The following is a 57,671-nucleotide window of genomic DNA, read 5'->3' as shown; positions in this document are numbered from 1 at the left end:
CATGAGGCGGCCCACGCGCGTGAGCGCCACGATCTTGTGCTTCTGCCGTTCGCGGCCTTGTGCCGGGCCATGCCGTTCTCGGGTGTGGTGCGGGGGGCTCAGTCGTCGGTCGAGTTGCTCATCGAGATGGCGGCCGACGATCGGGCGAGGCGTTTCTGCTCTCCGCGGCGCCTCGCCACGGCCTTGCTGCGGTTTGGCACGGCGGGATCCGTCCCCACCCCCAGTGGTGCCCTTGGCGCCAACTCGGGGGTGATGGCGCGGGTCGAGCGTCTCATCACGCCGCAGTCCGCTTTGCCGCGGCGCTTCCGGATCTCGGTGGTGGGCTTCGCCGTCATGCTGTCGGCGTCGGCACCGCTGCTCTGGCTGCTCCCCTCCTGATCGTGCTCCGGTGTCACGGCGGTGTTACCGCCGCCGCACCGTCTCTTGATGAGACAAGTGCTTGCAAGTGTTAGCCAATGAGTTTGCAATTGCAAGCACCCGTGCCGCACAATGGACGCATGGCACTACCCAAAGTCGGCTCGATCGGTGAATACATCCGCGAGCAGCGGACGCAGGCGAAGATCTCGCTGCGTCAGCTCGCCGCGTCGGCGGGGGTCTCCAACCCCTACCTGAGCCAGATCGAGCGCGGCCTGCGCAAGCCGAGCGCGGAGATCCTCAACCAGATCGCCAAGGGGTTGCACATCTCCGCCCGGGCGCTCTATGTGCGTGCCGGCCTGATGGAGGACCGCGAGCCGCCCAGCGACGTCGCGGCGGCGATCAGGGCCGACACGTTCATCACCGAGCGGCAGCGCCAGGTGCTGATCGACATCTACGAGTCGTTCCGCAAGGAAAACCAGGTTGCGTTCCTGGCTGAGGATGGCAGTCCTCAGCCAGGAACGACGGGGGACGACATGCCTGCGACACCCGCGACATCCGCGTTCACGGCTTCCGCGGTCCCGCAGGACGACTCACCGCTGCCCGAGGAGTTTCTCGCCGCACTTGAGCCCTTTAAGGGGGAGAAACCCTCGGTGGACGGTCACGCCACACCGGATGGAAAGGTTAACAAGCTATGACACTCGCCACCGAGGTGAGAAAGCTCACTGAGACGAAGCCGTTTTACGCCGTGGCCGGCGCGAGCGATCTCGCTATGGAGAAGCTCCGGGATCTGCCCGAGCAGCTTCACCGGCTCCAGTCGCGCACGCCCGAGCTGCGTGAGACGGCCCGTGAATATGCCGCCAGGGCTGAGGGATATGCCCGGGACATTCCTGGCTTGGCCAAGGGATATGCCGACAGGTTGACGGACCGCGCGGGCAAGCTCTACGACGAGTTCGCCAGCCGTGGGCGCCAGGTTGTGAGCAAGAACGGGGGCGGCCCGGCCGAGCTGGACACCGCCACGACCGGCACGGCCCGCAAGGCCCCGGCCCGCCGACAGGCCGGCACCCGCCGTCCGCGGAGCGCCTCTGCCCCCCGCTAGTTGTTACGCATCGGTGATGTGGTCCGGATCCGTGGGGGACGGGCCACATCGCCGTTTTTGGTCATAGGGCACTTCGTGGGATCCGATCACGATATGGCCACGAGGTGTGTCCTGACATGTGAGTGAATGTAGAGATCATGGCCTTGACGGGGTCGGTCCCTCCCACGGTGGCGTGGCACCGTTTAGGGTGGACCTCGCCGACCCCGAGAAGGCCGGCGAAATGCAGACCACTGGAGCGACCATGCTTTACAGCGTCCTGGACCTCATCATGTGGGGTCTCGCGATCTGCGCCTTCGGCATGTCGGCCTTCGCGCTGATCCACGCGATCCGCACCCCCGCCAGGGCCTTCGCGGTCACGGGGAAGCAGACCAAGAGGCTGTGGCTGATCATTCTTTCGTTGGCCAGCGTTTTCTCCTTCATGTCGGCTGTGGGCTACTTCGGCCTTGGCGGTTTGTCGCAGCTGAACCTGTTTGTGATTGCCTCGGTGATCGCTTCGGGGATTTACATGGCCGACGTGCGGCCCGCCGTCAGCGAGGTGGGGAAGAACGGGAACTCCGGTCCTTACGGGCCTTGGTGACCTTCGCCGGGCCCTGATGCCCTGACGTCGCCTGCCCCGCGGCGTCATGTGACGCCGCGGGTCCGGAGGGAGTCGGTCAGCCAGCGGGCGAGGCGCATGTGGCCCTGGTGCGTCGGGTGGACTCCGTCAGGCAGCAGCATGCCCATGGCGCTGTGCGGAGTGACCCACCGCCTCTCCAGGGGGTCGAGAAAGGTCACCTTGGCCTTCGCCGCCGCGAGCGCCACCGCGTCGCGCACGGACAACGCCCACCTCGGCATATAGCCCATCCAGATGGGGCCCATGACCACGATCCTGGTGCGCGGCCAGTGTGTGCGTACGGTGCGCAGCAGCTTGGCCGCGGCGAAATAGACCAGGGCCGGGCGAAGCCGGCGGTCGTTGTGGCCGCCGGAGACGATCAGCAGGTCCGGTGCGGGGCGCCACGACAACTCGTACATGAACGAGCGTTGGAAGTCGCGCCCCACCCGCCCCGTGTTCACATAGCCCGTGCCCGCGGCGCCCGCCACCACGAGATGCCAGCCGAGCTCGCGCGCCGTCCAGGCAGCGTAGCTGTCCCATGTGCGCACGGGGCCCGAGCCCACGGTGAAGCTGTCCCCGAGCACGGCGACGACGGGTGCGCGGGGGCCCACCTCGAACGGCACAGGGGGAGTCGCCGGCTCGGCCGCCGGTTCGGTGCACCCCAGCATCGTGCCCGAAATTAGGCACAATATCGCCACAACGGCGGCTGCCCTAGTGATCAGGGGGCGGCCTATTACGGCAAACCCACGCATGACCATCTCACAACTCCTGAGCAGGTCCGGGCTAGGGCTCCGCCAAGTATTGGCGGATATGTGCGGGCGGGCCGGAGAGCCGGCCCGCCTGAAGATTGTCGATCTTTATCCACCCTATCCGCTGTCCCCTGGGTAAGCGCGCCTATAGGCCTCTGGCCTGTATAAATGTGCCTTTGGCCGGGGCGGTGTGACCGGGCTGGACGCTCATTGTAACCAGCAGGCAGTTGAAGGATCGGTGGCATGGAGAAGGTGTTCGGGGGAAACGCCTGTCTTGATCACATTTGGTAAAGAAATAGATCGCGGCTTCGCCGGTCACCGCCCGCGACAGTGGTTCACAAATGCCTCACCACATACTGAGGAGTTGGGCTCGCGCGAGACCCGGCAGGATCAGCGGCACCGCTTGGTCGTGACCTGCGGCGTGCCGCGGCGCTATCGCGAGGGAGTGACCGGCGGGCCGCAGGCCGCCGCACGGCGGCCTGTGGCTCTCCTCCGCACGGCGGGCCGTAGGCCGGCGTGCGGAGGAGAGCCGAGCTTGCCGCGACGACGGCCTGCACACGCGTGCCCAACGGCCGGTTCAGTGAGTGCCCTTGGCCTGATCGAGGCCGGCGCGCAGAGCATGGGCCAGGGTGGTGGCATCGCCCGTCTTCCAGAAGTGCAGGTAGAACAGGCGGGGCTGCTCATACAACATGTGGTTGTGCAGCTCGACCAGGGTCAGGCCGTGGGAGCGTAGCGCGCGGATGACCGGATTCACCTGATCGGCGGTCATGGCGAAGTCGCCGTTGACCGCCGCCCGCCCGCCGCCAAGCGGCTGGAACATCAGCATCGTGGACGCCTCCATAGGGGAGGGCAGCGTGATTCCGGCGCGGGTGTCGGTGATCTTCTGGGTGACCGGGACGTGATATTGCAGAACGCCGTTCACGTTGTCGCCCTTGGCGCCGATGACGCGGTCAAGGGTGTGGGTGTCGAGGTTGATCGTGGGCTTGCCGGCCGGCTCGGAGTTGAGTGGCATGCCGGTCTCCGCGAGCGCGGAGTGCACGGTGCGGGCGATCTGGACCGGGTCGCCGTAACCGGCGTAGTGCATCCACCACAGGCGTGGAGTCTCGTCTTGGATGTGCTTGTGCAGCGCGGTGATCAAGACGCCGCCCTGCTGCAGGCGATCGGCCACCTTGTTCACCTCACCGCCGGTGAGAGTGGCCTCGCCGATCATGACGGCCTTGCCGGGCGTCGTCTCATGGAAGGCGGCTTCGGCGCCCAGTTCCATGCCCGGGTTCTCGGTCACCCCGGCGTTGACCACATGCAGGTCGGTGCGCAGCCATTCGGCGGTGTGCACATTCTGCGCCTCGGCGTCCAAGGGACGGCCGATGGCATTGCCCACGGCTGTCCAGTCGACGCCGCGCGCCGAGCCGAAGGCCGTGGTGGCGCTGATGGCGAACGTGGCGGCGAGGGCGGCGGTTCCCGCCGCCACGCGGGCCGCGCGTCGCTTGAACCGTGTCCGGAAGGCCATCATGGGCCTCCTGATGCATCCTCGGTGGACCGGGTTGTCTATGGTCGCGTCCGACGGGCGGTAGGCTCGCACCCCCCGGGCCCTGAACGCGGGTGACGCCCCGGGGCGCGGTCCGCTCGGCGGTTCTACGCCGGCGGGCGGCCGTCGCCCGACCCCGACGATCAGTGGGAGACGCTCTCACATGGCTGGGCATCTTCACGGGCGCCACATACGCCAGTTCCCCACCGGCGAACAGCACGGGGACTGCTGCGAGGCTCTCCGCGGGTCGGCACCCATCCCACTATAGGCAGCGCGCCCCACGCCATGTAGTGACGCTCGTGATCGCCTTCCACGCATCGGATCGGAGATGGCGTCGCAGTCGAGAGGGGCGGGTGGAGACGGCTGTGCGGTGGGGCTGGTGGAGACGCCTCCACCTCGGCCACCTCGTGGAACGGTGCCCAGGGCTAGCGTGAGCTGCGGAAGTCCTCGGCTGGCGTCGTGGGGCGATGGGGGCTGGTGGAGATCATGGTGCGGCGGGGGCGGAGGGAGACGGTTGTGCGTGGGCACGGCCGCACGCGGCAGGCGGCTGCACAGTGGGGCCGGCGGCACCTGGGGCACGGCTGCCTGGTAGGCGCGTTGTGCTGCGGAGACTGCCCGGTGGAGAAGCGGCGCGGTTGGGACGGCCGGCCGTTGGGACCCGGTTGCGCGGCGTGAACGGCGACGCGGCGGGGGCCGTCTTTCGGGGCCGGCTCCCGCCGCGTGATGGGCTGGGTGTAGGCGCCGGCAGGCCGTCTGGCCGGCGCCTCACATGTCGCGGTGGTGTGCGACAGAGTGCGTGAGTGCGGGGTCAGTGGCCGCCGCCGCCGTCGGCCGGCTGGGAGGCGCTGGGCGCGGGGGCGGGCGGGGCGACGGCGCCGGTGACCGCCGGGAGGTTGGCGAACTCGCGGCTGCGCGTGATGACCGGGACGTGGATCGCGATGTTGCCCGCGTTGGCGAACTGAAGGGTCACCTTGACGCTCTCGCCGCCGCGGAGGGGCTTGGCCAGGCCCTCGACGTTGACCTTGGGCGGGGTGCCCGCGGTGGAGACGAACTCGTTGACGGGGAGCGCGATCGGCTGGGCGATCTTGACGGTGCCGACGCCCTCGGCGGTGACGCCGGTCAGGGTGTCGGGGGCCTGGCCGGTGTTGACGAGCGACAGGTAGAGCGGGCTGCTGCCGCCGGCGGGAAGGTTGCCGCCGGCGTCGGGGCCGAGCAGGAACGCCTGCGAGATGGTGAGCCGGTCGGTCTTGAGCGTCGCCGCCTCGGTCGGGGAGTACGGCCTTTCGACGACGGAGTCGAATCCGGCGGCGCAGCCGGCCAGCGCCGGGGCTGCGGCGAGGAACGCGCCTGCGGCGAGCGCGAGGCGACGGCTGGGGCTCACGGCGGGGATCTCCTTGGGTGTGGCGCGTGCGGGTGCACGCGCGGATATTTCGGGCGCGCTTGAGTAGCGCGGATTTAGCTCCGACAACCCTATCCGCGCCCTGGCGTGGTTACCCCGGCACCCCTCGCTGAGGGGGTGTCGGACGGCGGGGCTTCATGTCGCCACAAGTGATCCTTTTGGGGTACGGCATAGGCGCGTTTAAGCCATACATGGAATGGGACCGGGTGGGTATGAGGGAGCGTGCGCCCTTGCGTCTTGTGCAGGTCATCCGCTATGTAGACCAATGCGATTCATAGAGTTGACGGTTTGTCAAGCCCTAATATGAGGCGTTGACCTGCAGTTATGGTGATTTCACTGTTCCGGGAGGCTGTTGGCGCGTGGTACCCTGGAGTACAGCGGAAGGGGTACTTGTCACATGACTTTCCAGGTCGGCGACACTGTCGTCTACCCCCACCATGGGGCTGCACGGATCGAAGCAATCACGACCCGGTCCATTAAAGGTGAGGAAAAGACCTACCTGGTGCTCAAGGTCGACAAGGGCGACCTGACGGTGCAGGTGCCGGCGGAAAACGCCGAGCTGGTCGGTGTTCGCGACGTGGTCGGACAAGAGGGCCTTGAGCGCGTGTTCGACGTCCTTCGGATGCCGCACACCGAAGAGCCCACTAACTGGTCACGCCGTTACAAGGCCAATCTAGAGAAGCTCGCCTCAGGCGACGTCAACAAGGTGGCCGAGGTGGTTCGCGACCTATGGCGTCGCGACCGGGAGCGCGGCCTGTCCGCAGGCGAGAAGCGCATGCTGGCCAAGGCGCGTCAGATCCTCGTCAGCGAGCTCGCCCTTGCAGAGAAGACCAATGAGGACAAGGCCGAAGCCCTGCTCGACGAGGTCCTCAACTCCTGAACACGACACTTCCAAGGGTGGGCGTCGGAGTAGACGTCCACCCGTTCGCATCCGGCCGCGACCTTCACCTCGCGGGGCTCCACTGGCCCGGCGAGACCGGTCTCGCGGGTCACTCAGACGGCGATGCCGCCGCGCACGCCGCCTGTGACGCGCTCTTGTCGGCCACCGGGCTCGGTGATCTGGGTTCGGTGTTCGGCACCGCGGACCCGCGCTGGGAAGGCGCCTGCGGCCCCGACTTTTTGCAAGAGACCGCGCGCCTTGTGCGCGAGGCCGGCTTCGAGATCGGCAATGTGGCGATCCAGATCATCGGCAACCGGCCTAAACTCGCTCCGCGTCGCGTGGAGGCCGAGAAGGTCCTCAGCGCCGCTGTCGACGCGCCCGTGACACTCACCGCCACCACGACCGACGGCCTCGGGCTGACCGGTCGCGGCGAGGGTATCGCGGCGGTCGCGACAGCCCTGGTCATACGGCGTCTGCCTTAACAATCAAAGTTCAAATCTTCATCAAGAAGAAGCAAACCGATTGTGATTGGGCGGCGTCGTATATCTGGATGTGTTGCCGGCATCCATGACGAGCACCACCGAATGCTCGTCGAACCCCGTGGGCGGCGGTCCTGCACTGGCGCGGTCTGGGCCGCCGCTCTTCAATATCGATCCCCGTGGATCTCTCCTGATCAGGAGCCGAGTGTGTGTGACCTCGGCGACTTCTCATATGTGGATTATCTGCGTGAATCCGGGTAAGCCCTACTCACACGTGAGTGTGCAGGGGTCACCTCACGGGGAGGTAGATATGACAATCCAGTCCATTCTCGGTGCCATCGTCATCGGTGCGATCATCGGCGTTCTCGGCCGCCTTTTGCTTCCGGGCAGGCAGGCCATCGGATGGATCCTCACCATCGTCGTCGGAATCGTCGCCGCGCTCATCGGCACGCTGATCGCCCAATGGCTGGGGGTGGCCACGACTCCAGGCATCGACTGGATCGAGCTTGTTCTCCAGATCGTTCTTGCTGTCATCGGTGTCGGGCTGGTGGCCACGCTCAAACAACGCGGATCCAGCGGCAAGGTCTGATCCGTTCGACCGATACCTCACAGCACCTCCGACCCCACAGAGCCGGGTTCACGCATGGACGTGAACCCGGCTCGGGCATGTCGGTCACTCTTTGGCAGGCGCGGAGTCGGTCTCGGGAGGCCGCGGAGTGCTCCGCATACGCCCTGAGGGCGGCGACATGGGCATTGTGTCCCCCGTGTCGTCTCTCTCGCCGGAAACCGGTTCGGAGGGCTCTGAGGCGGTCTCCTGGGCTTTGGGGGCACGTGTGCGGGGCTTGGGGGCCTTCTCGGACACCACGGGGTGCGGCTCGGTGTCCTCATCCGGCGATGTTGCCGGCTTCACACGCGACTTCGACGCGGAGGACCGTGCGGCGGAAGCCGGCTTGCCGGCGCCCTGCGCGCCTTGGCGGGGTTTGCGGGTGGCCTTCTGCGGGGGCTTGGGGGTGTCTGCGGCCGGTGTGGCTGTGCGGGGGGCGCGGACGGGTTGCGTGGGGGAGTCCCGGTCGGTGATCTCCTGCGGGGGAGTGGGGTCCTCCGGGCGGGGGTGCACGAGAACATCCCCCGGGTTGGGTCTGACCAGGTCCCCCCATCTCAGCGGGCGCTGCGGGCGGCGCTCCGGGGGTGTCTCGGACTTGTCGCCGGGCTTGTCCTCCTGGGCCGTCTCGGCCTTTGGCTTGGCGGGGGTGTCTTCTTGGGCCGTGTCGGCTTCGGGCTTGCCGGAGGTGACCGGGGTCGGCTGCGGGAGGTCGAGCACGGCGTGCGGGGCGGTGTCGCGGTCGTCCGGGTCGGTCATTGGGGGAGCGGGTTCGGGGGGCGTGTGTGGGGCCCTTGGGGATGTGGTGTCCTCGGGGGGAGTGTCCTGTGTGACCGTGGTGTGCTCGGGGGCGGGGGAAGTGGTGTCCGGCATGGCCGGGGGGGTTTCGGCTGAGGTGTCCTGTGCCGCTGGGGTGTGCTCGGGCGGTGGGGAGTCGGCCTTGCGCAGGACGGGTAACTCCTCCGTCGCGGCCACGGCGGAGACAATGAACGCGCGCTCGTCCGGGGCCTGCTCATTCGGCCTGCGCTCGTCCGGCTTGTGCTCGTCCGGCTTGTGCTCGTCCGAAGCGTGGCCGCCGTCGTAGGCGTCGTCGAACCTGTCGGTCCGCTCCGTACGCTCCCGCCGCGTGTCATCGGGCAGATCCCGCGTGTCTCGCCGCTCGTCGATCGGGTGGAACTCCACCTCGTCGGTATGCCGGCGCTCCGGGGAGGCCGCGAAGGGGACGAGGTCGCTGCCGGTCTCGTGCGGTGACCGGTCACGTGACACCCGTCGGCTGCGGGCGTGCGCGATGACCAGGAACCACAACCACAGCGCGATGGCGACCATGGCCCACGGCGCCACCGCCACGACGATCGTCGCCACGCGCTCGTCGACCACCAGGCGCAACGCGTTGGACAGGTTGGCCCACGCTGCGGCGGCGATCAGCACGATGAGCACGAAAGCCGCTTGAAGCCGGGCCAGGAACCTGCCGGACCACAAAAGCAGCATGCTGATCAGCGCTACGGCCAGGAGGGCGTCAAACCCCGCCGGATAGAGATAGGCCAGTCCGGGTGCGGCCCGGCCGCTGATCGCCAGCTCGCGAAGATCGTCAAAGGACAACACGCATGCCACACCGGCGAGCAGCACGACCCCGAGGCCCGCGAGTGCGACCCCGATGTGGTGGAGAGCCGACGCCAACCTGCCGGAACCGCGATCAACGGCAGCCGGCGTCGAAGAGGTGGATGGGTCGCGATGCCTGCCTGCGGCGGGGGGAATTTCATCCATGGCCGTTCGAGCCTACAGAACCAGGCCTTCGAGTGATCGGGGCAATGCCGGTGCGATGGGAGCGCTGTGAAATGATCGAGAGTCCTGGACTCTTATCAAGGGGGAGATCATGCCCACCCTGTCCGACGGCGCCCGGAAGCTCTTCAACGACCCCAACTTCGTCACCGTGACCAGCCTCAACCCTGACGGCAGCCCGCAGTCCAGCGTGGTGTGGGCCAAGTCCGACGGCGACGACGTGTTGTTCTCGACGGCCAAGGGGCGGCGCAAGCACCGCAACTTCGAGCGTGACGCCCGCACGTCTGTGCTCGTGGTCGACCCTGAGAACCCCTACCACTATGTCGAGGTGCGGGGCAGCGTGGTCATGGTCGACGACCCGGAGGGGGAGTTGATCCAGGAGCTGTCTCACAAATACACCGGGCAGCCGTTCACCGACCAGCCGGGCAACCAGCGGGTGATCGTGCGGGTCGTGCCGGAGAAGGTCATTCACTGGGGCTGAGCCGGTCGCGCGCGGGGCCGTTGCCTTGTCGGGGGCGCGCCCGTGCGTGTCGAGTGGTTGTGCAGAGGACGCCGTGATCGGAGCTGTGCGGGTGCTCGCCCGCACCGGGTGGCCCGGTCGGGTGGCCGGGTTCTCGCCGTGGCGGCGAGGAGGTTCGTCGGCGCGTGGCGCGGGCCGGGGACCTTGGGGGAGCGGTGCTCCGGGGCAGGTGGGCTCTGCCGTAAGAGGCGGTAAGAGGGAATCTTGAGGGGTCTCTGGGGAAAGACAGGGGTTTGTTGGGGAAGTGGCTGATGATGGCGGTTGACGGCAGGATCGGCGGGTAGTTCGGCGTTCCGCGTCCCATTACCGACACCCAACGTGCCGCATCACGGCTTGTAAGGGGGGCTAAGGCATTAGCCTTGCCTCGTGAGCCTGCACCTTTACGACACCAGTGCGCGTGCGATCCGAGAATTCGTTCCGATCGAGACCGGTCGGGCGTCGATATACCTGTGTGGGGCCACCGTGCAGGCGCCGCCCCACATCGGGCATATCCGATCGGGCGTCAACTTCGACGTGTTGCGCCGTTGGCTGGAACGTTCGGGCTACGAGGTTTCCTTCTGCAGGAACGTCACCGACATCGATGACAAGATCATCCGGGTGGCGGCCGAGGAAGGCGTGCCGTGGTTCGTCGTCGCCGAGCGCAACCAAAGGGCCTTCACGTGGGCATACCAGGCGCTTGGCTGCCTGCCGCCCACGGTCGAGCCGCGGGCGACGGGGCATGTGCCCGAGATGATCGAGCTGATGAAGCGGCTCATCGACCGGGGCCACGCCTACGAGGCGGACGGCGATGTCTACTTCGACGTCATGTCCTATGCCGACCGCTACGGTTCGTTGTCGCACCAGCGCCTGGAGAACATGCTCCGGGCCGGTGACACCGAGTCCGACTCCGCCAAGCGCGACGCGCGTGACTTCGCCCTATGGAAGGCCGCAAAGCCGGGCGAGCCGACCTGGCAGACCCCGTGGGGCCTAGGGCGCCCCGGCTGGCACCTTGAGTGCTCGGCCATGGCGACCAAGTATCTCGGGCCGACCTTCGACATCCACGGCGGCGGGCTTGACCTGATCTTCCCGCACCACGAGAACGAGCTGGCGCAGTCACAGGCGGCGGGAGACGGGTTCGCCCGGTTCTGGCTGCACAACGGCCTGCTCACCCTCGGCGGCGAGAAGATGAGCAAGTCGCTGCGCAACTCCCTGCTGATCCCGGAGATGCTGCAGAAGGTCCGCCCGGTCGAGCTGCGTTACTACCTGGTGGCGCCGCACTACCGCTCGGTGATCGACTACTCCGACGACGCTCTCAGCGAGGCGGCGGCCGGTTACCGCCGCATCGAGGGCTTCGTCACCCGTGCCGCCGAGGTCATCCACGACGTCGACGCCCACGCCCCGCTCCCGCAGGCGTTCGCCGACGCCCTCAACGACGATCTCGGTGTGCCCCAGGCGCTCGCCGTCGTCCACGAGGTCGTGCGCGAAGGCAACGTCGCCCTAGCCCAGGGCAACAAGGAGCAGGTCGCCCGGCTCCTCGCCGAGACCCAGAACATGCTCGACGTCCTCGGCCTCGACCCCCGCTCCGAGCAGTGGCGCGGCGGCACCGACGGCGCCGGCCTGCGCGGCGTCGTCGACGCCCTCGTGGCCGTGGCCCTGGAGCAGCGCCAGGCCGCCCGCGAGCGCAAGGACTACGCGGCGGCCGACGCCATCCGCGAGCGCCTCGCCTCGGCGGGCATCGTGGTGGAGGACACCCCCCAGGGATCCCGCTGGGAACTCGCCCACTGACCACCTCAGGGCCCCGGTGACCGCCGGGGCCCTTTTTCGTCTTTTGCGCACTCGTCTGCCGTCCGGGCCACGTGCGCCAGGCCGTACCCTAGAGACCATGGCTGGTGGCGGAAGGGCATCCTCGGGTAGGCCCTCGAAGAAAAAAGGTCCCTCCAAGGGCACAGGCGGCAAAGTCCGCCGCTCCCTTGAGGGCAAGGGCGCGACCCCGCCCGCACACATGCGGCACTGGTTCAAGGACCGCAAGCGCGCCGCAGCCCCCGCGGGCGGCGCCCAGCAGCCCGCCCAGGCCCGCCGCCCCAAGCGCGACGACACAAGCGAGATCGTCGGCGGCCGCAACCCCGTCGTCGAGGCGCTCCGCGCGGGTGTCCCCGCGACCGTGCTTTACGTCGCCCAGCGCATCGACAGCGACGACCGCGTCCGCGAGTCGATCAAGTTGGCGGCCGACCGCGGCATCGCCCTCCTGGAGGTCAGCCGCGAAAAGCTCGACCGCCTCACCAACGGCACCCACCACCAGGGCCTCGGCCTTCAGATCCCGCCATATGAATACGCCCACCCCGAAGACCTCCTGGGCATCGCCCATGACGCCGCCGAGGTGCCCCTGATCGTCGCCCTGGACAGCGTCACAGACCCCCGCAACCTCGGCGCGATCGCCCGCTCCGCGACCGCCTTCGGCGCCCACGGCATCGTCGTCCCCCAGCGCCGCTCCGCCGGCGTCACCGCCGGCGCCTGGAAGACCTCCGCCGGCACCCTCGCCAACCTCCCGGTCGCCCGCGCCGCCAACCTGACCTCCACCCTGCGCGAATACCGCGAGGCCGGCCTCTTCGTCGTCGGCCTCGACGGCGCCGGCCCCACCGAGCTCGGCGACCTTGAACTCGCCGTCGACCCCCTCGTGGTGGTCGTGGGCTCCGAGGGCAAAGGCCTGTCCCGCCTGGTCCGCGAACACTGCGACGTGATCGTCCGCATCCCGATGCACGCCGCCGCCGAATCCCTCAACGCCGGCGTCGCCACAAGCATCGCCCTCTACGAAATCGCCCGCCTCCGCCGCCGGTGACCCCCTCGACCACCTATGCTTGATCCGTACGGCACAGCACAGCCAACCTCAAGATCCCGCTGTCACTGATCTTAAGAAGCGGCTATGCTGTTTGGTCGCGCCGACGTAGCTCAATCGGCAGAGCGGCTGTCTTGTAAACAGCAGGTCAGGGGTTCGATTCCCCTCGTCGGCTCGCAGCTGAAAGGCCCCTTGCGATCATGCAAGGGGCCTTCTTGCTAACAGGCTTGCTAACAGCCCTCATCGGCGGTCTCAGGGGCTTCGCCGTCGACGGCTTGAGCGAAGACATCGGCTGCACAGGTCATTTGCTCGGAGATCACGTGAGCGTAGACCCGCAGCGTGACTGCGGGATCTGTGTGCCCGAGCCGTGCCGCTACTGACATGGACGGACACGCCTGCGAGGAGCAAGGTGGTTGCGTGGACGTGGCGTAGGTCATGAAGTCGGGCGGGAGGCAGAGGCTTCGGGCCATCCTTCAGGTTGCTGTGCTTCTCAATGAGTCATCACGCCATCCCAAAGCACGGGAGCCGAGCATGTGAGCCCACTTGACCAACCGGAGGTCGGCCAGGTCATCCATTGTGCCCAGGCGAACGCAATCGGCGATCAGCCGTCGGGCGTGGCCGCGGACTCGTTGCCGTGCGGATCAGCCGCAGAAGGCGACGTCGACCATCTTGTGGAAGAGTTCGATGTCGGTCTCCTCCTTCTCGTTGACGGAGGCGGCCAGTTTGACCTTGCCGTCCGGGGTGGTGAAGGACGCGGTCAGCCAGCCGGGGATGCCGCCGGTGTGGCCGATGATCGTCTTTCCGCAGGTGGTCGGGAGGACACGCAGGCCGAGACCGTACTCAGGGCTGACCGTGATGGTCTTCTTCATCTCGGCGAACTGCGCGGGCTTGAGAAGCCTGCCGCCGAGCAGGGCGGACATGTAGGTGGTCAGGTCGGCCGTGCTGGAGATCATGGCGCCTCCCGCGCCGGCGATGCTCGGGCTGAGGCGCGTGACGTCTGCGAAGCCGTCCTTGGTCTTGACGTAGCCGTGGGCGTTGGGACCGGGGATGCCTGTCGAGTACTGCGGCGCGGAGGTGTCGCGCAGGCCGAGAGGCTTGGCGATGCGCTTGGTGACCTCGCTCTGCCAGGTGTTGCCGGTGACCGCCTTGATCAGCATTCCGGCGACGACGTAGCCGGTGTTGGAGTAGGAGAACTTGGTGCCGGGCTCGAAGTCCAGCGGCTTGGCCAGCGCGATGTCCACGATCTCCTGGTCGGTGAAGCGCCGCTTCTGGTTCTCCAGATATCCCTCGCCCCCTGTCTCGATCATGTTGGTGTAGTTGGGGATACCCGCCGTGTGCTGCAGGATCATCCGCGACGTGATCTTGTCCTCCTTCGGCAGCAGTCCCGGCAGATAGGTCTTCACCGGCTCGTCCAGGGCGATCTTGCCCTCTCCCGCGAGCTGGAGGAGGACGGTCGCGGTGAACTGCTTGGTCACGCTGCCGATCCGAAAGTTGCCGCTCTCCGGCACCGGGCGGTCGCCATCGATCTTCGCCACTCCGGCACGCAGGTTCTGCTCGCGTCCGTTCGCCGTCAGCTTCACCTGAGCGCCCACGACGCCCCCGTCCCGTACCAGGGTGTCTATCGCGGCCTGCATCTTCGAGGGCGAGGCCGCAGCGGGCGCCCCGGCGACGAGTACCGCCCCAACGGTGACGATCCCGACGGCGGCGGCGAGCGATGACTTACGCATATGTAGTGACTCCTTGTGAGGTTCTATATCCTCAACGCTACGGAGCGGAGTCATCGCGAACCATCCCACGGACACCCAAGGTCGAAGTGGAGCGTCCGCCAGTGGGCGGGTAGCGCAGGCACTACCGGGCAGGGACGTCCCACGGGAACAGCCGGGTTTCCCTGTGCGCGCTCGGCCGATGCCGGGCCGGGGCCGTTCACCGATGCGACCGGGGGCGTCGGGACACATGCCTGAGCCCGTGCCTCGGCGCGGACCGGGGGCACGGGCTCGGGCGCAAGCCGTACGTTCGGCTAGACGCGACGGCGTCTTGTTATCGGAGGCCGCTTCGCACGTGGCAAGCAGTATGCCCAGCCGTCCTTGGCTGTGTGCGTATGCGGAAGGGGTCTTTTTGATCTTGTCCAGCGGTGAAGTACGGCAGTGCTGTCAGGGCTAGGTGGCGGGGCCGTTGGGGTGCCCATCGTCACGGCTCTCGCTGAGACGGCGTAGCGCATTTCGGTTCTCGGTTGCCGATGCCTTGCTGCGGATGTTCATGGTCACCAAAATCTGCACGGCTCCGGCCAGGTTTTCGCTCAGATCAGTTGTCCGCCGTGGCCTGCCGTACCGGGGGGAGGTCGTCGTCTAGCCGGCGCGGCGGAAGAGCCAGAGGCGGCGGCCGAGTGCGACTGCTCCGAGCACGCAGCAGGTGAGGCTGAAGAGCGCCAGCAGCGGCATCAGCCAGATGGTGACGATCCAGTACTGGAGGTTGAACGGCCCCCAGACCAGCGTCGGCGCCAATATGCCGAGCACCGTCACCAGGGCGAGCGGCACGAGCCGCAGGACCAGCAACGGCCGGCGGGCCAGGCGGCGTCGTGAGGCCCAGCGGCGGGCTCGGACGATCGCGGTGACCAGCAGTGCGGCCATCACCCCCGTGAGCCCGAGGAGGATCATGTTCACGACGGTGAGCGGGTTGCTCATCGGCGTCGTCGGTTCCCCGATCCGTTCGGCGAGGAGGTTGGTCGCGAGCAGGCTGGGATCGCCGCCGCTGTTGGTGAGGACGAGGGCGGCTACACCGGTCTTGGGCGAGAAGACCATGTCCCCGGTCCATGTCGCCAGTGTTCCGCCGTGGCCGATCAGCGACGGCGGGGCGTCTGCTTTGACGGGGCGGGCTCGCCAGCCGAGGGCGTAGTCGCCGGCTTTTGGCTGGACGGTGTGCATCTGGGCCAGGGAGGCGGCACTCAGCAGATCCACCCCGAGGGTTCCCTGGTTGAACTTCAGCCATCGCACCATGTCGTCCAGGGTCGAGATCACCCCGCCGTTGCCGACGCAGATTCCCGGCATCTCCGGTGCCGCTACGGCGATCCCGGGAACGACCAAATGCCCGGACGGCAGGCCCTCGGCGTGATCGGAGCACCCCAGCGTCGAGCCGGTGCTGGTCATGCCCAGTGGCGTGAACAGCTCGGTGTGGAGGAAGGCGTCGAAGGGCTTCCCCGACACCACCTCGACGATTCTCGCCGCGATCGAGTAGTTGGTGTTGTGGTACTCCCAGTAGGTGCCCGGATCGGCGAGCAGGGTCTTGCCGGCCAGGCCGGCCACGATTTCCTGCGGGCTGCGCGGAGGCGGAAACGCGTACTCGTTGTTCGTGCTGTTCGACAGCCCCGAGGTGTGGCTGAGGATCTGGCGTACGGTGATCCCGGCGAAGCGCGGATCGGCCATCTTGAAGCCGGGCAGGACCTTGACGACCGGCTCGTCCAGGGAGATGCGGCCACGGTCGACCAGCAGCATGATCGCCGCCGCCGTCATCGACTTGCTCATCGACCCGATCCGGAACCGTGTCCGAGCCGTCACCGCGTTGCCGTCCCCGTCCCGGCCGCGGACGATCGTCTCGACCGACGACCCGTTGATCACGGCCGCCGCGACACCCGGCGTGCCGTAGACGGTGCGGTAGTCGTCGATCTGCCGCTCCCCGGTGGCACGGGCCGGTGCCGTCCAGCCGAGCAGCACGGCGACGAGCACGCCGGCCAGGACAAGATGGGAGGTCACACGGGGAAAGCGCAGACGTAGGAAATGCACGACGTCGAACCTAGGCCGGGCCTCACCGGCCGACATCACCCTAAGGGGTGAGACGGGACCACCCGGCGGGATGGAATCTCAGTCAGGCAGATCGTTGCGACCCACAAGCCCGTTCTCATATGCGTAGATCACCACGTGCACGCGGTCACGCAGGTTCAGTTTCTGCAGGACGGCCCGTACGTGCGACTTCACCGTGTTCTCGCTCAGCACCAGTTCCGCGCAGATCTCGCTGTTGGACTTGCCGCGGGCGAGCAGGCCGAAGATCTCGACCTCGCGCCGGGTGAGGCCCTCCAGGGCTGTCGTCCGCCGTGCCGGCACCTGCCGTACGAAATCGAGGATTGTCGCGGCCACCCCCGGCGCGAGCGCCGACGTCCCGGAGGCGACGTCGCACACGGCCTGGGCCAGGGCGGCGGGCCGGACGTCCTTGGTCAGGTAGCCGCTCGCGCCGGCCCGGATGGCGGCCACGACCAGTTCGTCGTCGTCGAAGGTCGTCAGCATGAGCACCCGGGTCGCCGGTGCGATCCTGGCGATCTCCGCCGTGGCGGCGACCCCGTCCATGCGCGGCATGCGGATGTCCATCAGCACCACATCGAGGCGGTGCCGCCGGACGACCTCGATCGCGTCGATGCCGTTCCCGACGTCGTGGGTGACCTCGATGCGCTCGTCGGCCGACAGCACCGTGCGGAGCGAGGCCCGCAACAGCTCCTGATCGTCGACGAGCATGACTCGGATCCCGGTCATGCCCCCTCCTTCGTGGGGAGCCGCACCCGCAGCACCCACCCCTCGTCTCCGTCGTCTACCGACAGGGTGCCGCCTGCCGTACGCACGCGTTCCTCGATCCCCATCAAGCCGGTCCCCGGGCTGCCGCCGTCGCGAAGCGCCTTGCCGCCGTTGTCACGAACCTCCACCACCAGCTCGGCCGGGGTCCAGCGCAGGTGAACGGTCACCTCGACCGGTGGTTCGAGGTGGCGCAGCGCGTTGGTGATGCCCTCTTGTACGGCGCGGACCGCCGCGACCTCGGCACTCAGGCTCAGTGGCCGTCGCTCACCCACCTCCGTGAACGTCACCGCATGGAGCGGGCTCGCCGCCGAGGCCACGAGGTCGGAGAGGGCATCTAGCGAGATCGGGACCTGTCTGGGCCGGGCACCGGCGCGCGGGGGCACGGTGGCCGGGCCCAGGGTCGCCAGCATCGCTCGCAGACCTTGGTGGGCGTCCCGGCCGGCCTCGGCGATGTCGCCGAGTTCGCGGCGGGTCGCCTGATCCGCCGTCGTGACCGCCGCGGCCTCGATCCGCGCGACCATGACGGTGACCGTGTGGGCGATAACGTCGTGCAGGTCGCGGCGTATGCTGGCCCGTTCGTCCGCGACCGCCGCGGCCAGCCGTTCGCTCTCGGCTCGCCGGCCAGCCTCGTGCCTGCGGCGTATCAGCAGGGCCGCAAGCCAAACACCGCCGACCGTGAGCATCAGCAGTCCACCCTCGATCAGGCGGGTCCACCCAAGGATGTCGGGGGGCAGCCGGGCCCACGCCACCAGCTCGGTGAGGACGATTCCGAGCAGGGCGACGGCCAGCGCGACCACCGAGGACCTGAGCGAGACCAGGGTGGTCAGCCGCCACAACGTCATGGGGAAGCACACGGCCGAGGGCAGCATGGTCAGTGACCAACCCGGGAAGGGCGTCAGCGCCAGGACGAGCATTGCCAACGCGCCGATCGCGTATCCCGCCCACGGACGTCGATGGGCCACCACCGCTCCCACATGGAGCAGGACGGCTGCACCCGCCGCGGCGAAGACCTGCCACAGCTCCGCGCCGAAGAGCCGGGCGCCCGTCAGGACGATCAGCGTCAGGAGAGCCAGGACCACGTGCGTCGCCAACGCCGTCGCAGGCCATATGTTCCGGCGCTGGGAGGCTGTCACGGTCGCCGCCTCCCGGTGGGCTCGTGGTGGGGGAGCCGTACCTGGCTCGACGTGCCACAGGATAGCCAGCCGCTCCTTGTGCCCCGCCCCGAATCCGCCGGCGAAGCCCCGTCGGGTGAGCTGCTTCGTCGACGGGCTTCGCCGGGCCGTCGAGGCGGCGGGCGTTCCGGAAGACTGCGTGGGACAGAATGTGGGACGGGCGCCTGCGGGTTTTCGTCCGGGTGGGGGAGTCCGCGGTGGGCAGTTCGTGGTGGGGTAATCCGCGATGGGCCAGTTCGCGGTGGGGCAGTCCGCGGTGGGGGAGTCGCGGTGGGGCAGTTCGCGGTGGGGCAGTTCGCGGTAGGTAGGGAGGAGGCGGGGCGGTTGTCGCCGGCCCAGTCTCCTGCCTCCGTCTGTGCGGCACGCGGCTCAGGTCTCTTTGCCGGCCTTCTGGTCGAGGTAGGAGCCGAGGGCGTGGAGTCTGCGGTCCCAGTCGTGGGCCAGGGAGGACAGGTAGGACTGGGCGACCGTCATGGGTTCTGGGCGTAGGCGGAAGCGGATGCGGCGGCGTTCGCCGGGTTCGGCGGTCACCAGGCCGGCGTGGGCCAGCAGGGTGAGGTGTTTGGTGATTCCCTGGCGGGTCATCGGCAGGCGGTCGGCCAGTTCGGTGGCGGTGGCCGGGCCGGCTGCGGCGAGTTCGGCCAGGATTGCCCGCCTGTTGGCGTCGGCCAAGGCGGTGAAGACCGCTACGGCCATGGCCTCGGTGTCAGTCTGAGGCGTCGAGGTAGATGACAAGGTCGGACAGTTCCTTCTGCCAGCCTTCGGTGTTGCCGGTGAAGGCACTCAGCATTTCGTCGGGGAGTTGGGCGAAGCCCGATTCCACCACGTTGAGTTTGGTGTTGTCGCCGTCGGGTTCGAGGGTGAACTCGATGTAGGTCCGGCGGGGGTCGTCGGCGGGGAGGCCGGTGATGGCCCACGTGAAGGCGAATCGGTGCGGCGGCTCGACCAGCTTGATCCACAGGGTGCTGAGCTCGTCCCCCCACCGCATGTCGATCTGCCCGCCGGGCCGTAGATCGTAGGCCTCGACTCTGTCGCCGAACCATCCGTTGAGGCCCTCTTCGGTGGTCAGCGCGTCCCAGACCTTCTTCTGCGGGTGCGCGAGGGTGAGTGTGCGTTCGATCCGATCGGGAATCGGCATGTTCACCTCCATGGCAGCTAGTACGTTGCCATCCTATGACAACCTGTCGGTTGCGACAGGTGGGCCCTGGAGGGCTCGGCGAAGGGCGCAGGGGCTGGTTGGAAGGTGTTCCACAGCTTTGCCGCGGAGGAGTTGGTGGCGAACCCTTGGTCGTCTACGGGGATGTGGCACTTGGCCGGCTTGGGTTTGCCGTCGGTGGCCCGGCTCTCCGACTGCGAGGCGGGGCCCGCCGCCGGGGATCCCGCCTTGTCATCTTTTGGCAGGACCTGCCGGAGATCGTCAACTTTTGCGGTCAGTAGTGTGGATTCACTGGGGAAGGAGAGGCAGTTGTCCGAGGTGGCCGTCGTTGAGGTGCCCCAATGGCAGGGTTCGTCCTCCCCTACCGCCACTTTGCTTTCGGAGGGGGCGATGATGCTGGGTGCCCTCATCGCCGAGCCCGAGGGCGTGGAGATCACCGTGCCGCTTGGCGGCACACTCGCCGAGACCGCCCGTCATGTCCACGAGGCCTTGTCCACGGCAGGTGAGCGGTTTGTGGTGACGGTCGGCGGGGACTGCGGTGTGGAGCTCGCACCGATCTCCGCCGCCGCCCGCAGGCATGAGGGGGGCAACGGCCTCGCCGTGGTGTGGTTCGACGCCCATGGAGATCTCAACACCCCCGCTTCGTCCCCGTCCGGGGCCTTTCACGGCATGGTGCTCCGTACCCTGCTCGGCGAAGGACCGCCCGATCTGGTGCCCGAGTTGCCCTTGCGCCCTGAGCAGGTGATTCTCGCTGGTGTGCGGGCCTTGGATCCCGCCGAACAGGACTACGTCGACGCCACCGGGATCACGCACATCGCCAAACCCGACCCGGCCGCGCTCGTCGAGGCGATCCGGCGAACCGGGGCGACCGCCGTCTACATCCACATCGACCTCGATGTGCTCGATCCCCGGACTTTCACGTCGGTGGGAGTGCCCGAACCCGATGGTTTCCTGCCCGACGAGCTCGTCGATCACGTTGTGGCGCTCGCCGAGCGGTTCGACGTCGTCGGTCTGGGCATCACCGAATATGAGCCGACACGCCCCGAAGATCACCTGCTCCTCGCCTCGCTCTTGCCCCCTCTTGTACGGCAGTGCCGGAACTCGACGCCGTGGCAGATCGAGCAACGTGCCGCTCTGGCGTGGCCGGCCACCGTCGTCGAGCGGCATGAAGGCTGGTTGCTCCGCCACACCCCTGGCACCACCAGGAAACGCTCGAACTCCGCGCTTCCCCCATTCCACGTTTCAACCAATCTTGAGCAGGAACTCCACCACATCCAGAACTTCTACCGCGAGCGTGATCTGCCCCTCCGCATCCAGGTGAGTCCCGCCGAGGCCCATCCCCAGCTGGACGGCCTCCTCGCCCACCGGGGCTATCACCTCACCGGCAAGACCCGCGTGCTCATCGCCGGCGCCGCCGACCTCGTCAACCGTGTCGCCCCCGTCTTTCCCGTCGTCCCCATCGACCACCACGCCCGCAGGGCGGACGTCTTCCGCAGTCTCGACCAGCATTCCGACAGCCGCCTGATCGCCGACAAGGTGATCGCGCACATCCCCGACCCCATGGCCTTCCTGGTCGTCGTCCACGGCGACGAGGCCGTCGGAATGGTCCTCCTGGCCGCCCACACCGGGTGGACCGGCATCTTCGCCATGGCCACCCACCCCGACCACCGCCGCAACGGCGTCGCCACGACCCTCCTGCACGCCGCCGCCCAGTGGGCCCTCGCGCAGCCGGCCCCCCGGCTCTACCTCCAAGTGGAGGAAGATAATGGCCCTGCTTATGGGCTTTACACCCGCAGTGGCTTCACCCCCTCACACAGCTACCACTATCGGGTGCGCCCCTGACGGACTCCGGCGACAAGGAAAGACCCCGCCGAATCAGAATTCAACGGGGCCTTTCACACCGCAATTGATCAGATCTGTGCGGCCTCAGGCCGGCAGATCGAATTCACCGAGCCGGACACCACCGGTGAAAGCCTGCCACTCACCCGGCGTGAATACGAGCACCGAACCGTCGGCCTCTTTGCTGTGACGAACCAGAATGTGGTTCTCCATAAAGGCGACGGCGACACACTGCCCATTAGCGCCGCTTAGGCTGCTAATCCGCCATTCGGCGCGGGATATATCCAGGTTCACCTTTCTCCCGCACCTCCTCTCATTGATCGGCGAGCACGGCCGCGACTACAGCCTGAGATTCAAGGGGGCTGGCGGCGACGGCCATCAAGTGCTCAAACACTAGGTTGTACCGTGCTAGGTCGACGTCATTATCCAGGAAGAGATCGGTGTCGTGGCCTTCGATATAGACCACATCCGGGTCATTTTCCGCGAAACTCAGGACGACGAATGATCCATGCATGCCGGGGTGTGCACCGACACCATATGGGATCACTTGAAGAGTGATGCCGGGTTCTTCGGCAGCCTCTTGCAGGCGCATCAGTTGCGCTTTCATGACCTGTGAGCCACCGACGGAACGATGCAACACCGCCTCATCCACGATCGCATGGACAGAAAGCGGTGGATCCCGCCGCGCCTGCCGCGCCATGCGAGCGGCCACCCGATGCTCGACCTCGGAGGCGGGAAGGCCGAGCCCACTGCCGGAGATCGCCGCCCACGCGTAAGCCTTGGTTTGCAGGAGGCCGGGGATGAACGACGTCTCATAATTGAGGACCTGTCTCGCCTCTGCCTCGAACTGAATATACGTCGCATATTGGTCGGGGAGGTCGGTGGCCGTCTGGAGCCATCCCTGACTGTTCGCCGCTTTGAGGATCGCGAGAAGTTCGCCGCGCCGCGCTTCGGGGACACCGTACAGGTCCATCAGTGCTCGTAGCGTGCGGACCTGCGGCCTGGCTTGAGCGGTCTCTATGCGATAAAGAGTCGCCCGGTTCATATCGGTGGCTGCCGCGACTTCTTCACGGCTCTTGTTGGCGTTGGCCCTGAGTTGGCGCAACTCCATAGCAAGCCGACGAAGCCTTACAGTGGGGGCTTGGTGCTGTCGCGGCATGCGCACAGATTAGCGCCCATCGTCCCGGTGATGTCGTGCACTGATGCACAAACAACGGTTGCATTTGCATTGACAACGAGTGCATCATAGGCAAGCAGCGTGTCACACACACCCCTCGTGTTGATAGCGAAGCGGCATTATGTCCAATTCTGCGACTATGGAGCAGAATGGTGACCATTGGACGAAAGGTCAGCCGTGACATGAGGACGAGTGATCAGCGCGAACATCGTTTCCCGTGGGACTTCGAGGTGTCGTCGGCATGAGGGTGTCCGACGCGACGGGACACGGCAGCCTCACCCATCCCACAAAAATCCGGTATCAACATGGCCCCACGCGCCGCCTGGACATAGCAGGCACCCCTGCCGGTGTGGGCCTCGCCCGCACATGGCTGCGCGCCTTCCTCGACCGCATCCCGATGACCGCCGCCGAGGCGGAGAACATCACGCTCCTCACCAGCGAACTCGTGACGAACGCGATCGTTCACTCCAAATCCAGCCACGGAGAGGTCACCGTACTGCTCGACCTCACCTGCTCCCGGGTGCGCGTCGATGTCATCGACGACGGTTCGGCGCTCGAACCCGTCGTGATCCACCAGGCCCCCGACAGCGAAGGCGGCCGCGGCCTGTGGCTGGTCGATCGCACGGCCGACCGCTGGGGGCATTATCACGACGAACACGGCCTGGGCGTGTGGTTCGAGGTCGAACTTATGGGGTGTCACACGCTGTATGAATTAGCAACGGATGGTGACCGGGCCTGACCTGGCCGCCTTTTTCTCTCCAGAGGTACCGTGAAAGAAGCCGTGGCGCACCCGCGCCACTCACGAGTTCCGCGGGGCGGCATGCATGCGCCTCTTTGACAAAGGATTGCCATGCCCATCCACTTCAATCATCACATCGTGGCGACTCACAACAAAGAAGAGTCGGCTAAGTTCCTCGCCGATCTATTCGGCCTTGAACCACCCTTTACATACGGCCCGTTTCTCGCCGTGCAACTCCAAAACGGCGTCACACTCGACTACCTCGACACCGAAGGCGACTTCCCCTCCCAGCACTACGCCTTCCTTGTCGGGGAAGCCGACTTCGACGCCATCTTCGCCCGCATCCGCGAACGGGGCCTCCGCTACTGGGCCGACCCGCACGGTGAAAAGGAAATGGAGATCAACACCCATGACGGCGGCCGGGGACTCTACTTCCACGACCCCGACAACCACGCCATGGAGATCATCACCCGTCCCTACGGCGGCGGCGAACCCCTGAGGGACTGACCGGCATCACAAAATCGTGGCAGGTCCTGCTTCCGCTGGAGGGAGGGAAGCAGGTCCTCCCACGGCCGGCATTTCACGCGTCGCTTCATCGACCGGGAGACACGCCGGGGCCGTCACCCCTCGCTCAACCTCCAGAACCCCGATGACAAACCCCGTAATCGAAAACGAGAATGCTGCCTTTCGCAGCGCGCCGCCTGGTCGTCAACCCCGGTTCCGTGGGCATGCCGTACGCGACACCCATGCGCATACCGACGCCGACTTGCGAGATGAATAGCCCGGCGAAAACGGCGGAGCGTGCTCAAGGTATGGCAGGCGCCCCCGTTCGCATGGCCTCGCGGCCTGCCGTACCTTCAGGTCGGTTGCAAGTGACCCACGAGCCATCTCAGCTCAAAGGCGAGTGTGGTCTACCCCTGTGCGGGGGCCGCGCCGGAACCGCTGGGCGGGCCGAGCGGGGCCTCGATGCTGTCGAGGGCACCATCCAGATCACCATAATGGCGGCCCACATCCCTCAACCCGTCTTCGCGGGTTTCGCCGTACTGGTGGTGCTATGGGCTTGAGGCGCGGTGCGCCCTGGCTCCTGGTGGTATGCGGTCGTCTTCCCCGGCAGGTGCTGGACCTGGCGGCGTGTGGACTCCAAAGGCGGATACGTCAGGAAGCGGCGCGGGTGGTGTGCTGCTCTGCCGGGATACCGCCTCGCCCTTCGGAGAGCGGGTGGTTGCAGGGGCTGTCCTCGTGGGCGAGGGGAAGTGGCGGTGGTTCCGCCATGTCATGAGGGCGGGTCGCGTGTGATCTCCGGTCGGAGATCATGGACCGGCGCTGGAATGCGGACACCGGGGATTCCCTGGCAACCGATAGGTGGTCGGTCGGCCGGAAAGCTGATGGGGGAGGGGAAAGACCGCTGAGGGACAGGCATGCATAGTGGTCGGCAAGAGGCCGGGTGGAGGTCGCCATGTCGGCCCGGCGTCAAGCGGGTGGTGGGTTAGTCGCCGTCCCCCAGCAACGTGTCGATGAACTGCTGCACGCTGAGATGCACGTTTGTCGCGGGAAGTTCGATCGGCCGTCGTGTGGTGGGCCGCAGGTCGAGGGTGACGAGCCGCGGCGGAAGGGCGAGGCCGGGGTCGAAGCTCGCGACGCCGGGCACGTCGACTTCGATGGTGCTGATGTAGCCGTCGGGGGACAGCACGACCTTGCCGTGGGCCCGTTCGTGGGACAGGCCGGGATGGCTTTCCTCGATGCCCTCGCCGATGGAGGAGCCGATGCCCGGTGGGCTGTCACGGACGGCCTTGGCGAAGTCGATGTCGACGTCGATGGAGCGGGTCGCGGTGTCGGCGGGGCGGGTGGTGGCGTCGGCTATGCCGTACAACCAGTAGAGGGGGGCGACGGGGGTGACGCCGAGTCCGTGGACGTCGATCTCGACCCATTCGACGGGATCGTCGTTGACGCGCTGGTAGATCGAGGTGCCGGAGTAGAAGCTGGGCATGGTGACGATGTCGCCGCCTTTGTCGGGCAGGACGTCGAGCACCATGCTGGTGGCGATGGCGGGGACGGCGAGGTCCATGTAGCCGGTGCCGCTGCCGCCGATGGAGACACCTTCCCTGGTGCCGACAAACCAGTCGAAGTTGAATGTTCCGTGCTTGAGGGTTTTCTCCAAAGCTGTCTGGATTTTGCTAATTGGATCGATTGTCACTTTTTGACTCCTGGGCGGGATTCGACTGCTTATGTGCACCAACTCTGCCTGGTGCGAGGGCAGCTTACCCGCCCCGAGTGACGTCACTCCTGGACATAGCCCTTGACAATTGGGGGCTGAAACCGTGGAACAAGCAGAGAACAGGTGTGACGATCACACGGTGGGAACCGATAAGTCGATCTCGTCAACGTCATCCTCTATATCGCCATCCTTGCAATTTGCCAGGGGAATCAGGCTGACAGCCCCAAACGATGGATGGCCTGGTGACGGCTGATCGTTCAGCCGCCGCCAGGCCACCATCTGACAATGCCACCGGAGTTGGTTCTGGACTGTGACGGGTGTCCCGTGATGGGGCATCCGTCCGAATGTCACCAGAGCGTCTTGCAAATCCCGTGGCAGCTTCGCGCCTTGGAGCCGCACACCGCCACCATGCACGCGAGCACGGCCCACAGGAAGATCAGCGCCCGGCAGCGCATCGCCGGAATCGTGCATTGGCCACCGACGCAGGTGAGCATGCACCCGAAGTATTCCCCGGCGCCGGCAGGCGCGGCGGCGCCGCGTGTGACGTGGAAGTCCTCGCTGCTGAAGGAGTCCTTCTTCTTGATGGTGTCGAGGTCGGCCGACACGTATTCCACCAGGGTCTTCGCCTGCTCGAGTGTCCCGCCGTATTGATGGGACAACACGGCGGCGCGGTTCTTCGCCTCGGCCTTGTTCAGCGGGGCGAAGAAGAGCACGACGACGGTCGAGCCCGTGTCGCCGGTGAAGGCGAGCGCCTGCTTGACGGCGCCGTCGAAGCCCGCGGCGGACAGCTCCCCGACGGCGGTCTTCACCTGCGCGTCACGCTGTGCGGCGTCGAGGGCCCTCTTGAGCGCGGCGCCCTGGAGCAGGTCGGGGTCGCCGGGCGCGCGGGCGCCGGCGGGTGTGACGCCGAAGGTGAGGCCGAGGAGGGCGAGGGCGCCGACACCGGCGGCGCGGAGGGCGTCGCGGCGGCCCTCGGCGGCGGGGGCGGAGGTCTCGCGGGCGAAGCGGCGAGCGACGCGACGGGCGATGCGTGCGGTACGGCGCAGGCCGACACCCGCCGTGAGGCGGGCGGACATGGCGAGGCCGGTGGAGACGCGGATGTGGGTTCCGTCGTCCTCGACGAGAGTGGGGCGGTGCTTCCAGCCGGGCTTGTGAGTGTCGAGGAGGGTTTTCATGTGGGGGTCGCGCAGGCTTCGCGCCACAAGCCAATATCCGGAGTCCTCTTCGACCCCTTTAGCGGTGGAAGCGCAGACGTGGCATCCGTCGTCGAAAAGTAGATACCTCTTCACGGTATTCCCTTTCTGCTCGCAGCGGCGCCCGAAATGCCAACGATGAGCCTTTTTGTGGGGACTCCGACAACTATCCGTGGCATTCTTGATGCATTCCGGAAGGTGATGTCTTTCTGTTGGCGGTTGGACGGGCACGACAGTATCCCGATCTTGGTCGCACCCCCAAGCACCTGCGGCGACGGTCCGGGGCGTGTCTCGTGGGAGCCGGGGCGACCCCTCGGTTCACGCCGATGGAAGCAAGTCGTTTATGGCTATCGCCCGGGTAGGGCAACCTGGGGGAGGGGGTGGCCGAACTAATGCCGATAAAGCGAGCTAATGACCGGTGAGCACCGCGAAAGCCCCACATTTCAGACCTCCCCCACCACCCCCCATGCCGCATAAATCGGAAATGTCGTCGCCACTCCCTCGACCTAGGTCAACAAACCCCGGAGAACACGCCCACGAAGAGGTTCGACAGTCACATACTGAAGCGTTGAGTAAGCGTTACGTAATCGCAGGGGGCGACGGTGGCCGGTCTGATCAGCCGGATGGCGAGGCAGTCGAGGCCGCCGGAGGCGGCGGAGGGCGTGCCCGGGGTTCCCGCCCCGCGCGGCGCCCACGCCGTCGAGGAGGCCGCCGAGAGCGCCGTCGAGATGAGCGTGGACGTCACCGTGATCGTGCCTGTGCGCGACTGCCGTGCCTATCTCGACCGCTGCCTCACCTCGATCCTGGTCCAGCGGGTCAGCAAGGAGATCGTCGTCGTGGACGACGGCTCCACCGATGGCTCGTCGGAGTTGCTCGCCCTTTACGCCGGTTACCACCGCGGCGTGGTCAAAGTCCTCCGCCATGAGCACCGCGGCGGGGCCGGCGGGCCGCGCAACCTCGGCCTGGCCCACGCCCGCGGACGCTACGTGTTCTTCTGCGACGCCGACGACTATCTGGGGCCGGAGGCGCTGGAGCGCATGCTGGCCATGGCCGACCGCAACTGCGCCGACATCGTGCTCGGCCGTGTCGTCGGCCACGGCAGGCGTGCGCCGGAGTCGATGTTCCACCGCAGCGTCGACCGGGCCGACCTGGGCGACAGCGCGGTCTACAACAGCCTGAGCTGCTTCAAGCTCTTCCGCCGGGCCATGCTGACCAAGCACCGCATCCTGTTCGACGAGGATCTCGTGGTCGGCGAGGACATCGTCTTCACCACCCATGCCTACTGCCACGCCGGCGTCATCTCGGTCATGGCCGACTACGACTGCTATCACCTGGTGTCCCGCTCCGACGGCACGAGCATCATGCAGCAGCCGGGCAGCCGCGACCCGGTCGCCTGGCTGCGCATGATCAAGGGGCCGATCGCGCTCATGGCCCGCCACATCCGGCCCGGCCCGCTCCGCGACCACCTGCTGCGCCGCCATTTCCGGCTCGACGCGCTGGCCCAGCTCGGCCGGCCGTTCCTCGTGGCGGAGGAGGTGGAGCGCAAGCAGATCGCCGAGGAGGTGGCGGGGCTGTGCGACGAGTGGCTGACCGAGGGGGTGCGCAAACGCCTGCCGTCGATCGACCGCCAGCGGCTGGACTCACTCGCCGACATCGACAGGCTGGTACGGCTGGCGCAGATCGAGGCCGCCTCCGTGCGCAGCCGGCTGACCGGGTTGAGCTGGCACAACGGCCGCCTGTCGGTCACCGGCACGGCGATACTCGAAGGGCTTGACCCGGCGGGCGAGTGCGAGATCGCACTGGTGCTCCGCCCGCGCAGGGGCGGCCACCAGGACGTGGTGGCCCAGGTGGCCGGCGGGCCGCGCGGGTTCGCGGCGGCACTCGACCCGGCGGGCCTGGCCTCTGGGGTGTGGGACGCCTATGCCGCGGTCACCTGCGAAGGTGTGACCAGGCTCGGAAGGCTTGGCGCGGACCGCGACGATCGGGTGGCTCGCCCGGCTCCCTGCGTGGTGGACGACGTCGTGCTCCTGCCGTACTTCACGCGCACGCACGGCAACCTCAGCGTCGACGTCGGCGGGCACGTGGTGGCGGTGCCGGGGCGGGTGCGGCTGCGGGCGACGCGGTGGGCGTTCGGGCACCGGCTGGTGCTCGACGGTGAGATCAAGGTGGGCGACGGCGAGCTCGGCACCGGCGGGCTGCGCCATCTGGTGTGGCGCGAGCGCACCACGGGGCAGGAGCACAAGGAGCCGGTGGTGATGCTGCCGGGCAACCAGTTCGCCGTGCGGCCGGTGGTCGGGCGGCTCGGCCCCGGCACCTGGGACGCCTATGTGGAGATGCGGCTCGGCGGACCGCCCGTGAGGTTCAGGATCGAGGCCGAGCCCCAGGTGGTGACGGCGGCGAAAAGCTGGTGGCGGGGCCCGGTCCGGCGGACGGTCCGGCCCTACGTGACGAACGGCAAAGGCAGGCTGAGCGCGACCGTAAAAATCATGAAGCCGGGGACGGCCTTCCGGCGAATGATTCGTTGATGCGCCCCTCTTGCACCTGCAATAGGAAAGCCTAAAGTGGAGATCGAGCACGCACCCCGGAGGCTGATCGTGCACGTACCCGATGGCTTCTTCAACCTCGCCGTCTCCGTCTCCGCCGGTGTCGTCGCCGCCGCCGGTGTCGCCTACTGCCTGCGCGGAGCCCGTCGCGAACTCGACGACCGCACCGCACCCGTGGCCGGCCTCGTGGCGGCCTTCGTCTTCGCCGTTCAAATGCTCAACTTCCCCGTGGCGGCGGGCACGAGCGGCCACCTGCTCGGCGGGGCGCTCGCCGCGGTCCTCGCCGGGCCCGCCACCGCCGTGTTGTGCCTGACCGTCGTGCTCGCCGTGCAGGCGTTCTTCTTCGCCGACGGCGGTCTGACCGCGCTCGGGGTCAACATCACCCTCATGGGCATCGTCACGGTGCTGGTGGGATGGGGGGTGTTCAAGCTGGTGACGGGGGTGTTGCCGCGAAGGCCGGGATCCGTGGTCGCGGGGGCCTTCCTGGCGGCGCTGCTGTCGGTGCCCGCCTCCGCCCTGGTGTTCACGCTGATGTTCTGGATCGGGGGCAACGCCCCGATCGAGGTGACCTCGGTGGCCGTCGCGATGGGCGGGGTGCATGTGCTCATCGGTCTCGGCGAGGGCCTCATCACGGCGGTGACCGTGAGCAGCGTGCTCGCCGTCCGCCCCGATCTCGTCTACGCCGCGCGGAGCCTCACCGCGCCGCTGACCTTGAAGACCGCCGGCGGCGAGGTGACCGCCCCCGCCCCCGCTCCCGAGCGGGCGCCGGCCCGGCCCGGGAGGTTCGTGCTCGGCGGCATCGCGGTCACCGCGCTGCTGGCCGGCGTGCTCAGCTTCTTCGCCTCCGCCTCGCCCGACGGCCTCGAGCGAGTGGCCGAGGACACCGGCTTCGGCGTCGTCGCGGTCGATCACGCCCTCGCCGGGCAGCCCCTCGCCGACTACGGCGACGCCGGCGGCGTCCCGGTGGGCGTCGCGGGCGTGATCGGGGTCGCGGTGACCCTCGGGGTGGGCGGCGGCCTGTTCCTCGCCGTGGGGCGCGGACAGGCCGGGAAACGCGCGGCCTCGAAGACGGAGCGGGGCTAGCGGCGTGGGAGCCGGGCACCACCACAGGCTCTACCGTCCGGGACACACGGTCGTGCACCGGCTGCCGCCGCAGTGCAAGCTGCTCGCCGTGGCCGCCTTCGCGGTGGTCGTGGTGGCGACCCCGCGCGAGTGGGTGTGGGTTCTCGCGGCCTACGGCCTGCCGCTCGGTGTGGTGGCGGCGACGGCGCATGTGCCGCCGGGGTTCGTGTTGCGGCGCATGGTGATCGAGGCGCCGTTCGTGGCCTTCGCGGTGGTCATCCCGTTCATCGGGCTCGGTGAGCGGATCGATGTGTTCGGGGTGGCGTTGAGCGTGGAGGGCCTCTGGGCCTCGTGGAACATCCTGGCCAAGGCCACCCTCGGCGTGGTGGCCGCCGTCCTGCTCGCCGCCACCACCGAGCCGCACATGATGCTGCTCGGCGCGCGGCGCCTCCGGGTGCCGTCGCTGCTCGTGCAGATCGCGATGTTCATGCTGCGCTACATGGACGTGATCGCCGGCGAGGCGCGGCGCATGCGGATCGCCCGCGAGTCACGCGGCTTCCAGGCCAGGGACCTCCGCCACGCGCCCGTGATCGCGCGCTCGGCGGGCGCGCTGTTCATCCGCTCCTACGAGCGGGGCGAGCGGGTGCACCTGGCGATGCTGAGCCGGGGATACACCGGGTCCATGCCGGTGACGCAAGACCTGTCGGCCTCGTGGCGGCAGTGGGCGGTCGCCGCGTCACTGCCCGGGACGGCACTGGCGGTGGCGGCGGTGGGAGGCACGGTGGGAGCCGCGCTGGGGGGTGCGTGGTGAGCGGATCGCATCACCGCCGGATCTGGGCGAGGCGCGGCGACCGGGCTCGCCGCCGGGAGGAGGGGTGGTGCCGGGTTTCCCATCACGTGGCCGGGGAGGCGTGCCGGTGAGCGCGCCGCCGCCGTCGCTGCGCGTGGAGGCCCTCGCCTACGCCTACCCCGACGGCACACAGGCGCTCTTCGGGGTCGACATGGCGATCGCGCCCGGAGAGCGAGTCGCGCTGCTCGGGCCCAACGGCGCGGGCAAGACCACCCTCGTCATGCACCTCAACGGCATCCTGACCGCGGGACACGGCTCGGTGGAGGTGGCCGGGCTGCCGGTGCGCCCGGACACCCTGCGGGAGATCCGCCGCAGGGTGGGACTCGTCTTCCAGGACCCCGACGACCAGCTCTTCATGCCGACCGTCCGGGACGACGTGGCGTTCGGCCCGGCCAACCTCGGCCTGCGCGGGGAGGAACTGGAGCGCCGGGTCGAGCGCGCCCTCGACCGGGTCGGCATGGCGGAGGCGATCGACCGGCCGCCGCACCACCTGTCCTTCGGCCAGCGCCGCAGGGTGGCGGTGGCCACGGTGCTCGCGATGGAGCCGGATGTCCTCGTGCTCGACGAGCCCTCGTCGAACCTCGACCCCGCCGCGCGCCGTGAGCTCGCCGAGATCCTGCGCGGGCTCGACGTCACCGTGCTCATGGTCACCCACGACCTGCCTTATGCGATGGAGTTGTGTGACCGCGCGCTGATCCTCTCCGGTGGCGTGATCGCCGCCGACGGGCCGACGGGGGAGATCCTCGCCGACGCGGAGCTGCTCGCCCGCCACCGCCTGGAGCTGCCGTACGGCTTCGCGCCCCCGGCTACTTCTCCGTTTCGTCGGCCTTCGACACGTGGATGACCACGAGCCGGTCGCCGATGAGCAGCCGGGTGGCGCGGGGGTCGGCGTAGGTCATGACCTCGCCCTTGCGGACCACGGCCACGACGATCTCGGAGCAGTCGCGCGGGCCCCGCCCCACCTCGTGCGGGGCGATCGGGCGCTCGTAGAGGTCGAGGCCGCTGCCGTAGACGAGGAAGTCGTCGATCAGGGAGCTGACCGCCGGGCTCTGGGTGGCGATGCCGAGCATCCGGCCCGCGGCGTCGGACGAGGTGATGACCACGTCTGCCCCGCCCTGCCGTACGAGAGGGTCGTTCTCGGCCTCGCGGACGGCGGCCACGATCGTGGCCTTGGGGTTGAGCTGGCGGGCGGTGAGGGTGACGAGGGCGGTGGTGTCGTCGCGCTGGGTGGCGACGATCACTTCGCGCGCCTGGGTGATCGCGGCGCGGTTCAGCACGTCGCTGCGGGTGCCGTCGCCGATCACGCCGGCGAGCCCCAGGTTGTTGGCCTCCTCGATCTCGCTCCCGTTGGGGTCGATCACGATGATGCTGTCCTTGGTCCGATCGTTCTCGATCAGCGTGCGGATCGCGGCACGGCCCTTGGTGCCGTATCCGACGACGATGGTGTGGTTCTTCAAACGTGATCTCCAGTGTTTGGCGACGATCTCTTCGCGGGTACGCCTGGTCAGGACCTCCAAGGTGGTTCCCACCAGGATGACCAGGAAGACAACCCGCAGTGGGGTGATCGCCACGATGTTCACCAGTCGGGCCATGGGGGTGACTGGGGTGATGTCGCCATAACCCGTGGTGGAGACCGTGACCGTGGCGTAGTAAAGCGCGTCGAGCAGCGACACCTTTCCGTCGTAGTTGTCCTTGTATCCATCGAGGTCAACTGCTACGAGCAGAAAGACCACGAGCAGGGCGCAAGCCGCATAAAACACTCGTCGCATGACCGCACTGAGCGGGCTCACCACGACAAACGGCAGGCGGACGGTGGTTCTCTTGTCCCCCTTCATGAAGGTGATCCTAGAGTTGTGTCCGGTCGCCCATGGCGATGGCAAAGTAAAGTGGGGCTGCCTCATCGCCGCGAAAACGCCTTGAGGAGGACTAGGAATGAAGCTTCGGCTGGCGCGGCGCGTCATCGACGGTGCCGTGGTGGTGGCTGTCGAGGGCGAGCTCGATCTCTACACGGCCCCGGTGCTCAGAGATGAGGTGCGCGACGCGATCAGCCAGGACGGCCCGAGGCTTGTTTTCGATCTTGCCTCCCTGTCGTTCATGGACTCGAGTGGCCTCTCCGTTCTCATCGAGGCGTGGCGCCTCGCCACCGGCGACGGCGGAGGAGTGTGCCTGGCGGCGCCTCAGTCGCCCGTGGCGCGCATCCTGCACACGACGGGGCTCGACCGTCGCATCAAGGTCTATCCCGATGTGGAGGCGGCCGTAGGCAGCGTTTGAGAGTGTGCCGAATCCGCACCCCCGTATAGAACTTTCTTCGGTGCCCACGTTATGGTCCGGTCATGGACCTGAATGGAGCAGGAGCAATCGTCACCGGTGGCGCGAGCGGCCTCGGTGAGGCCACGGCCCGCGAACTCGCGGCCAAGGGCGCCACGGTCGTGATCGCCGACCTCAACGAGGAGCGGGGCAAGACCGTCGCCGACGAGCTCGGCGGCGTCTTCGTCAAGTGTGACGTGTCCGACGAGGAGCAGGTGCAGGCCCTGGTGGACGCGGCTGTCGCCACGGGCAAACCCTTGCGGGTCATCGTCAACAGCGCCGGCATCGGCTGGGCCAACCGCACGGTGAACCGGGACGGTTCACCGCACGACCTCGCGTCCTACCGCAAGGTGATCGAGGTCAACCTGATCGGCACGTTCAACGTGATGCGCATCGGCGCGGCGGCCATCGCCAAGACCGAGCCGGTGGACGAGGACGGTCAGCGCGGCGTGGTCGTCAACACCGCGTCCGTCGCCGCCCTCGAAGGGCAGACCGGACAGGTCGCATATTCGTCGTCCAAGGGCGGCATCGTCGGCATGACCCTGCCGGCCGCCCGCGACCTCGCGGCTATCGGGGTCCGGGTCAACACGATCTGCCCCGGCATCATCGACACGCCCATCTACGCCTTCAAGGCCGACGCCGACGAGTTCAAGGCCAAACTGGTCGCTCCCGTGGTGTTCCCCAAGCGCATGGGGCGGCCCTCGGAGTTCGCGCACCTGGCACGGGCGCTGGTGGAGAACGACTATATGAACGGTGAGGTCATCCGCTTCGACGGCGGCATCCGCTTCCAGCCCAAGTGAGGTCCGGTGTCTGACGAGATACTCGTAGAGTCCGGCGACGGCATCGCCGTCATCACGATCAACCGCCCCCGGGTTAAGAACGCCGTCAACGAGGCGGTCGCACGAGGCATCGCCGCCGCGCTCGACGAGCTCGAGGAGCGGGCGGACGTCGCGGTCTACATCCTGACCGGCGCCGGAGGCACCTTTTGCGCGGGCATGGACCTCAAGGGCTTCCTCGCCGGAGAGCGCCCCTATGTCGACGGGCGCGGTTTCGCCGGCATCGTGGAGAACCCTCCCCGCAAGCCGATCATCGCCGCGGTCGAGGGCTACGCGCTCGCGGGCGGCTTCGAGCTGGCCCTCTCCTGCGACCTCGTGGTCGCCTCAGAGGGGGCTTTCTTCGGGCTGCCCGAGCCCAAACGCGGCCTGATCGCGGCCGCCGGCGGGGTCATGCGGCTGCCGAGGCGCGTGCCCTACCACATCGCCATGGAGATCGCCCTGACCGGCGATCACTACCCGGCGGCCAGGCTCGCCGAGCTCGGCCTGGTCAACCGGGTCACCCCGGCGGGCGAGGCGCTCGCTGAGGCCAGGCGGCTCGCCACGGCCATCGCGGCCAACGCGCCGCTGGCGCTCGCGGGCACCAAGAAGCTGATCGTCGAGTCCGCCGACTGGTCGCGGGACGAGATGTTCGTCCGCCAGAAGGAGGTCATCGACCCGGTTTTCGCGTCGAAGGACGCCATGGAGGGAGCCGCGGCCTTCGCCGAGAAGCGCGCCCCCCGGTGGAAGGGCGAGTGACGTCCTCCCCGGCCCCGTGACGGGCCGGGGAGGCTTGTGCCGTACGGCGGAAGCCATCGGCACCGTTGGGCGGAAGCCATCGGCACCGTTGGGCGGAAGCCGCCGGTGCCGTACGGCGGAAGCCGCCCGGGCCGTACAGCGGAAGCCCGGCGGGCGAGGGGCTCACCCTGTGTGGGCCGGTGGCAGCCCTCCCGAGCGCGGTGAGGCGAAAACCTTCCTCGTTGTACGGCGGAAGCCAACAAAGGTTCGCCTGGCCGATATGGGAGGCAGAATGGTCGTTAGAGCAACCCGTCCTGCGGGCACTCCCCGCATGGCGTCAGACCAACGGCCAGGAGAGCGCATGACTGGACTTCCCCCCGCCGGCCGGTCCCCCTATGACGATGTGAGACGCCGTTCCGTCAGCCTGCTGGCGGGGGCGGCGGGCAGTGCGATCCTGATGGTGCTGATCGTCGGCGCCATGTGGGTCGTCGAGGTGGCCGATTATGTGCTGCCTGGTGAGTTCGATGTGTATGGCATCCGTGCCTGGGATGTGAACGGCTTGCCGGGCATCCTTCTCGCGCCGTTCCTGCACGCCGACTTCGGCCATCTGATGGCCAATTCGTTGCCGCTGCTGGTGCTGGGTTTCCTGGCGGCCATCAGAGGGATCGGGAGGTTCCTCGGCGCGAGCGCGATCATTGTGCTGGTGAGCGGCGTCGGGGTGTGGCTGACGACGTCGCCGCTCTACATCACGATCGGGGCTAGTGGCCTCGTCTTCGGATACTTCGGCTATGTCGTGGCACGCGGTCTGTTCGACAGGCGGACGTTCGACATCGTCGTGGGTGTCGTGGTCGCGGCCGTCTACTACTCGCTGCTGTGGGGCGTGCTGCCGGGCGAACAGGGCGTGTCGTGGCAGGGCCACCTCTTCGGCCTCATCGGCGGTGTGGTCGCCGCCTGGCTGCTGCGCCGTAAGGCACCGCGCTCGCTGACGGTCTGAGGGTCCCGGGGCCGCCCTCAGGGCGGCCCTTCGGGTCCTGCCGTGCTTTGTCGTGCCTTGCTGGGCCTTGGCGTGGCGGTGGCCGCCGGACCCGATCGCGGGTCCGGGCGGCCCTGCCCAGGCCTCGGCCGATCCTGAGCACGGTGCCCCTGAGAACCGTGCCCGCGGGGGTGGGGCTAGAGGCGCTCGACGACGTAGTCGATGCAGGTGGTGAGGGCTTCGACGTCGGCCGGGTCGACGGCGGGGAACATCGCGATGCGCAGCTGGTTGCGGCCGAGCTTGCGGTAGGGCTCGGTGTCCACGATGCCGTTGGCGCGCAGCGTCTTGGCGATGGCGGCGGCGTCGATCGAGTCGGCGAAGTCGACGGTGCCGACGACGTTGGACCGGAACTCGGGGTTGGCCACGAACGGCGTCGCGACCTCGGACTTCTCCGCCCACGAGTAGAGCCGCTGCGCGGAGTCCGCGGTGCGGGCGGTGGTCCAGGCGAGACCGCCGTTGCCGTTCATCCAGTCGAGCTGCTCGGCCAGCAGGAACAGCGTGGCGAGCGCCGGCGTGTTGTAGGTCTGGTCCTTGACGGAGTTGTCGATCGCCGTCGGCAGGCTGAAGAACTCGGGCACATAGCGGCCGGAGGCCGCGATCTCCGAGACCCGGGCGAGCGCGCGGGGCGACATCAGGGCGATCCACAGGCCGCCGTCGGAGGCGAAGCTCTTCTGCGGCGCGAAGTAGTAGACGTCGAACTCGCTCGCCTCGACGGGCAGGCCGCCCGCGCCGGAGGTCGCGTCGACCAGCACCAGCGAGTCGTCGTCGCCGACGCGCCGGATCGGCATGGCGACGCCGGTCGAGGTCTCGTTGTGGGTGAGCGCGTAGACGTCGACACCGGCCTCGGTGACCGCGGCCGGGTGGGTGCCCACCTCGGAGGAGATGACGGTCGGCTCGCCCAGCCAGGGCGCCTTCTTGGCCACGGTCGCGAACTTCGAGGAGAACTCGCCGAAGGTGAGGTGCTGAGAGCGCTCCCGGATCAGCCCGAACGCGGCGATGTCCCAGAAAGCGGTGGTGCCGCCGTTGCCGAGCACCACCTCGTAGTCCTCGGGCAGGTCGAACAGGCTCGTGAGTCCACCGCGAACCCGCCCGACGAGCGACTTCACCGGCTTCTGGCGGTGGGAGGTGCCCATGAGCGCCGCGCCGGCGCCGGCGAGCGCGGCGAGCTGCTCGGGGCGAACCTTGGAGGGCCCGCAGCCGAAACGACCGTCCGCGGGTTTGATGTCAGAGGGAATCACGATGTCAGCCACCCGGTAAGCCTACTGAGTGCCTCAATGGTCCAGACCATGGGCTCTCCCCTTTTGCGGGCGTGCTGCGCGACATTCCTCCCATTTCAGGCGCTCGGGCACGACAAAGGCCCACGATCCCTCGCGATCGCGGGCCTTGACGTGGGGTGCCGAGCCGGGGTCAGAGCTTCCCGACGACCTCGGCGGCTCCGGGCACCTCGTCGATCGAGCGGTGCGGCGGGCCGACATAGTTGGCGCTGGGGCGGACCAACCTGCCCGTGCGCTTCTGCTCCAGGATGTGCGCGGCCCATCCGGCCGTTCTGGCGCAAGTGAACATCGAGGTGAACATTTGTGCGGGGACCTCGGCGAAGTCCAGCACGATCGCCGCCCAGAATTCCACGTTCGTCGCAAGTACCCGGTCGGGCTTCCTGGAGTGGAGTTCGGCGAGAGCGGCGTTCTCCAGCGCGACCGCGACCTCGTAGCGCGGAGCGGAGAGTTCCCTGGCGGTACGGCGGAGCACGCGGGCCCGGGGGTCCTCGGCGCGGTAGACGCGGTGACCGAAGCCCATGAGCCGCTCGCCCTGGTCGAGCGCCTGCTTGACATAAGCCTCGGCGCTGCCGATGCGCTCCACTTCTTCGATCATGTGGAGCACGCGGGCGGGGGCGCCGCCGTGCAGCGGACCGGACATCGCGCCGACCGCGCCCGACAGGGCGGCGGCGACGTCGGCGCCGGTGGAGGCGATGACGCGTGCGGTGAAGGTCGAGGCGTTCATGCCGTGCTCGGCGGCGGACGTCCAGTAGGCGTCGATGGCCTTGACGTGAGCGGGGTCGGGCTCCCCCCGCCAGCGGACCATGAAACGTTCGACGATGTTGTCGGCCTCGTCCACACGGCTCTGGGGGACCATGGGAAGGGACGCACCGCGCGCGGACTGCGCGACGAACGACAGGGCCATCACCGAGGCGCGTGCCAGGTCGGCCCTCGCCCGGTCGTCGGAGATGTCGAGCAGCGGCTTGAAGCCGTAGGCCGGGGCGAGCATGGCGAGCGCGCTCTGCACGTCGACCCGGATGTCACCTGAGCGGACAGGAACTGGGTACTGCTCCGCGGGGGGAAGGCCCGGCTGGAACTCGTTGTCGACGAGGAGGCCCCATACATGTCCATAAGAGACATGACCGACCAGCTCTTCGATGTCGACGCCCCTGTAACGGAGAGCGCCCCCTTCCTTGTCCGGTTCCGCGATCTCGGTCTCGAAAGCTACGACGCCTTCGAGCCCGGGTTTGAAGTCGGACATACTCGGCTGCCTCCCTTTCATAGCGGTTCTTGATCCAACTGGGCAAAGCCTTGATGTCGAGATACCGGCGCTCATATTCAACCCCCTACCTGCTTCTGCTCCGCCCCCGGACCCGCCAAAAGGCCATCGTTGCTGGTAGACGGCATGTTTTTGGCGGCCGGGTGCCACCCGCCCGGTCAGGCGAGGAAGAATGCCTAGCTGTGAACGCCACTTCCCGTCCGCCGTCCTTGGCGGGGCTTCGCCGTACTTATGAGGGTGAGCCGCTCCTTGAGGCGGACCTCGCCACCGACCCTGTGACGCAGTTCACCGCGTGGTTCGCCGACGCGGTCGACGCGGGGTTGCCCGAACCCAACGCCGTCGTGCTGGCCACCAGCTCGGCCGGGGGGCGCCCCTCGGCCAGGACCGTGCTCCTCAAGGGTTTCGACCAGCGCGGGTTCGTCTTCTACACCAACTACGAGTCACGCAAAGGCCGCGATCTCGCCGAGAATCCGCGGGCCTGCCTGATGTTCCCGTGGCACCAGATCCGGCGCCAGGTCCGCGTCGAGGGCCATGCCGTACGGCTGCCGCGTGACGAGTCGGCCGCCTACTTCCACTCGCGCCCCTACGGCTCACGCGTCGGCGCGTGGGCCTCGCGCCAGTCGGCCGTGGTCGGCTCGCGGGAGGCGCTGGACGAGCGCTACGCCGAACTCGCCGGACGGTGGCCCGAGGAGCCGCCTATGCCGGACTTCTGGGGCGGATTCCGCGTGGTGCCGGTCGAGGTGGAGTTCTGGCAGGGCCAGACCGACCGCATGCACGACAGGCTGCGCTATCGCCGGGTTCCCGACGGCTGGACTCTGGAGCGGCTGGCTCCCTAGCCCGCTCACAGTCACCGGGGTACGGTTACCCAGGGTGATGTGCTGTCCCAAATGTGTGCACTGGGTGATTGGGGAAGCAAGATAGCGCACCCGGTGTTGCTGTCCATTGCCACGGTGCGTCGTTCTCGCAATAGGGTCGGCACCAACGGCGGTGCAAACGACCTTGGAACGCGGCCATGGGCACACGGTATTCCAGACGGTGCGACGGACGTAGCATCGAGGTAGGACGGGAGGAACCTTGACCGCACACGGCCTGATCGACACCACGGAGATGTACCTCCGGACGATCTACGAGTTGGAGGAAGAGGGCATAGTCCCCCTGCGCGCCCGCATCGCGGAGCGCCTGCAGCAGAGCGGCCCCACCGTCAGCCAGACCGTCGCCCGCATGGAGCGGGACGGTTTGGTCAGGGTCGAAGGGGATCGCCACCTCTCCATGACCGAGCTCGGGCGCACGCTCGCCACGCGCGTGATGCGCAAGCACCGCCTCGCGGAGCTCCTGCTGACCCAGGTCATCGGCCTTCCGTGGGAAGAGGTCCACGTGGAGGCGTGCCGCTGGGAGCACGTGATGTCCGAATCGGTGGAGGCGCGGCTGGTCGTCCTCCTCGACAACCCGGTCACCTGTCCCCACGGCAACCCGATCCCCGGCCTGGAAGAACTCGGGGTCAAGGGGGCGAGCGAGGCCGAGAGCGCTCCGATCGTCACGATGTTCGACGTCGCAGGACCAAAGGACACGGCGGTGATCGTGCGTCGAATTAGCGAACAAGTGCAAAGCGATCCCGCTGTGATGCTTAAACTCAAGCAAGTTGGGATACAACCCGGACGCGAGGTGACGCTCGCGACGAGCGACGACGGTGTGCGGGTGACAGGTGACGAGAAGGCGGATGGCGGTTCTGCGGATCTCCCGCGCGATGTCGCCACGCATGTCTTCGTCTCCAAGCGCTGAGCGAGTTCCTGCTTGGTTGAATCCCCATCGGGAGATCCTCCTCTCCCCTCAGGCCAAGACTGCAGGAGCGCCCGTGGTTCGCTTTGCACATATGCCTCCCCGAGGAGTGGTCCCCCAATGAAGAGATGGGGGGACCTGTCGAAGGACGTGACCGACCAGCTCGCCGCGGACGCCGTGCTCGATCAGGCGGAGATGGCGGTGGTCGTCACGGATCGCTTCAGCAATCTCCTCTACTGGAACCCCTACGCCGAGGAGCTTTTCGGGCGGCCGGGCAAGCCCGGCTCGGGGGAGCAGTCGCTGCTGGGCGTGGGCATCATGGAAAAGGATCACCCGCTCGCGGTCGAGCTCGCCAAAAACGTGCTCAAAGGCGGGGTCTGGGAGGGCACCTTCGACATCAAGCGCGGCGACGGGACGATGATCTACGTCCGCGCTCAGGCCGTGCCGCTGCGTCACCCGTCCGGATCGGTGACCGGCATCGTCATCACGGCCCGTGAGGCCATGCGCAGCAACGAGCGGGAAAAAGACCGCTTCGGGTTGCTTGAGCGCATCGGGGAGCGTTTGGCGGGCTCCCTCTACGTCGAGGAGACGCTGAAGCGCGTCGCCGAGATGCTTGTCCCGCAGTTCGCCGACCACTGCTTCATCGAGCTGGTGGAGGGCGACCGGATGATCCGCCGGGTCTCCCAGCACGTGCAGGGATGGACCCCGCCGCCCGGCACCTGGGCGCCCATCGGCGGCGACATCCGCTATCCCACCGGGCACTACGCCGACATCGCGGTCCGCCGCCAGGAGACCGTTCTCGTGGAGGACTTCTCCCAGGTCAGCTATCCCGCGCCGAGTCCCGGCAGCGCCCGGCTGGCCGGCGAGATCGGCCTGACCTCGGCCATCGTCGCCCCCCTGTGCGTGCGGGGCCAGACGCTCGGGCTCATGTACCTCGGGTTGTCCAACCTCACCGACCGGCGCAGCCCCCACTACGACGCCTTCGACCGCGACTTCGTCGGGGCCATCGCCACCCGCGTCGCCCTCGCCGTCGACAACGCCCTGCTCTTCGAAGAGGAGCGCCACACCGCGGAGTCGTTTCAGAAGCACCTGCTGCCCCGGGCGCTTCCCCAGCTCGACGGGCTGGAGATCGCGGTGCGCTACGAGCCCGCCGCGCCGCTCGCGAGCCACGGCCAGGGCATCCAGACCCAGGTCGGCGGCGACTGGTACGACGTGATCCCGCTGTCGGCCGGGCGGGTCGGCATCGTCATCGGCGACGTGGAGGGCCGCGGGGCCAAAGCCGCCGCCGTGATGGGCCAGCTGCGCGCCGCGCTGCGGGCCTTCGCCCAGGACGACAAGCCGCCCGCCGAGATCCTCGCCCGCCTGGACGAGTGGACACGCATCCTCGCCGCCCCCGAGCGCGACGAGAACGGCAACGACATCGCCGTCCCCCCGATCGTCACCTGCCAATACATGGTCTACGACGCGTGGTCCCGCCAGTTGTCGCTCGCCAACGCCGGCCACGCCCCGCCGCTGCTGCTGGTCGACGGCACCTGCGGTGAACTGGAGATCACCGAGGTGGGCCAGCCGCTCGGCGTGCGGGCTAAGGGCATGCCCGTCGACCTCGTGTACAAGGAGGAGAGCATCACGCTTCCTCCCGGCGCCACCCTGCTGCTCTACACCGACGGCCTGGTCGACAGGCGCCCCGCCAAGGATCCGGCCGGCGCGGAGAGACACCCCGGCATAGAAGGCGGAAGCCGGGCGAAGGTCGACGACCGCTCCCTGGAGACCCTGTGCGAGAAGCTCGCGCGGTTCACCTCCGCCACGGTCGAGGCCATCGCCGACAGCGCCACACAGGCCGTGCCTGGGGACATCGACGACGACATGGCCCTGCTGGTGGTCCGGTCCGCCGCGGTCGACCTCGACGTCGAGGAACGCGCGTTCGCCGCACAGCCGATCATGGTCGGCGAGGCGCGGCGCATGGCGGCCGAGGCGTTCGAGGGGTGGAACGTCCCCGAGGAGAGCGCCGAACTCGCCTGCCTGCTCGTCTCCGAGGTCGTCACCAACGTCGTGCTGCACGCCGCGGGCGCGGGTGTGCCCCGCCGGGAGCTCGCCATGGACGGCCCGCCGCTGCCCTTCGACGAGTCCTGGGACGTGCCGGGCTTCGAAGACGAGGTGAGCGGCGACAAGGAGTTCACCCTCCGCCTGCGCCGGGGCGCCAAGGCCGTCTGGGTCGAGGTCTTCGACCAGGACCTGCGCCTTCCCCGCATCCGCAGCGCCGGTGAGAACGACGAGGGTGGCCGGGGGCTCTACCTGGTGGATCAGCTCGCCCGCCGCTGGGGCTCCCGCCCCACCAAGGAAGGCAAAGCCGTCTGGTTCGAGATCCCCACCAAGAGCCGCTAGCCCTGTAGCGCCTTCCCCGGGCCGCCGCCCGCCACATGGGGACAAAACACCCACACCCGCCCCTCGGCCCCGCTAAGGACTGCTACGGCGGTCCATACCGGCAGCGGAGGGTGATGGGCGCTATTGGTGGGACTGCGCCCACACCAAGCCCATGAAGACGATGAAGGCGAGCATCACCAGCGAGTAAGCTGCGGGGCCGAAGCCGAGACGCCGGCGGACGCGGTTGAGGAGCCAGGCGAACAGGAACGCCAGGAAGAACAGCAGGATCAGGCCGTTGTTCAAGCGGGCACCGCCTTATTGGTGGGGCTTCCTCCCCAGTATGCGATGCCGAAGAGGCGGGTGCGGGGAAATGCGGGGGGAGATCACAAATCTGCCACGGTCCATAGGGATAAGTGCAGTTCGTGGGTGATCACCCCCCTGGTTCGTTCTATGATCTACTCTCCCTTTACTTTGGTCTTATCTTGCCTGGACGGGACATCCAGCCCGATCCGGCGGTGCGCCGTGAACGGAGTGTGTGGTGTCTCGTTGCGGAGTCGGGCTTCGAAGAGCGCTTGCCGCCACCTCCGTGGGGCTGGCGACCGCCGCCCTCGTCGTCGTTCCGGGCAGCACGAGCCACGCCGCCGGACCCTACTGGTTCCAGTGCGCAGGCCCGCTGGCCGACGGCAAGAACGTCGCCGTCACCGTCTCCCTGTCGTCCAAGGAGCTGACCCTCGGTGAGCGGCTTGAGGTCTCCTGGAGGCTCGGCGAGGCGCAGTCCCCGCTGAAGGTCCCGAACCACCAGGACGAACGCTTCGACAAGGGCGCCCATCTCGCCGTCACCGGCCGGGTGGAGGCCCACGGCCTGTGGACAGGAGAGGGCACGATCGACGCGACCGGCACCCGCCTGGTCGACGCCGCGCGGATCAGGGACAACGCGCCGCTGGAGTTCGGCACCGTGGACACCGGCAGGGTCGCGGTCACCGCACCCGGCGGGGGTTACATCACGGTCGGCTCCTTGATCCTGGACCTGGCGCCGGTCGAGTCGACCTACAACGACACCTTCGTCTCCGAGGGCGAGTTCGCGCTGGCCTACAACGGCACCTGGACCCGGGAGAACGACTCCAGCCCGTACGGAAGCGAGTTCCACCACGACAAGGACGTCAGCCAGGTCGACGTGGAGGGCGATAGCAGCGAGTTCACCTTCGTCGGCACCGGGGTCGACCTGATGAGCGACCTGGCGAGCGACATGGGCAAGGTCGAACTCAAGGTGGACGACTTCGAGCAGCCTGTCGAAACGAAGACCGAAGACCTCTACCAGTCGTCCACGCTGACGAGGAAGGTCAAGCAGATCTTCCCCGCCGCCGCGAACCTCCCCTACGGGAAATACCGCCTCAAGGTCACCAACAAGACCGCTGAGAAGTACGCACGGGTCGACGCGTTCCGTGTGCACGCGGGCACGGCCAACAACCTTGTGGCTTCGCCGTACCGCACGGTGTGCAAGCCGGTGGAGGCCACCCCCAAGATCCCGATCAAGGTGAAGGACCCCGGGTCCACTCCGACGCCCGGTCCGACGGGTGGGCCGAGCCCGACCGCCACCACGACCCCGCCGGTCACCACTCCCACGCCGCCGGTGACACCGCCGGTCGCCCCGCCGGCTCCTGAAGCGCCGAGGAGTTCGCGGGACACCACCTCCCCCTGGGGCAGCCACTCGAGTGTGGTGGTCTCGGGCACGGAGTCGCCGCGTCCGACGGCGACCGCGACGGCGACCGTTACGGCGAGGCCACAGGTGCGCGTGACTCCCAAGGGCGGCGCCGAGACCGGAGAGGGGCACCACGAGTGAGCGGCATCGACTCCGGGTCGGCCTTCCGCAGCACGGGACCCGACAAAACCCCGCGGGGACGGCTGATCGCCGCGCTCCTCGTGTTCGGCTCACTTGCCACGATCGGCGTCATCATGGCGGGTCTGCTGACCTACCTCGCCCCGTCCACGCCACCGGCCGAGCCGCAGGCGCAGGGCGAGACGCTTTCCCTCGAGAACATGGCCAGCTCGGGATATTTCGCCCCCGAGGTCGGCACCGGCGGACCGGGCAAGCCGCTCACCGCGGCCAAGCTGACCGCACCGGCCCCGCCGCCCGCCGTGAGTCCGGCGGCGGCCTTCGCCAAGAACAGCAAGGTACGGACGACCCGCATCGTCATCCCGTCGCTCGGCGTGTCGGCCCCGATGACGTCGATTGGGCTGCGTGCCTCCGGCGAGATCCAGGTGCCGCCGATGAACCGGTCCAACCTCGTCGGGTGGTACAGGCACGGCCCCAAGCCGGGCGAACTCGGCCCGGCGGTCATCCTCGGGCACGTGACCAACAAGCGCGGGGCGGCAGTGTTCAACCGGGTGAAGGAGCTGCAGAAGGGGCGGAAGATCCGGATCTACCGGTCGGACAACACGGTCGCGGAGTTCACCGTCAGCGGCATCGAGCAGGTGCGCAAGGACGTCTTCCCCACCCAGCGGGTCTACGGCAACACCAAAGTGGCGGAACTGCGTCTGGTCACCTGCGGAGGTGTGCTGAACACCAAGAGTCACAGCTACAGTGACAACGTGATCGTCTACGCGACGTTGTCGGCGAAGCGCAAGCGATAAGGGAGTTACGTAGGGGAAACTTGGGGTGGATTTTTGGTCTGACTCGCGTTGGTGGCGAAGCCTCCGTAGGATCGCAACCAAACCGTGATCAGAGCCTGTAATCCTGGTACGCCGTTGAGAACCGGTCAACCACCCCCGAAACGGAGAGATCCAGTGCTCAAGTCCAAGGCGCGGCAGCGTAACATCGCCGCCAAGTCGGCCGTGGCAGGAGCACTGGGCGGTGGTGCCCTGCTCCTCGCGGGCTTCGTCATGGTGGCCTCGGCCAACGCCGACCAGCGCAGTGTCAGCTACGCCTGCACCCCCGCCGGGGCGATCGCGGCCTCGCCCGCGGTCACGCCGTTGTTCAACGTCAACCTGAACGCCGTCAACGTCACGCCGACAGCCTCCCAGGCCGTCCCGCTGACCTGGTCCAACGGCCAACCTGCTGCGACACCGTGGCTGGCGGCGCCGAACGCCGTCCCCACGGGGGACAAGGTGGTGATCGAGGGTGAGATCCTCGTCGCCCCGCCGAGCGCCACGGCCACGGTGACGGTCAAGGCCACCAGCACGCATACGGTGCTCACGAGCCCTGTGCCGCAGAACTCGCCGCTGCCGCTGCCCACCATGTCGGCCACCGTGACGCCCACGGTCACCGGCACCACGATCGCCAGGGCCGGAAAGTTCACGGTGAAGGTAGCCGGCACCGGAACGACGCCCACCACGCTCTATGACTGCGTCGTCGCCACCAGCGGCGTCAACACCCAGCAGGCCTCGGTCGAGTTGCGGGTCGGCACGGCCAGTGCGTCGCCCACGGGCTCGAACACGAGCACGCCGAGCCCGACGAGGTCGACGACCCCGAGGCCGACCACCACGGTCACCGAATACGAGACCGTGTCGCCGAAGGAGACCACCGAGGCCACGCCCAAGGGTGGTGCCGACACCGGTGGCGGCGGCAGTGTGGGGCCGGACGGCAGGACGTTCATCCTGGTCGGGTCGGTGACGGTGCTCGCCGCCGGGGCCGCGGGGCTCCTCCTGCGCCGCCGCGGCGTCGGCGGACGCTGATCAGGGCAGTGCCGTGACGACGCAGGGCGGCCACCCGCAATACGGCTACGGTGACCAGTGGCAGCAGGGCGGCCAGTGGCAGGAGCCCGAGCCGGAGCCGCGGGGCGGCGGGGGAGCGCTGCGGGCGATCTTGATCCTGGCCGCCGTGGCGGGGGTCGTCACGGTGGTCGTCGGCCTGGTCCTGGTGCTCGCCAACCCGGCGGAATACGGTCTCTCCGAGGGGCGTACGGCACTGCAGGTGCAGGCTCAGCCGAGCGCTTCGCCGGCGGTCGACAACGCGCACTACTTCCAGGGGCCGCCCGAGGCGCGCGCGCCGCTGCCCGACATCGTGGCGGCGACGCCGATGCTGCCGTCCACCCCGACCCGGATCGTGATCAAGAAGCTGAACGTCGACGCGCCCGTCAAGTCGGTCGGTCTAGACCGGCGCGGCGCCATCGAGGTGCCGCCGGTCACCAACGCCAACCTGGTCGGGTGGTATCGGCGTATGCAGACTCCGGGCCAGGCGGGTGCCGCGGTGATGCTCGGGCACAAGGACACGCGCACCGGCACGGCGGTCTTCCGCCGCCTCCACGAACTGCGGCACGGGGACACGATCGAGGTGCACCGCCAGGACGGCACGGTGGCGGTGTTCACCGTCGGCGGCATCGAGCAGACGAGCAAGACGTTGTTCCCCACCAACCGGGTCTACGGGGATTACGACAAGCCGCAGCTCCACGTGATCTCCTGCGGTGGCGTCTACAACCGCTCGACCGGCCACTACACGGACAACATCATCGTCTACGCCACCTTGACGTCGTCGCACCGGCGTTAATCCAGGGCCCTGGTATCGAAACCGAGCAAGGTTCTGTTATAGCCTCTGAAATACCGAACGTTGCTCGGTTTCATGCGGGACTGATCCTGGAGGGACAGTGGCAGAGGCGTACATCGTCGGGGCGGTCCGCACACCGGTCGGACGGAGGAAAGGCGGACTGTCCGCCGTCCACCCCGCGGACCTGGCCGCGCATCCGTTGAAGGCCCTGATCGAGCGGACCGGCCTCGACCCGGCCGCCGTCGACGACGTGATCATGGGCTGTGTCATGCAAGTGGGCCCGCAGGCCGGTGACATCGCGCGCACCGCGTGGTTGTCGGCGGGATTGCCGGAGAGCGTCCCGGGCGTCACCATCGACCGCCAGTGCGGCTCCTCCCAGCAGGCGATCCATTTCGCCGCACAGGGTGTGTTGTCCGGCACGCAGGACCTCGTCGTCGCCGCCGGTGTCGAGGCCATGACCACCGTGCCGATCGGGTCGTCCATCTCCGCAGGACTCGACATGGGCATGCCGTACTTGTACGGCAACGGCTGGAACGAGCGCTACGGCGCGCAGGAGATCTCCCAGTTCCGGGGCGCCGAGCTGATGGCGCAGAAGTGGGATCTCTCCCGCGAGGAGATGGAGCGGTTCGCCCTGGAGAGCCACCAGCGGGCCGCCAAGGCCATCGCGAACGGCTACTTCAAGGACCAGATCGCGCCGCTCGCCGGCGTGGCCGACGACGAGGGGCCCCGCCCGGACAGCACGCTGGAGAAGATGGCGTCGCTCAAGCCGCTGCGCGAGGACGGCAGGCTCACCGCGGCCACTTCGTCGCAGATCTCCGACGGCGCCGCCGCCGTACTCCTCGCGTCGGGGCAGGCCGTGCGTGACCACGGGCTCGCGCCCCGCGCCCGGATCGTCAACCTCACCCTGGCCGGCGACGACCCGGTCTACATGCTGACCGCGCCGATCCCGGCCACCAGGAAGGCGCTCAAGAAGGCGGGCCTCACGATCGACGATATGGACGTCGTCGAGATCAACGAGGCGTTCGCCCCCGTGCCCATGGCCTGGCTGAAGGAGATCGACGCCGACCCGGCCAAGACCAACCCCAACGGCGGCGCCATCGCCCTCGGCCACCCCCTCGGCGGCACGGGAGCGGTGCTGATGACCAAGCTCCTGCACGAGCTGGAGCGCACGGGCGGCAGGTATGGCTTGCAGACCATGTGCGAAGGCGGCGGTCAGGCCAACGTCACCATCATCGAACGCCTCTAAACGCAAAAAAGACGATCTCGCGGGGCTTGTGGCCCCGCGAGATCGCGCCTTTTCTGCCCATCCCGCGACCCAGTGGGCAGGCCGTACCGGGTGGTCGCCCGACGACTCGCCCGCACGGTCGCCCCGTGGAATGAGCGAGGAAAAGGCCTATGGAAACCGTGGGGCCGCCGTGTGTGCGGCCCACGGGTTGTGACCCGGTCGCGCTACTTGATCGATCCCGCGGTAAGGCCGCCCACGACCTTGCGCTCGATCAACGCGAACAGGATGATCACCGGGATCGTGGCGATGACCGATCCGGCGAACAGGTTCTGCCAGTCCACCTCGTACTGCCCGATGAAGGAGTTCAGCGCCACGGTGAGCGGCTGTTTCTCCGGGGTGGTCGTCAGGGTCAGTGCGACGACGAACTCGTTCCACGCCGCGATGAACGTGAAGATCAACGCGGTGATGACACCCGGCATGGCCAACGGAAGCGTGACCCGGAACAGGGCCCCCCACCGGCCGTTGCCATCTATGAAAGCCGCCTCCTCCAGCTCCCGCGGGATCGAGCTGAAGTAGGCGTTGAGGATCCATACGGCGAACGCCAGGTTGAACCCGCCGTTCACCAGGATCAGCGACCAGATCGAGTCGACCATCCCGAACTGGTAAAACTCCCGGTAGATGCCCACGAGCATCGCGGTCGGCTGGAACATCTGGGTGATCAGCACGACGATGAGGAAAGCCGTGCGGCCCCGGAAGTTGTGCCGTGCGGTGTAGTAAGCGGCCGGGAGGGCCACAAGCAGCACGAGCAGCGTCGATCCGGCGGCGACCTGGATGGTGACCCACAGGTTGCCGGCCAGACCGCCGGTCCAGAAGTTGGTGAAGTTGGACCACGCGAACGTGCTGGGGAGGTAGGTGGCGTCCTGGAGCTCGTTCTGAGGACGCAGCGCGGTGATGACCATCACCACGTAGGGGAACAGGAAGATGAACGCGATCAGATACGCCGCGGCGGCGATGATCACCGTCTTCAGCTTCGGCAGGGTCCGGCTGGGCGCGGCCCTGCGGCCGTGGCGGGAGACCGGGGCGCGGGTGTCAGTGCGGGGAGCTGTGCTTGTGGTCATCGGGCCACCTCGGTGTTCCAACGGCTGACCTTGAGGAAGAGCCCCGTCAGCACGACCACCATGCCGAAGTTCACGACCGACATCGCAGCCGATTCGCCGATGTCGGAGCCCTTCAGGATGTACATGAAGATGGTCGACGTGGCGGTCGAGTAGCCGGGCTGGCCGTGCGTCATAGCCCAGATGATCGGGAAGTTGTTGAAGACGTTCATCACGTTGATCAGCGCGGCGACCGTGAGCGCGGGCCGCAGCAGCGGCAACGTGATTGACCAGTAGACGCGCCACTTCTTCGCGCCGTCCATCTTGGCCGCCTCGTAGATGTCAGACGGGATGGTGGCGAGCCCCGCGAGCAGGGCGTAGGTGGTGAAGGGCAGCGACACGAACACCGCGACGAAGACCAGCCACGGCATGGCCGTGCTCGCCTGGCCCAGCGGATCGGCCTCAGGCCCGCCGAGGGCGTCGAGGAGGCCGAGGTCGACCCGGAGCATGTTGATCAGGCCGGCCTCGGGGTCGAGCATCCACTTGAAGATGATCGCCGTCATCAGCACCGAGGCCGCCCAGGGGGCGATCAGCGCCCACCGGGCCACGTTCCGCAACGGGAACTTCTGGTTGAAGAGCTGCGCGAGGGCGAGAGAGAGCACGACCGTGAGCGTGACCACCGCCACGACCCAGATCAGGCTGCGGAACATCACGCCGCCGAAGTCGGGCTCCTCGAACAACTTGGTGTAGTTGTCGAGCCCGTTCGCCCCCTGCACGATGCCGAATCGGCTGATTTTCTGGAACGACGACTGGATCATCACCACGACGGGCCAGATGACCACGACCGCGATAAGGATCACCGCCGGGCCGATCCATAGGAGCGGGGTCAGCGCCCGACCCATCCGGCTCTGGGATTTCTGATGCATGACTGAGTCCTTTGCGTAGTCGTACGGCTTGCGCCGCCCGAGCGAAGGCGGCGCAAGCCGTACGGGCTCAGCTTCCCGTCGCGACCTTCTGGAGGCGGCCGAGAACCTCGGCGGCGTCCTTGGTGATGGCGCTGCCGATGGACTGCTTGGCCTCGTTGCTCACCTCGGTCCACTTGGGGTCGGTGAAGGGGTAGAAGGTGGCCTTGGGCAGGGCATCGAGGAACGGCTTGAGCTTCTCGTCGCTGCTCAGCTTCTGGATGCCGGAGGTGGTCACCGGAAGGAGCTTGTAGGTGTCGCTGATCTTCTGGGCGGCGGTGCCGGTGTAGAAGAAGTCGAAGAACTTCTTGATGGCGTCGGCGCGGTTGTTCTTGTTGAAGGCCATGATCCAGTCCTGGACACCGAGGGTGGTGTCGAGCACGGCACTCTTACCGGGGATCGGCGCGACGCCGAAGTCGGTCAGGCCGGCCTTCTCGAATTGCGGAATGGACATGGGGCCGCCGAAGGCCATGCCGACCTTGCCCGCACCGAAGTCCTGCCAGACGTCCTTGCGGTCCTTGGTGCCGGGGTTCGGCGTGGTCAGCCCGGCGTCGTGCAGTTCCTTGAGGAACTTGAAGGTCTCGATGTTCTGCGGCGAGTTGATCGCCCAGTTGCCGGAGGCGTCCTTGTATCCGCCGCCGTTGCCCATGAACCACAGGAAGGATTCACCCTGGGCCTCTTCGGCGCCGAGCGGGAGTCCGAACGGCTGAGCCACACCGGACTTCTTCAGCTTCTCGGCCGCGGCCTTGACCTCGTCCCAGGTCTTGGGCGGCTCGGTGATGCCGGCCTTGCTGAACAGTTGCTTGTTGTAGAACAGGGCGCGGGCCGAGGAGACGAACGGGATGCCGTAGGCGGCTCCGTCGACCTTGCCGAACTCGGCGAACTTCGGAAGGAGGTCGCTCTGGGTGGCGGGGGACAGCACCTCGTCGACCTTGTGGAGCAGACCCTCCTTGACGAAACCGGAGTAGTCGCCGGTCTGCAGGATGTCGGGGAACTGCCCGTTCTGCACCATGGTGGCGACCTGCTCATCAATGTCGTTCCAGTTGATGACCTGGACGTCGACCTTGATGGTGGGGTTGGCCGCCGTGAACTCGTCGGTGACGGTCTTCCAGAACTTGGCGCCGGAGTCCTCGGCCGTGGGGCCGCCTCCGTAGTCCGCGGCGACCATCTTGAGGGTCACCGTGCCGCCGTCCGCGGGCTTGCCGTCGGACTGCGTCGAGCTACCGCCGCCGCTGCCACAGCTGGACAACACCAGTGCTGCGGCCACACCGAGCGTGGCCGAGGTCACGAGCTTGATGTTCACCGTTTAATACCGCCTTGGTCATCGGACGTTGGACTCTGGCCGCCGGACGCCGGTATCTGGTCCGTACCAGTGGGATCCGCCGCCCCAGGGGGGTCATAACCGCCTGAGCAGGGTGCTCTGCTTTCCCGTGCGCCAGATCGGTGCCCTCACAGTAGGCGGGGGTTCCAGGGCTGGTCTATACCGGTTGATATCGTTTTGACAACGGCCAAACAAATCCAACTGATCGGTCTAGACCACTTACCTGGGGCTTTGTCTGGGCTGTCTCTTCTGACCTGCGGAATCACGTCGAGACGGGGAAGCCGTTCATTAGCCGCGTGATTTTGTTGGGACACACGGCAAACTCCGCGCCACCGGATCACCGGTGGAGCCGGGGGAGGTTCCGAACATCGGCGGGTGGTCTGGGCCGGACAGGACCGGGAGGCGCCGAGGAAAACAGAGCGACCCCCGGCTGGTCTGCCGGGGGTCGTCTGTGGAAAGGGTGTGAAGGGCGCGGGTCAGCCGGGGACGCGGGCGACGCAGAAGACGGTCTGGCCGAACGGCGGGCGCACGAAGCGCTCGATGAGGCGGGTGGCGGGCACCACCGTGCGGTCGTAGATCTTGACGAGGCGCGGGTCGGGATAACCCACGCCGCCCCGGCGCACGGCGAGCCACCAGGCGATGCCGCCGAGGAAGTTGATCGGCTTGAGCACCTCGGCCTTCAGCCCGGCCGCGGCGACGGTCTTGGCCAGGGTCTTCGGCGTGTAACGCGTGACGTGCCCCACCTTGCGGTCGAAGTCGCCATAAAGCTGCATATAGCCCGGCACCCAGATGACGATGCGGCCACCGGGAAGCGTCACCCGGGCCAGCGAACGCAGCGCCTCGACGTCCTCCTCGATGTGCTCGAGGACGTTCATCATCACGACCGTGTCCACTTTGTTGTCGAGCGGGATCTCGGTCGGCAGGCCGAACTGGAGCACGTCGACTTCGTCGCGGGTGGCGAACCGCTTGCGGAGCTGCTCAATGCAGTAGGGGTCGAAGTCGCTCACGACGAGCCGGTCCAGGCGGGGCAGGAACAGCTCGGCGAAGTGGCCGAGCCCGGAGCCGATCTCCAGCATCGACCTGCCCACATGCGGAGCGACCGTATCGAACTCGTATTTCCGGTAGTTCTTGCCCTCGTCGCCTCCGAGGTGGTTTTCCAGCGCCTCGTCACCGGCAGCCGGCTGTACTACGCGGTCATAACCAGACATGCGGCCCCGTCCAGCTCACAGCCAACACTCATTGACTAAATCTTCGATATTTACTACATCTACGACACATCTGCCGAGACAGCAGAGCCGTGGCCCTCGGCCACGGACTCGTGGGCCAGAGTCTAGTCTCTGCTGTCATCTGCCACTTCGCTTCCGCGCGACCAAGTCACCCCTTCCAGGGCATGCGTTTACCATCGAGACGGCGGCGAAGGGTCAACCTCGTGGACGTGAGGCGATTCATCGGGCGACGGGCGGAGATGGCGGAAGCCGTGCGTCTCCTCCAGGCTTCGCGCCTTGTGACGATCACCGGTCCAGGCGGTGTGGGCAAATCCGCCCTGGCCCGGCAGTTGTCCCGCGAACTCGCCCCCGGCTACGCCGGCGGCGTCTGGCCGGTCGACCTCTCCGGTGTGGCCGATCGCGCCCCGGGCCCCCTGACCGCCTCACGCCTCGACACCCTGCTCACCCGTGTGCTCGACGCCCTGCCCCCGGGAAAGCCGACGCCGTCCAGCGGGACGCCGCCGTCATGTGAGGCGGTGCCGTATGGCGAGGCGGTGCCGTATGGCGAGGCGGTGCCGTGCTGTGAGGCGGTGCCGTGCTGTGAGGCGCTGCCGTACGGCGAGGGCCTGGCCGGCCTGCCGTGGCGCCTCGCCTCCACCGCCGGCACGAGGGCCCGACTCGCCGCACGGCTGCCTCCCGGCCCCGCGCTGGTTGTGCTGGACGGCTGCGACCAGATCGTGGAGAAGACCGCCGAACTCGCCGACGCCGTGCTCCGCGCCGCACCCGAGATGCGGGTCCTGGTGACCGGCCGCAGCGTCCTCGGCCTGCCGGGTGAGCATATTGTGGCCGTCGAGCCACTCCCGGCGGAGGCGGCGGTGGCCCTGCTGCGCGATCGGGCCGAGGGCCACGCCGATCACCTGCCGACGGCGGATCTGTTCGCCATCTGCGCCAAGGTCGACCACATGCCGCTGGCCGTCGAGCTCGCGGCGCTCCGGTTACGCGAGATGTCGGCCGCCGAGTTGCTGCGCCGGCTCGACGACCCTTATGCCGTGCTGGTCCGCGTGTCGCAGCCCGCACGCCCGGCGGAACCGCATCATGCGTCGCTGCGGGCGTCCGTGGGATGGAGTCATGAGTTGTGCGGGCCGCTGGAGCGGCTGCTGTGGGCACGTTTGTCGGTCTTTGAAAGCGATTTCAGCCTGGAGAGCGCGGAGGGGATCTGTGCGGGAGGTCCGCTTTCGGCGGTCGATGTCATGGATGTGCTGACCGGCCTGGTCGACAAGTCGGTCGTGTTGAGGATCGAGCACCCGGCGGGGGTGCGGTTCCGCCTGCTCGACACGGTTCGCGAGTTCGGGACCGACTGGCTGCTGAGGCTCGGGGAGAGCGGTGCCCTGAAGGTGCGGCACCGCGACTATCACCGGGAACTCGCTCATCGGACGGAAGTAGCGTGGGAAGGGCGGCAACTAGCGCATTACACGCGGTTGAGGGTTGAATACGAAAATATACGTCAAGCGCTTGAATTTTCATTCAGTGATCCCGCCGAGCATAGAGCGGGACTCGATCTCGCGGGCTCCCTCTGGCCACTCTGGGTTTGTTGTGGCAGCCTTGCCGACGCGCGGCGATATCTTGAACGGGCGCTGCGTTTACCCGTGGATTTTTCTCCCGAACGCTTAAAGACCCTATGGGTCTGCGGCTGGGTCGTCACCCTCCAGGGCGACCTCGACACGGCCGGGCGGCTGCTCGCCTCCTGCCGTGCGGCCGCCGCGAACGCCCCCTACACCGTGCATCTGGCCGCCCGTGTGGCCTTCCTCCGCGGCGACCTCGTCCGGGCGCTCACCCTCGCAAAAGCGGCCTGCTCGGCCCACTCCGCCGTCGGCGACATGTTCCCCGGCCTGCAACCGGCCCGTGTGCTGACCGCCGTCGTGCTCCTTTCGGCCGGCCGGGTCGACGAGGCCGCCAACCTGCTCGCCGAGGCCGATCGATTCTCCCGCGGGCGGGACGAGCAGTGGCTTCTCGGCCGTATCGAGTACAACATGGCGCTGGTGGCCAGAAAGCGGGGACTCAACGCCCTCGCCCTCGACCACGCCGAGGGAGCCGTGCGCGTCGGCACGCTGTTCGGCGACGAGGTGCTCCTGCCCGCCGCGAACCGGCTCGTGGCCTCACTCGAAGAGGCCGGGTCCCGCCCACGTCTCGGCCACACCCCCGCCGGCGTGGAGCCGGCCCCGGCACGAGGAGGGGTCGATCGGCAAGTCGCTCAAGGGTGACGATCACGATGCCCTATTTCTCGCACGCGGGAGCCAGATCTCCCGGTGACGAGGAATCATGCGCTTCGGGAGAAAAACTCTCCACCCATCCCCATATAGTCCAGGAATTGTATGAACAATTCCGTGGTTAGCTACAAGCCGTTTCACGCGAAGGGCGGGAAAACGGTGACGGAGACACCACTTTGGCGTCCGGGCAGCGTTCCGGCGGAGACCAGCAGTTTCATTGGGCGCAGTCGTGAATGCGGTGAAGTCGCGGCACTGCTGCAACGGTCGAGGGTCGTCACCCTCACCGGTCTCGCGGGCGTCGGGAAGACGCGGATCGCCCTGCGGGTCGCACGCGACGCACGCGACTCCTTCCCCGACGGCGTCTGGGTGGTCGAACTCGCCCCCGAGCAACACGGCGACCTCGTCGCCCACGACGTGGCCGCCGTGCTCGGACTCCGGGAGCAGTCGATGCGGCCGCAGATCGAGGTGCTCGCCGAATTCCTTCAAGACCGGCGCATGCTGCTTGTGCTCGACACCTGCGAACACCTGCTCGACGCCTGCGCCCACCTGGTCGACAGGCTGACGGCCGAGGCCGAACACCTGATGGTGCTGGCCACGAGCCGCCAGCCGCTCGGCGCCGCCGGCGAGCGGGTGGTGGTCGTCGAACCGCTTCCGGTGCCCGAACCCGGCGACACCGACCCCGTGGGCAACGACGCCGTCCGGCTCTTCGCCGAACGTGCCCGCGCCCTGGTGCCGGGCGTCGCACTCGACCTCAACGTGGTGTCCCGGTTGTGCCGCCGCCTGGAGGGCATTCCCCTGGCCATCGAACTCGCGGCGCGCCGCGTGCGTGCCCTGGCCGTCGAGCAGATCGCCGACCGGCTCGACGACCGGTTCGCGCTGCTCGCCGGCGGCAGCCGTACCCCGCTCGGACGGCACCAGACGCTGCGCGCGGCGGTCGGGTGGAGCCATGAGCTGTGCACGCCGGACGAACGGCTGTTGTGGGCGCGCCTCACGGTGTTCGCCGGGTCGTTCGACGCCGAGAGCGCCGCAACGGTCTGCGGGGACGAATGGGTGGACGAGGTGCACGGCCTGCTGGCCCGGCTGGCCGACAAGTCGCTTCTTGTGGAGGGTGACGGGCGTTTCCGCATGCTCGGCACCGTGCGCGACTATGGGCGCGAGTGGCTGCGCAGGCTGGGCGAGGAGGACATGATGTTCCGCCGCCACAGCGAGCACTATCTGTCGCTGGTGCGCCGGGCCGATGCCGAGTGGTATGGCCCCGATCAGCTCACCTGGGCCGCGTGGGCACGCGCCGAGCTGCCCAATCTGCGGATCGCACTCACCAGTTCCATTGACGAGCCGGCCGGACTGGAGCTCGCCGGGCTGTTGTGGTTTGTCTGGGCCTGCCTGGGAGAGTTTCGTGAGGGACGTTACTTCCTCGACCAGGCGATCAAGTTCAACCAGGAGCCCGGCATCGCCCGCGCCAGAGCGCTCTGGGTGCGGGGGTGGATCGCGTTCTCCCAGGGCGACTACGGCATGAAGGCGCAGTCGGAGGAGGCCCTCGCCATCGCCCTCGACTACGACGACTGCGTCCAAGCCGGATTCGCCGCCCAGACCGTGGCCGTCTTCTCCATCTGCAGCGGCGAGCTCGACTCCGTGCCCGGCATGCTGACCCGCTCCGCCGAATATTTCGACCGCGCCGGCCGTCCCAGCGTCGGCCTCGCGGTCACCGAGGCCGTCTGGGCCATGTTGTTCAACCTGCAGGGCCGGTTCGACGAGGCCACCGAGGTGCTCCAGCGGCAGTGGACACGCTGCGTCGAGCGCGGCGAGTTGTGGGCCAGAGCGTACGGTGACCAGATGCGGTCCCAGGCCGAACTCGGGCGTGGTGAGATCGACGCCGCCGAGGTCTACGCGCGGGCCGCGCTCGACGTCAAATGGCGGCTCGGCGACGCCAAGGGCAGCGCCATGGCCATGGACCAGCTCGCCGCCGTCGCCGCCGCGGGCGAGGAGGCCGAGCTCGCCGCCTGCCTGCTCGGCGCGGCCGAGCGGATGTGGAACACCTTCGGGTTGCCGGCCTTCAGCTCACCGGAGTTCGCCGGGCCGCGGGACGTGACCGAGAGCCTCGCTCGCGCCGTCGTCGGCGACGAGGCGTTCGACGAGGCGTTCCGGCACGGGCGGACGGTGCCGCCGGACAGGGCGGTCGAATGCATCAGAGAGGGCAAGTCCCTCCGCGAGGCCGGATCCGGGTGAACCCGGCCTCGCCGTACCGTCACAGGGTCTCGTGGGGCTCC

Annotated in this window: 53 protein-coding genes and 1 tRNA gene (1 of these 54 running past the window's edge); 32 read left to right on the top strand and 22 right to left on the bottom strand. The window is 67.9% G+C overall.

The window, feature by feature from the left end:
• The 4 genes from Ssi02_RS17535 to Ssi02_RS17520 form a co-directional block, all read left to right on the top strand.
• Window positions 1-378: the end of a M56 family metallopeptidase gene (locus Ssi02_RS17535; RefSeq protein WP_204026773.1), read on the top strand. 537 nt of this gene lie to the left of the window's left edge; the window shows 378 of its 915 coding nt (coding positions 538-915); its start codon lies beyond the left edge, outside the window; it ends in the stop codon at window positions 376-378.
• A 119-nt stretch (window positions 379-497) separates the two neighbouring features.
• Window positions 498-1,052, top strand: coding sequence for a helix-turn-helix domain-containing protein (locus Ssi02_RS39335; RefSeq protein WP_204026772.1), 555 nt, complete (start codon window positions 498-500; stop codon window positions 1,050-1,052).
• Complete coding sequence (locus tag Ssi02_RS17525) at window positions 1,049-1,453, top strand: hypothetical protein (protein ID WP_204026771.1); 405 nt, start codon at window positions 1,049-1,051, stop codon at window positions 1,451-1,453. Before Ssi02_RS39335 ends, Ssi02_RS17525 begins: the two co-directional genes overlap by 4 nt.
• 187 nt (window positions 1,454-1,640) lie before the next feature.
• The gene (locus tag Ssi02_RS17520) at window positions 1,641-2,030 is read left to right on the top strand and encodes a DUF2516 family protein (protein WP_307825697.1); all 390 of its coding nucleotides are present in this window, start codon (window positions 1,641-1,643) and stop codon (window positions 2,028-2,030) included.
• A 44-nt stretch (window positions 2,031-2,074) separates the two neighbouring features.
• Here Ssi02_RS17520 and Ssi02_RS17515 read toward each other — a convergent pair whose 3' ends face one another.
• The 3 genes from Ssi02_RS17515 to Ssi02_RS17505 form a co-directional block, all read right to left on the bottom strand.
• Window positions 2,075-2,668, bottom strand: coding sequence for an SGNH/GDSL hydrolase family protein (locus tag Ssi02_RS17515; RefSeq protein WP_204026770.1), 594 nt, complete (start codon window positions 2,666-2,668; stop codon window positions 2,075-2,077).
• Between the two features lie 703 nt (window positions 2,669-3,371).
• The gene (locus Ssi02_RS17510; RefSeq protein ID WP_204026769.1) at window positions 3,372-4,301 is read right to left on the bottom strand and encodes an LppY/LpqO family protein; all 930 of its coding nucleotides are present in this window, start codon (window positions 4,299-4,301) and stop codon (window positions 3,372-3,374) included.
• Window positions 4,302-5,127: 826 nt separating this feature from the next.
• Window positions 5,128-5,700: a copper chaperone PCu(A)C domain-containing protein gene (locus tag Ssi02_RS17505; RefSeq protein ID WP_204026767.1), complete on the bottom strand. Its 573-nt coding sequence runs from the start codon at window positions 5,698-5,700 to the stop codon at window positions 5,128-5,130.
• Between the two features lie 415 nt (window positions 5,701-6,115).
• On the opposite strand from Ssi02_RS17505, the gene Ssi02_RS17500 reads away from it, so the two are divergent.
• The 3 genes from Ssi02_RS17500 to Ssi02_RS17490 all read left to right on the top strand — a co-directional run bounded on the left by Ssi02_RS17500 (window position 6,116) and on the right by Ssi02_RS17490 (window position 7,666).
• Entirely contained in the window at window positions 6,116-6,598 is a 483-nt protein-coding gene (locus Ssi02_RS17500; RefSeq protein WP_020544658.1) for a CarD family transcriptional regulator, read from the top strand.
• Between the two features lie 17 nt (window positions 6,599-6,615).
• A complete protein-coding gene (gene ispF, locus Ssi02_RS17495; protein ID WP_204026764.1) occupies window positions 6,616-7,080 on the top strand; it encodes a 2-C-methyl-D-erythritol 2,4-cyclodiphosphate synthase in 465 nt (154 codons plus the stop codon).
• A gap of 307 nt (window positions 7,081-7,387) precedes the next feature.
• Entirely contained in the window at window positions 7,388-7,666 is a 279-nt protein-coding gene (locus Ssi02_RS17490) for a GlsB/YeaQ/YmgE family stress response membrane protein (protein WP_204026762.1), read from the top strand.
• 84 nt (window positions 7,667-7,750) lie between these two features.
• Here Ssi02_RS17490 and Ssi02_RS17485 read toward each other — a convergent pair whose 3' ends face one another.
• Window positions 7,751-9,355 (bottom strand): DUF2637 domain-containing protein, encoded by a 1,605-nt coding sequence (locus Ssi02_RS17485; RefSeq protein ID WP_204026761.1) that lies wholly within the window; start codon window positions 9,353-9,355, stop codon window positions 7,751-7,753.
• Window positions 9,356-9,551: 196 nt separating this feature from the next.
• Between Ssi02_RS17485 and Ssi02_RS17480 the strand changes: the two genes are divergently transcribed.
• From Ssi02_RS17480 to Ssi02_RS17465, 4 genes are all read left to right on the top strand, one after another.
• A complete protein-coding gene (locus tag Ssi02_RS17480; protein WP_204026759.1) occupies window positions 9,552-9,938 on the top strand; it encodes a PPOX class F420-dependent oxidoreductase in 387 nt (128 codons plus the stop codon).
• A gap of 405 nt (window positions 9,939-10,343) precedes the next feature.
• Window positions 10,344-11,741: a cysteine--tRNA ligase gene (gene cysS, locus Ssi02_RS17475; RefSeq protein WP_204026758.1), complete on the top strand. Its 1,398-nt coding sequence runs from the start codon at window positions 10,344-10,346 to the stop codon at window positions 11,739-11,741.
• A 97-nt stretch (window positions 11,742-11,838) separates the two neighbouring features.
• Window positions 11,839-12,792 carry a 23S rRNA (guanosine(2251)-2'-O)-methyltransferase RlmB gene (rlmB, locus tag Ssi02_RS17470; protein ID WP_204026757.1) on the top strand — a complete coding sequence of 318 codons (954 nt, stop codon included), beginning with the start codon at window positions 11,839-11,841 and terminating at the stop codon, window positions 12,790-12,792.
• 99 nt (window positions 12,793-12,891) lie between these two features.
• A tRNA-Thr gene (locus Ssi02_RS17465) sits at window positions 12,892-12,964 on the top strand.
• Window positions 12,965-13,430: 466 nt separating this feature from the next.
• Here Ssi02_RS17465 and Ssi02_RS17460 read toward each other — a convergent pair.
• From Ssi02_RS17460 to Ssi02_RS17435, 6 genes are all read right to left on the bottom strand, one after another.
• Entirely contained in the window at window positions 13,431-14,516 is a 1,086-nt protein-coding gene (locus tag Ssi02_RS17460) for a serine hydrolase domain-containing protein (protein WP_204026756.1), read from the bottom strand.
• 618 nt (window positions 14,517-15,134) lie between these two features.
• On the bottom strand, window positions 15,135-16,565 hold the full coding sequence (locus Ssi02_RS17455; RefSeq protein ID WP_239128994.1) for a serine hydrolase domain-containing protein: 1,431 nt from the start codon (window positions 16,563-16,565) through the stop codon (window positions 15,135-15,137).
• A gap of 78 nt (window positions 16,566-16,643) precedes the next feature.
• Complete coding sequence (locus Ssi02_RS17450; protein WP_204026754.1) at window positions 16,644-17,306, bottom strand: response regulator; 663 nt, start codon at window positions 17,304-17,306, stop codon at window positions 16,644-16,646.
• Window positions 17,303-18,424, bottom strand: coding sequence for a sensor histidine kinase (locus tag Ssi02_RS17445; protein WP_239128993.1), 1,122 nt, complete (start codon window positions 18,422-18,424; stop codon window positions 17,303-17,305). Before Ssi02_RS17445 ends, Ssi02_RS17450 begins: the two co-directional genes overlap by 4 nt.
• Before the next feature lie 462 nt (window positions 18,425-18,886).
• Entirely contained in the window at window positions 18,887-19,213 is a 327-nt protein-coding gene (locus Ssi02_RS17440; RefSeq protein WP_204026750.1) for an ArsR/SmtB family transcription factor, read from the bottom strand.
• Window positions 19,214-19,223: 10 nt separating this feature from the next.
• Window positions 19,224-19,655, bottom strand: a complete 432-nt coding sequence (locus Ssi02_RS17435; RefSeq protein ID WP_204026748.1) for an SRPBCC domain-containing protein — start codon at window positions 19,653-19,655, stop codon at window positions 19,224-19,226.
• Between the two features lie 336 nt (window positions 19,656-19,991).
• Here Ssi02_RS17435 and Ssi02_RS17430 point away from each other — a divergent pair, with 336 nt between their 5' ends.
• Entirely contained in the window at window positions 19,992-21,515 is a 1,524-nt protein-coding gene (locus tag Ssi02_RS17430) for a GNAT family N-acetyltransferase (RefSeq protein ID WP_239129008.1), read from the top strand.
• Between the two features lie 84 nt (window positions 21,516-21,599).
• On the opposite strand, the gene Ssi02_RS17425 is transcribed toward Ssi02_RS17430, so the two are convergent.
• Entirely contained in the window at window positions 21,600-21,806 is a 207-nt protein-coding gene (locus tag Ssi02_RS17425; RefSeq protein WP_307825696.1) for a DUF397 domain-containing protein, read from the bottom strand.
• 19 nt (window positions 21,807-21,825) lie between these two features.
• Window positions 21,826-22,623: a helix-turn-helix domain-containing protein gene (locus tag Ssi02_RS17420; RefSeq protein WP_239128992.1), complete on the bottom strand. Its 798-nt coding sequence runs from the start codon at window positions 22,621-22,623 to the stop codon at window positions 21,826-21,828.
• Window positions 22,624-22,930: 307 nt separating this feature from the next.
• Between Ssi02_RS17420 and Ssi02_RS17415 the strand changes: the two genes are divergently transcribed.
• Complete coding sequence (locus Ssi02_RS17415; RefSeq protein WP_204026742.1) at window positions 22,931-23,428, top strand: ATP-binding protein; 498 nt, start codon at window positions 22,931-22,933, stop codon at window positions 23,426-23,428.
• A gap of 111 nt (window positions 23,429-23,539) precedes the next feature.
• The gene (locus tag Ssi02_RS17410) at window positions 23,540-23,935 is read left to right on the top strand and encodes a VOC family protein (protein ID WP_204026739.1); all 396 of its coding nucleotides are present in this window, start codon (window positions 23,540-23,542) and stop codon (window positions 23,933-23,935) included.
• Between the two features lie 979 nt (window positions 23,936-24,914).
• Here the strand turns inward: Ssi02_RS17410 and Ssi02_RS17405 are convergent.
• Window positions 24,915-25,622, bottom strand: a complete 708-nt coding sequence (locus tag Ssi02_RS17405) for a hypothetical protein (RefSeq protein ID WP_204026737.1) — start codon at window positions 25,620-25,622, stop codon at window positions 24,915-24,917.
• 368 nt (window positions 25,623-25,990) lie between these two features.
• A complete protein-coding gene (locus Ssi02_RS17400; protein ID WP_204026735.1) occupies window positions 25,991-26,932 on the bottom strand; it encodes a hypothetical protein in 942 nt (313 codons plus the stop codon).
• Between the two features lie 506 nt (window positions 26,933-27,438).
• On the opposite strand from Ssi02_RS17400, the gene Ssi02_RS17395 reads away from it, so the two are divergent.
• From Ssi02_RS17395 to Ssi02_RS17380, 4 genes are all read left to right on the top strand, one after another.
• A complete protein-coding gene (locus Ssi02_RS17395; RefSeq protein WP_204026733.1) occupies window positions 27,439-29,361 on the top strand; it encodes a glycosyltransferase family 2 protein in 1,923 nt (640 codons plus the stop codon).
• A gap of 69 nt (window positions 29,362-29,430) precedes the next feature.
• Window positions 29,431-30,462, top strand: coding sequence for an energy-coupling factor ABC transporter permease (locus Ssi02_RS17390; protein WP_204026731.1), 1,032 nt, complete (start codon window positions 29,431-29,433; stop codon window positions 30,460-30,462).
• Window positions 30,463-30,466: 4 nt separating this feature from the next.
• Window positions 30,467-31,252, top strand: a complete 786-nt coding sequence (cbiQ, locus tag Ssi02_RS17385) for a cobalt ECF transporter T component CbiQ (RefSeq protein WP_204026730.1) — start codon at window positions 30,467-30,469, stop codon at window positions 31,250-31,252.
• A 106-nt stretch (window positions 31,253-31,358) separates the two neighbouring features.
• Window positions 31,359-32,135 carry an energy-coupling factor ABC transporter ATP-binding protein gene (locus Ssi02_RS17380; protein ID WP_204026729.1) on the top strand — a complete coding sequence of 259 codons (777 nt, stop codon included), beginning with the start codon at window positions 31,359-31,361 and terminating at the stop codon, window positions 32,133-32,135.
• Here Ssi02_RS17380 and Ssi02_RS17375 read toward each other — a convergent pair.
• Complete coding sequence (locus tag Ssi02_RS17375) at window positions 32,098-33,126, bottom strand: potassium channel family protein (RefSeq protein ID WP_204026728.1); 1,029 nt, start codon at window positions 33,124-33,126, stop codon at window positions 32,098-32,100. The genes Ssi02_RS17380 and Ssi02_RS17375 overlap by 38 nt on opposite strands.
• 97 nt (window positions 33,127-33,223) lie before the next feature.
• Between Ssi02_RS17375 and Ssi02_RS17370 the strand changes: the two genes are divergently transcribed.
• From Ssi02_RS17370 to Ssi02_RS17355, 4 genes are all read left to right on the top strand, one after another.
• Window positions 33,224-33,562: an STAS domain-containing protein gene (locus Ssi02_RS17370; protein ID WP_204026727.1), complete on the top strand. Its 339-nt coding sequence runs from the start codon at window positions 33,224-33,226 to the stop codon at window positions 33,560-33,562.
• Window positions 33,563-33,624: 62 nt separating this feature from the next.
• Window positions 33,625-34,398 (top strand): SDR family NAD(P)-dependent oxidoreductase, encoded by a 774-nt coding sequence (locus Ssi02_RS17365; protein WP_204026726.1) that lies wholly within the window; start codon window positions 33,625-33,627, stop codon window positions 34,396-34,398.
• Window positions 34,399-34,404: 6 nt separating this feature from the next.
• Entirely contained in the window at window positions 34,405-35,169 is a 765-nt protein-coding gene (locus Ssi02_RS17360) for a crotonase/enoyl-CoA hydratase family protein (RefSeq protein ID WP_204026725.1), read from the top strand.
• Window positions 35,170-35,509: 340 nt separating this feature from the next.
• A complete protein-coding gene (locus Ssi02_RS17355) occupies window positions 35,510-36,142 on the top strand; it encodes a rhomboid family intramembrane serine protease (RefSeq protein ID WP_204026723.1) in 633 nt (210 codons plus the stop codon).
• A 176-nt stretch (window positions 36,143-36,318) separates the two neighbouring features.
• Here Ssi02_RS17355 and serC read toward each other — a convergent pair whose 3' ends face one another.
• Window positions 36,319-37,431, bottom strand: a complete 1,113-nt coding sequence (serC, locus tag Ssi02_RS17350; RefSeq protein WP_204026722.1) for a phosphoserine transaminase — start codon at window positions 37,429-37,431, stop codon at window positions 36,319-36,321.
• Between the two features lie 157 nt (window positions 37,432-37,588).
• Window positions 37,589-38,695 (bottom strand): citrate synthase 2, encoded by a 1,107-nt coding sequence (locus tag Ssi02_RS17345; RefSeq protein WP_204026720.1) that lies wholly within the window; start codon window positions 38,693-38,695, stop codon window positions 37,589-37,591.
• 200 nt (window positions 38,696-38,895) lie between these two features.
• On the opposite strand from Ssi02_RS17345, the gene pdxH reads away from it, so the two are divergent.
• From pdxH to Ssi02_RS17330, 3 genes are all read left to right on the top strand, one after another.
• On the top strand, window positions 38,896-39,549 hold the full coding sequence (gene pdxH, locus Ssi02_RS17340; protein ID WP_204026718.1) for a pyridoxamine 5'-phosphate oxidase: 654 nt from the start codon (window positions 38,896-38,898) through the stop codon (window positions 39,547-39,549).
• A 238-nt stretch (window positions 39,550-39,787) separates the two neighbouring features.
• A complete protein-coding gene (locus Ssi02_RS17335) occupies window positions 39,788-40,492 on the top strand; it encodes an iron-dependent transcriptional repressor DtxR (RefSeq protein WP_204026716.1) in 705 nt (234 codons plus the stop codon).
• Window positions 40,493-40,609: 117 nt separating this feature from the next.
• Entirely contained in the window at window positions 40,610-42,871 is a 2,262-nt protein-coding gene (locus Ssi02_RS17330) for a SpoIIE family protein phosphatase (protein WP_204026714.1), read from the top strand.
• A gap of 120 nt (window positions 42,872-42,991) precedes the next feature.
• Here Ssi02_RS17330 and Ssi02_RS17325 read toward each other — a convergent pair whose 3' ends face one another.
• On the bottom strand, window positions 42,992-43,153 hold the full coding sequence (locus Ssi02_RS17325) for a hypothetical protein (RefSeq protein ID WP_204026712.1): 162 nt from the start codon (window positions 43,151-43,153) through the stop codon (window positions 42,992-42,994).
• Between the two features lie 235 nt (window positions 43,154-43,388).
• On the opposite strand from Ssi02_RS17325, the gene Ssi02_RS17320 reads away from it, so the two are divergent.
• The 5 genes from Ssi02_RS17320 (at window position 43,389) to Ssi02_RS17300 (ending at window position 48,576) form a co-directional block, all read left to right on the top strand.
• Window positions 43,389-44,690, top strand: coding sequence for a hypothetical protein (locus Ssi02_RS17320; RefSeq protein ID WP_204026710.1), 1,302 nt, complete (start codon window positions 43,389-43,391; stop codon window positions 44,688-44,690).
• Window positions 44,687-45,481 (top strand): class F sortase, encoded by a 795-nt coding sequence (locus tag Ssi02_RS17315; protein WP_204026708.1) that lies wholly within the window; start codon window positions 44,687-44,689, stop codon window positions 45,479-45,481. Before Ssi02_RS17320 ends, Ssi02_RS17315 begins: the two co-directional genes overlap by 4 nt.
• Before the next feature lie 153 nt (window positions 45,482-45,634).
• On the top strand, window positions 45,635-46,522 hold the full coding sequence (locus tag Ssi02_RS17310) for a hypothetical protein (RefSeq protein ID WP_204026706.1): 888 nt from the start codon (window positions 45,635-45,637) through the stop codon (window positions 46,520-46,522).
• A 13-nt stretch (window positions 46,523-46,535) separates the two neighbouring features.
• On the top strand, window positions 46,536-47,333 hold the full coding sequence (locus Ssi02_RS39330; RefSeq protein WP_204026704.1) for a class F sortase: 798 nt from the start codon (window positions 46,536-46,538) through the stop codon (window positions 47,331-47,333).
• A 97-nt stretch (window positions 47,334-47,430) separates the two neighbouring features.
• Window positions 47,431-48,576: an acetyl-CoA C-acetyltransferase gene (locus Ssi02_RS17300; protein ID WP_204026702.1), complete on the top strand. Its 1,146-nt coding sequence runs from the start codon at window positions 47,431-47,433 to the stop codon at window positions 48,574-48,576.
• A gap of 203 nt (window positions 48,577-48,779) precedes the next feature.
• On the opposite strand, the gene Ssi02_RS17295 is transcribed toward Ssi02_RS17300, so the two are convergent.
• The 4 genes from Ssi02_RS17295 to Ssi02_RS17280 all read right to left on the bottom strand — a co-directional run bounded on the left by Ssi02_RS17295 (window position 48,780) and on the right by Ssi02_RS17280 (window position 53,140).
• On the bottom strand, window positions 48,780-49,673 hold the full coding sequence (locus Ssi02_RS17295; RefSeq protein ID WP_204026700.1) for a carbohydrate ABC transporter permease: 894 nt from the start codon (window positions 49,671-49,673) through the stop codon (window positions 48,780-48,782).
• Complete coding sequence (locus Ssi02_RS17290; protein WP_239128991.1) at window positions 49,670-50,575, bottom strand: carbohydrate ABC transporter permease; 906 nt, start codon at window positions 50,573-50,575, stop codon at window positions 49,670-49,672. Before Ssi02_RS17290 ends, Ssi02_RS17295 begins: the two co-directional genes overlap by 4 nt.
• A gap of 67 nt (window positions 50,576-50,642) precedes the next feature.
• Window positions 50,643-51,914, bottom strand: coding sequence for an extracellular solute-binding protein (locus Ssi02_RS17285; protein WP_239128990.1), 1,272 nt, complete (start codon window positions 51,912-51,914; stop codon window positions 50,643-50,645).
• 494 nt (window positions 51,915-52,408) lie between these two features.
• On the bottom strand, window positions 52,409-53,140 hold the full coding sequence (locus Ssi02_RS17280) for a class I SAM-dependent methyltransferase (protein WP_204026698.1): 732 nt from the start codon (window positions 53,138-53,140) through the stop codon (window positions 52,409-52,411).
• A 221-nt stretch (window positions 53,141-53,361) separates the two neighbouring features.
• On the opposite strand from Ssi02_RS17280, the gene Ssi02_RS17275 reads away from it, so the two are divergent.
• Both Ssi02_RS17275 and Ssi02_RS17270 read left to right on the top strand, forming a co-directional pair.
• Complete coding sequence (locus tag Ssi02_RS17275) at window positions 53,362-55,398, top strand: ATP-binding protein (RefSeq protein WP_204026696.1); 2,037 nt, start codon at window positions 53,362-53,364, stop codon at window positions 55,396-55,398.
• 165 nt (window positions 55,399-55,563) lie between these two features.
• Window positions 55,564-57,630 carry an ATP-binding protein gene (locus Ssi02_RS17270; RefSeq protein ID WP_204026694.1) on the top strand — a complete coding sequence of 689 codons (2,067 nt, stop codon included), beginning with the start codon at window positions 55,564-55,566 and terminating at the stop codon, window positions 57,628-57,630.
• Window positions 57,631-57,671 lie beyond the last annotated feature (41 nt).

This window comes from Sinosporangium siamense (assembly GCF_016863435.1).
Taxonomy (GTDB): Bacteria; Actinomycetota; Actinomycetes; order Streptosporangiales; family Streptosporangiaceae; genus Sinosporangium; species Sinosporangium siamense.
Note: the sequence above shows the minus strand (reverse complement) of the source record. Positions and strands in the feature narration are given on the sequence as shown.

Excerpts from the sequence above, each read along its gene's own strand:
- Ssi02_RS39335 (WP_204026772.1), top strand. The coding sequence starts at position 498 with ATGGCACTACCCAAAGTCGGCTCGATCGGTGAATACATCCGCGAGCAG.
- Ssi02_RS17525 (WP_204026771.1), top strand. The coding sequence starts at position 1,049 with ATGACACTCGCCACCGAGGTGAGAAAGCTCACTGAGACGAAGCCGTTT.
- Ssi02_RS17510 (WP_204026769.1), bottom strand. The coding sequence starts at position 4,301 with ATGGCCTTCCGGACACGGTTCAAGCGACGCGCGGCCCGCGTGGCGGCG.
- Ssi02_RS17500 (WP_020544658.1), top strand. The coding sequence starts at position 6,116 with ATGACTTTCCAGGTCGGCGACACTGTCGTCTACCCCCACCATGGGGCT.
- Ssi02_RS17490 (WP_204026762.1), top strand. The coding sequence starts at position 7,388 with ATGACAATCCAGTCCATTCTCGGTGCCATCGTCATCGGTGCGATCATC.
- Ssi02_RS17480 (WP_204026759.1), top strand. The coding sequence starts at position 9,552 with ATGCCCACCCTGTCCGACGGCGCCCGGAAGCTCTTCAACGACCCCAAC.
- rlmB (WP_204026757.1), top strand. The coding sequence starts at position 11,839 with ATGGCTGGTGGCGGAAGGGCATCCTCGGGTAGGCCCTCGAAGAAAAAA.
- Ssi02_RS17460 (WP_204026756.1), bottom strand. The coding sequence starts at position 14,516 with ATGCGTAAGTCATCGCTCGCCGCCGCCGTCGGGATCGTCACCGTTGGG.
- Ssi02_RS17450 (WP_204026754.1), bottom strand. The coding sequence starts at position 17,306 with ATGACCGGGATCCGAGTCATGCTCGTCGACGATCAGGAGCTGTTGCGG.
- Ssi02_RS17440 (WP_204026750.1), bottom strand. The coding sequence starts at position 19,213 with ATGGCCGTAGCGGTCTTCACCGCCTTGGCCGACGCCAACAGGCGGGCA.
- Ssi02_RS17435 (WP_204026748.1), bottom strand. The coding sequence starts at position 19,655 with ATGCCGATTCCCGATCGGATCGAACGCACACTCACCCTCGCGCACCCG.
- Ssi02_RS17420 (WP_239128992.1), bottom strand. The coding sequence starts at position 22,623 with ATGGAGTTGCGCCAACTCAGGGCCAACGCCAACAAGAGCCGTGAAGAA.
- Ssi02_RS17415 (WP_204026742.1), top strand. The coding sequence starts at position 22,931 with ATGAGGGTGTCCGACGCGACGGGACACGGCAGCCTCACCCATCCCACA.
- Ssi02_RS17410 (WP_204026739.1), top strand. The coding sequence starts at position 23,540 with ATGCCCATCCACTTCAATCATCACATCGTGGCGACTCACAACAAAGAA.
- Ssi02_RS17375 (WP_204026728.1), bottom strand. The coding sequence starts at position 33,126 with ATGAAGGGGGACAAGAGAACCACCGTCCGCCTGCCGTTTGTCGTGGTG.
- Ssi02_RS17370 (WP_204026727.1), top strand. The coding sequence starts at position 33,224 with ATGAAGCTTCGGCTGGCGCGGCGCGTCATCGACGGTGCCGTGGTGGTG.
- Ssi02_RS17365 (WP_204026726.1), top strand. The coding sequence starts at position 33,625 with ATGGACCTGAATGGAGCAGGAGCAATCGTCACCGGTGGCGCGAGCGGC.
- Ssi02_RS17355 (WP_204026723.1), top strand. The coding sequence starts at position 35,510 with ATGACTGGACTTCCCCCCGCCGGCCGGTCCCCCTATGACGATGTGAGA.
- Ssi02_RS17345 (WP_204026720.1), bottom strand. The coding sequence starts at position 38,695 with ATGTCCGACTTCAAACCCGGGCTCGAAGGCGTCGTAGCTTTCGAGACC.
- Ssi02_RS17330 (WP_204026714.1), top strand. The coding sequence starts at position 40,610 with ATGAAGAGATGGGGGGACCTGTCGAAGGACGTGACCGACCAGCTCGCC.
- Ssi02_RS17295 (WP_204026700.1), bottom strand. The coding sequence starts at position 49,673 with ATGACCACAAGCACAGCTCCCCGCACTGACACCCGCGCCCCGGTCTCC.
- Ssi02_RS17290 (WP_239128991.1), bottom strand. The coding sequence starts at position 50,575 with ATGCATCAGAAATCCCAGAGCCGGATGGGTCGGGCGCTGACCCCGCTC.
- Ssi02_RS17280 (WP_204026698.1), bottom strand. The coding sequence starts at position 53,140 with ATGTCTGGTTATGACCGCGTAGTACAGCCGGCTGCCGGTGACGAGGCG.